Genomic DNA, 55,980 nt, shown 5'->3' with positions numbered 1-55,980 from the left:
GGCACGGCCGCCGTGGCGTGTTGGGGGACGCCGAGGGCGAGCGCTCCGCCGACGAGGGCGGTGGCGGCGACGATCGGCAGCGCGCTGCGGGTTCGGATGTGCGGCACTCTCCACCTCCGTGTGGGGTCGGGGTCGTACGGACCCCCGGTTCCTGGTCCGTACCTCTCTGAGAGCGCTCTCAGCCTGGTGCCGAAGTCGTGTCCCTGTCAACGAGTTGGGCGTGAGTTCCCGTTCCCCGTAGGGGGAGCCCTGCCGCCCGGCGCCCACTGCGGGGCGGGCGCCATGGGCCGGTGACGGATGGTCCGGATGGGGGCGGTGACGGACGGTCCGGAAGGGGGGGCGGTGACGGACGGTCCGGAAGGCGCGGAGGGTTCAGAAGGCGCCGAGGCTCAGAAGGCGCGGTCGAGCAGGGCCAGCAGGGCCGCCCAGTGGCGCTCGTCGGCCTCCCGGTCGTACGCCGGGGTGTCGGCCTGCGTGTAGCCGTGCTGTGCGCCCGGATACACCTCGCAGGTGTGGCGCACACCGGCCGCGTCCAGCGTCCGCTCCAGCTCCCGGATCTGCTCGGCCGGCATGGAGGCGTCCTGGTCGGCGAAGCCGAAGTACAGCTCCGCGGTGACGTTTCCGGCGCCGCGGTGCGGGCTGTCCGGGGCGTCCGTGACCAGCTTGCCGCCGTGGAACCCGGCCGCCGCGGCGACCCGGTCGGGGTGCGTGGCGGCCGTGCGCAGGGCGAGCCGGGCGCCCATGCAGTAGCCGGTCAGCGCGATGGGGCCGTCGGTGACGAACGGGTTGTCCGCGAGGAAGCCCAGATAGGCGTCCGCGTCCCGCCGGGTCTGCTCGGGGGTGAGGGAGCTCATCACCGGGCGGATGCGCTGCCAGAGGGACGGCCCGGCCTCCGGGCCGATGAACTCCGGCAGCTCGCCGAGCGGGGTGGTGCCGTGCCGGTAGAACACGTTCGGCACCAGGACGGTGTACCCGGCCGACGCCAGCCGGTCGGCCATCGAGCGCAGCTGGGGGCGCAGACCGTAGGCGTCCTGGTACAGCAGGACGCCCGGATGCGGCTCGCCGTCCGCGGGATGGGCGAGGTAGGCGTCGGCGGTGCCGTCCTCGGTCGGGATGTCGACGGATGCTCCCTGTACGTCGGTCATGGTGACGGGCCTCCTGGGGAAGGAATGGCGGGCGGCGGATGGCCCTCGCGCCGCGGCTACGCCGGTGTCCCGGACGAACGCGCGGGGCGCGGTGGGCGGCTCTCATGCTGCCACGCAAGATCCGGAGCTTCGCGGGCGGTCCGCCGTACCGCCCCCGCCGTCACTCGAACCGTGCGGTGTCGCCCGCGCCGCGCCGGACGATCTCGGCCTCGCCGCCGGAGAAGTCGATCACCGTGGTCGGCTCGGTGCCGCAGTCCCCGGAGTCGACCACCGCGTCCACCACGTGGTCGAGGCGGTCCTTGATCTCCCAGCCCTGGGTCATCGGCTCCTCCTCGTCCGGCAGCAGCAGCGTGCTGGACAGCAGCGGCTCGCCCAGCTCGGCCAGCAGCGCCTGGGTGACCACATGGTCCGGGATGCGCACGCCCACGGTCTTCTTCTTCGGGTGCATCAGCTTGCGCGGGACCTCGCGGGTGGCCGGGAGGATGAAGGTGTAGCTGCCGGGCGTGGACGCCTTCACGGCCCGGAACACATCGTTGTCCACCCGTACGAACTGGCCGAGCTGCGCGAAGTCCCGGCACATCAGCGTGAAGTGGTGGCGGTCGTCGAGCCGGCGGATGGCCCGGATGCGGTCCACGCCGTCCTGGCTGCCCAGCCGGCAGCCGAGCGCGTAGCAGGAGTCGGTCGGGTATGCGATCAGCGCCCCCGACCTGACCGCGTCCGCGATCTGCGCGATGCTGCGGGCCTGCGGGTTCTCGGGGTGCACGTCGAAGTACTTCGCCATTCACCGAGCTTATGCCGTACCCGCGGGCGGTGCGGGCGGCAGGGGCGCCGCCGGTCGCGCACGCGCCCCGGACGGGGCACGCGCCCCCCGGAAACGCCCCCCGCGGCCCCCGGAAAATTCCCTGGTGTATCCCCCCGATCCGCGGGCACCCGAGTCCTGAGCCATCCGGAGCTTTCCCCCCGCCCCGGAGGCGTTGCCTCCGTCGGCGGCCCCACCCCCCCCGGGCCGCCGGCGGAGCCAGGTCCGCCCGGATGGGGCGACCGGGTGAACGGTCGGGTAACGTCCCGCTGCGCACACCGGCCGAACCGGCGGACGATCCGGACGACAGGAGGGGGACACGTGGCACGCCGAGCGGACGAGCAGCCGCTGTCCCGGCCGTCGTACGGAACCGGCGGCGCCTGGGCGCGCGAGCTGCTCGACCAGCTGCGTCCCGCGGCCCGCGACCTGGACCGGCTGGTCGCCTGGCTCGCCCGCAGCACCGGGTCCGCCGTGCACCTCCTGGACGCGCGCGGCGCCCTCCTCGCCGGGACCGGGCAGCGGCCGGCGCTGGACCCCGCCGTCGTCGCCGACGTGGCCGCGGGCCGGGTCTCCGCCGCCGGGCTGGAGGACGGCGCCCGGCATGTCCGCCTGGTCGGGATACGGCATCCCGGACCCGGCCCGGCGGCCTCCGCCGTCCTGGCCGTGGCCCGCCCAAAGCCCTTCGACCGGCACACCACCGAGATCCTCGGACACACCGCGGGCGTCCTCGAACTCCTGCTGCGCGAGCGCGAGTTGGCGCAGGCCGGGCACCGGCTGCGGCGGGCCACCGCCGATCTGCGGCTCGCCATCCTGCAACTGCTGATGGTCGAGGACACCGTCTCCGCACGCCGGGTCGCCGCGGGACTGTGGCCCGGACTGCTGGAGCGCGACACCGCCCGCGTGTACGTCGTCGAGGGCAGCGCCGCCGAACGCGACCGGCTGGCCGACGAATGCGGCGCGGCCACCAGCGGCGGCGCCCTCGTGGTGCGCTGCCCCGCGATGGACGAACACGTCATCGTCCTCGGCGCGGCCCCCGAGGTGGAGGACCGGCTGCGCTCCCTGGTCGCGGTCCGGCCCGGCATCTACCTGGGCGGCAGCCCCCGCCAGCGCCTCGCCCTGACCGCCACCGCCTACGGACAGGCCGTCACCGCCCTCGCGGTGGCCCGCTTCAGCCCGGAGCGGACCGCCGTCTACGCCGAACGCACCCGCCCCGCCCGCCTGATGGACCCGGCCGCGCTGCACGCCTGGTCGGCCGCCGTGCTGCGCCCGCTGGACACGCTGCCGTACCACGTGCGCGCCGAACTGCTCGCGACCACCCGGCTCGGCCTGGAGTTCACCGCGGTGAGCACGGCCAAGGTGCTCGGCGTCAGCCGCAACACGGTGCGCGCCCGCATGGACCGGGTGGCCGCGCTGCTCGGCGCCGACTTCTCCGCCCTGGCCGTACGCGCGGTGGCGCACATCGCGCTCAACACCGAGGCGGCGCACGGCCCGTACGACGCCGACGGCAACGCCCCGGCCCCGCCCGCCGGGTTCGCGGAGCTGCTCGGCGGTGACGCGCTGCGCTCCTGGGCGCGGGGCCTGCTCGGGCGCCTCGACGCCGACGGCCGGGATCTGCGCGGCACCCTGCGCGCCTGGCTGGCCGCCGACGCCAACGCCGGGCCCGCCGCGGCGGCGCGGGGGGTGCACGCCCAGACCGTACGGGAGCATGTGCGGGCCGCCGAGCCCGTCCTGGAACGCCGGCTGCTCGCCGGGGGCACCGATCTGTACGAGGTCGTCCTCGCCCACCTCGTCACCGGTGAGCTTCCCGTCCCCGCCCTCGGCCCGGCGAACCGGGACCAAGCGGACGTGACTGTGCACCGGTGAGTGCTCCGCGCGGGGCGCCGGGCACCGGTGCGCTGGTACGGACCGCGCCTCGCACGTAAGTTCACTGTCAGCGGGGCACGACCGGGACGGGGGGCCGGTCGGGGCCCCGCGCCTGTTTTCCCGCGCGTGCGTCCGTTACGGCTCCCGCTGCTCGCGCGGTGGTGTCGTGAGGACCGTCAGGGTGCCGTTGGCCTGCCGCAGCGCGTCCTCCAGGGTGCCGGGGGAGTGCAGGGTGCCGGTGCCGTCGGGCGGCACCAGCCACTCCAGGGAGCGGGCGGGCCGGTAGGGCGGCGGTACGGCGACCCAGGAGCCCCTGGTCGCGTAGCGCAGGCCCGCGCCGACCCAGCCGCCGTCCGGGTCGGGCGGCAGGAAGAAGCCGACCCGGCCGGCCGCGAGGTCCACCAGGGTCGGGCCCGGCACCGGCAGCGCGGGCTGCCACAGCAGGTCGAGGGTGAGCAGCCCCAGCCGCTCGGGGACGCTGAGCACATCCCAGAAGCGCCCCGCCTCCAGCAGTGCGATCCCCTCCCCGTGGTCCCACTCCCACTTGCACGCGCGCGGATCGGCCGCCGATGCCGCCAGCCATTCCACGCCCCGCATCCACATCGTGTTCGTCATGCACTGCTCCGCGTTCTCGGGCACTCGGTGCGTCCGCACAGCAACCCGGCATATGCATGCTCGTAGATATTTCTATGCGGCGGAAGGGGTGGCGCGGCCTGGCGTTTGTGTCGTCGCGTTCGAACTCCGCGTACCGGTTCGTCAGCCGGGCGAGGCGGATGCGTCACCTTTTCGAGGGTGGCGGGTCGTCTCGGCGCACGATTCGTGTGTTCCGGCAATCGATTCACGTGCGAACTCTTGAGAAGGGAACGCTTCCCGTCGTAGCCTCACGTCGTTCCGTCGCCCGATTCCAGCGAGGTTTTCCATGGACCGCACCCGGCTGCGCACCCTTCTGGCCCGCGAGAGCGCCGAGGCCGAGCGCCGCAACCCGCGCTCGCGCGCCGCGTACGCCGGGGCCGGCCATCTCTTCGGCCGGGTGCCGATGACCTGGATGAACAAGACGGCCGGCGCGTTCCCCCGGTATCTGGCCGGGGCACGCGGGGCGCGGGTGAGCGATGTGGACGGGCACGAGTACATCGACTTCTGCCTCGGCGACACCGGCGCGATGGCGGGCCACTCGCCCGCGGCGGTCACCGAGGCGGTCCAGCGGCGCTTCGCGGAACTCGGCGGGGCCACCGCCATGCTGCCCACCGAGGACGCCGAGTGGGTCGGCGCCGAGCTGACCCGGCGCTTCGGCCTGGCCCGCTGGAGCTTCTCGCTCACCGCGACCGACGCCAACCGCTGGGCGATCCGGCTCGCCCGCGCCCTCACCGGCCGGCCGAAGATCCTGTTCCACAGCTACTGCTACCACGGCAGCGTGGACGAGTCGCTGATCGTCACCGGCCCCGGCGGCGAGGGCACCGCACGCCCCGGCAACGTCGGCGCGCCCTGCGAGGTGACCCGCACCAGCAGGGTCGCCGAGTTCAACGACCTCGACGCACTGGAGCGCGAACTCGCCCACGGCGACGTGGCCGCCCTCCTCATGGAGCCCGCCCTCACCAACATCGGCATCGTGCTGCCCGAGCCCGGCTACCTCGCCGGCGTCCGCGAGCTGACCAGGCGGTACGGCACGCTGCTGATCAACGACGAGACCCACACCTTCTCCGCCGGCCCCGGCGGCTGCACCGGCGCCTGGGACCTCGAACCGGACATGCTCACCATCGGCAAGGCGATCGGCGGCGGCATCCCGGCCGGCGCCTACGGCCTCTCCGCCGAACTGGCCGACCGGCTGCTGGCCCGCGACGATCTCGACCTCGTCGACATGGGCGGCGTCGGCGGCACCCTCGCCGGCAACGCCCTGTCGGTCGCGGCCACCCGCGCCACCCTCGAACACGTCCTCACCGACGAGGCGTTCGCCCGGATGGGCAAGCTGTGCGAACGCTTCGAGGCGGGCGTGCGCGCCGGTATCGAGGCGCACGCCCTGCCCTGGTCGGTGAGCCGGCTCGGAGCACGTGCCGAGTACCGCTTCACCGCGCCCGCCCCGCGCACCGGCACCGAGTCGGCGGCGGCCGCCGACGCCGAGCTGGAGGACTTCCTGCACCTGTACCTCGCCAACCGGGGCATCCTGCTCACGCCGTTCCACAACATGGCGCTGATGTGCCCCGACACCACCGAGCAGGACGTCGACCGGCACACCGAGGTGTTCGCGGCCGCCCTCGCCGAACTGGCGGGATGAGACGAGGGGCATGATGACCGCCATGGACGACATCGACCGGGCCATCCTGCGCGAGCTCCAGACCGACGGCCGTATCGCCTACGCCGACCTCGGGCCCAGGGTGGGCCTGTCCGCCTCGGCGGCCCGGCAGCGGCTCCAGCGGCTGCTGGACTCCCGCGCCGTCCAAGTGGTCGGCGTCACCGACCCGATGGCGATGGGCGGCCAGGCCATGGCGCTGCTCGGCATCGGCGTGGACGGCGACCCGCGCGTGGTCGCCGACGCGCTCGCCGAGCGGCCCGAGGTCGTGTACGCGGTGCTCACCTCCGGCGGCTTCGACCTCTTCGCCGAGGTGGTCGCGTCCGGCCCGAAGGCGCTGCTGGACTTCGTCAACGACGTGGTCCGCCCGATCGAGGGCGTCCGGGAGATCCGGTCCTTCCCGTACTTCGGCATCCACACGCACCGGTTCCTCTGGGACGTGGGCTGACGGGCTGCGGCGAGGCGGACGGGTCAGGCGGGCGGGTCGTCCGGGGCCGGTGACAGGACCAGCATCGTCGCGTCGTCGCGGACCTCGTAGCGCAGCCGTGCGAGATCGGCCCACACGGCGGTGGGCAGCTCGCCGTCACGGGTGTGCGCGAGGGCGGCCAGCCGGTCCGGCAGCGGGTAGAAGACCCCCGAGCGGTCCCGCGCCTCCCAGACGCCGTCGGAGGCCAGCAGCAGCCGGTCGCCCGGCTCCAGCGACACCGTGACCTCCTTCGGCGGATCCGCCCCGATGAGGCCGATCCCCAGCGGGGTGCCCGGTGTCACGGTGATCTCCCGCGCGTCGCCCTCGCGCAGCAGCACCGGCGCCGGATGACCGCAGGCCACCACCCGCATCGTGCGCGCACCGGCCGGGAACTCCACCAGCACCGCGGTCGCGAACAGCTCCCCGTCCGGCATGCCCGCCGCGTCCACCGCGAGCCGGCGGTCCATCCGGGACGCCACCGACTCCAGGTCCTGCTGGTCCAGAACCGCCTCCCGGAACGCGCCCAGCAGGGAGACCACGGTCGCGACCGCCGCCAGCCCGTGCCCGCGCACATCGCCCATCACCGCCCGTACGCCGTACGGTCCTTCGCGTACGTCGAAGAAGTCCCCGCCCACCAGCGTGCCGTTCTCCGCGGCCCGGTAGAAGCCCGCGCAGCCGACCGGCCCCACCCGCTCGGGCAGCGGCGGCATCACCGCCCGCTGCACGGCCTCGCCGATGGTGCGCTCCACCCTCAGCTGCGCGTCGCGGCGGCTGCGCACGAACGACACGAACACGCTGAGCAGGGCGACGAAGACGATGGTGAGCAGGTCGGTGTTGCCGGGCCGGTTCAGATGGGTCACCGGCACGTTCAGGACCACGACCACCAGGGCCCCGAGCAGGGCGGTGACCAGCGGGCCGTACGACAGGACGGCGAGCGGCGGGATCGCGCCCAGCAGGAAACCGAGGTCGCCGGCATGCGGGGTGACGGTCGCGGCGACGGTCACCCCGACCAGCAGCAGCACCGGCAGCAGCCGGATCCACCACGGCGGCGGAGCACCCCGCAACCAGCCGCGATCCTCCTGGCTCCCACGCGACGACCATTCGAGCACCGATCGCACATGCCCACGCTACGCCGCCGCCGGGAGGAGGGCCCGTCGGTCGCCCCCCGCACGCCGACGGCTCCCACCGGGGGCGGTACGGAAATCCGCTGGACGCCGGACGGGCGGCCCGGATAGCGTCCCGGCGCACATCCGAGACGGACGCCAGACGGACGAAGGAGGCGAGTGTCATGGCCGCGATCATCATGCGCTCCCCCCTCCCCGCCGTCCGGGTGTGCCAGGCCTGACCGGGAGCGCGTCCCGCCGCGAGGTCGTTCGCGGCACGTATCCCGGAGGACTCCGTGACCGAGCTGGTCATGCGCACGCTCGACGAGCACAGTGCGCACCTGTTCCCCACCATGCCCGACCCGCCGGCCCTCGCCGAGAGGCACCGGCTGGCCGCCTTCCGCCCCGAGTGGCAGCGCATCGCCCTGCGCGACGGCCGCACCGTGGCCCGCGCCGCCTGGTGGGGGCGCGCCGAGGACACCGAGCCGATACTGATCAACTGGCTGGACGTCGCCGAGGGCGAGGAGGCGGCCGGCGCCGAACTCCTGCGGACCGCGCCCTGGCGTCCGGACGAACTCGAACTGGACCTGCCCGGCGGCCGGCGCGCCGACCCGCGGCTGCGGGCCGCCGCCGAGACCCGCGCCGCGGCCGCGCGCCTGGCCGGATACACGCCGCTGGTGGAGCGCTTCGTCTACCGCTGGACCCCGGACCACGGCCTGCCCGAGCGCCCCGGCCGCCTGGTCTTCACCCCGGAACCGGACGACGCCGTCTTCCTCCGCATGCTGCGCCGCGTCCACTGTGCCACCCTGGACGCGCACGCCCGCCGGGCCATCGCGCGGGGCGGGGTCGAGCAGGCCGCCCGGGAGGACCTGGACGTCTTCCACCGGATGCCCTCGCCGCGCTCCTGGTGGCGGCTCGCCCGCACCCGCGCCGGCGACCCGGTCGGCCTCCACATCCCCGCCCGCAACCCCTCGGGCCCGTGCGTCGGATTCAGCGGCGTGGTCCCCGAACACCGCGGCCACGGCTACGCCTACGACCTCCTCGCCGAGTGCACCCACTTCCTGGCCGCCGAGGGCGCCGGCTTCATCGCCGCCGCCACCGACCGGTCCAACGTCCCGATGGCCGCGCACTTCGCCACGACCGGGTACCCGGTCGTACGGGAGCGGGTGAACTTCTGGGCCGACGGCGTTGTCAGTGCCGGGTGACATGCTGACCGTGAAGCCGACTTCCCGTGGCTGCACGGCGCGTTCGCCCCCGCCTCCGGCTTCGCCGCCGTACGCGGGTTGTTCGCCCGGCAGCTCGTCCTGACGGGCGAGGAGGACGGGGAGGGAGCCGACCGCGTGTACGTAACCGGGCGTGGTTCCGGTGGGGCGAGGAGTGACGGCAGTCCGGTGCGCGGCGTTTTCCAAGATCGGCGGGTTCATGCCTCCGACGCGAAATTTCCTTCGTTCGGGGGCAGTTGGCCCTCTTTTCCTCACCGGACGCGGGTGGCGAGCCGATAGTGGAGCCGCCGCCGGGCCAAGGGGCCGGCGGCGTATGTGTGCACCGCACGACCGGAGGGGAAAACACCATGGCCACCACCGAGGCGAACAACCGTGTCGAACTCGTCTTCTCGCTGTTCGACGCGAACGGCAACGGCGTACTGGACCCCGGCGACTTCGAGCTGATGGGCAGGCGCGTCGTCGAGGCCGTGCCCGAGGCCGGGGACGGCGCGAAGCATCGGATGCTCAAGGCCTTCCAGAGCTACTGGGACACCCTGCGCACCGAGCTGGACGCCGACGGTGACGGGCAGGTCAGCCCCGCCGAGTTCAACGCCATCGTGCTCGACCCCCAGCGTTTCGACGTCACCGTCAACGAGTTCGCCGAGGCTCTCGCCGCGCTGGGCGACCCGGACGGCGACGGCTATGTCGAACGCCCCCACTTCGTCGCCCTGATGACCGCCATCGGCTTCCAACGGCCCAACATCGAGGCCCTGTTCGACGCCTTCGAGCCCGTCCACGGCGACCGCGTCCCCGTGGTCACCTGGGCCGACGGCATCCGCGACTACTACCGCCCGGAGAAGTCCGGCATCCCCGGCGACCACCTCACCACGGGCACCGACCAGTGACCCACGACCCGAACGCGCCCGTCATCGGACTGGCCGTGGGCCGGGGCACCGGACCCGAACTCGCGGACGTCTTCGAGCGGGTGCTCGGCGCGCTGACCGCCGGGCATCCGGGCACGGTGACGATCGAGCGCTCCCCACGGCTCTACCACTCCTACCACTCGCTGCGCGCCGAACCCGGCCTCGACCGCGTCCGCGAGCTGACCGCCGCGGACGCGGACCACTACGAGCGGTTCTGCCGCACCCGCGCCGCGCGGGGCACCACGGCGGTCTTCCGGACCGCCGTCAACGCCCAGTCCCTCTACCTCGTCCGCCAACGGCTGCGCGCCGTCAAGGTGGACCTCCTCGGCGCCGACGGCCGCTCCCTGCTGCTGGTGCGGGACCAGGCCCAGGGGTTCTACACCGGCGAGAACCGGCACGCGCCCGGCGAGCTCACCCGCACCATGACCTTCGGCCGGGACATCACCGCGAGCGTGGTCCGCTACGCCCTGCGCCGGGCCCGGCAGGAGTGGCCGGACGGGCGGATCGGCCGCATCGTCATGGCGTACAAGTTCCATCTCCTGGACGGCGCGCTGGACGACTGGGTGAGCGAGCTGGCGGAGGAACTAGGCGTGGAGATCGGCCTGTTCCAGCCGGACACGGTCAACCGCAACCTCATCACCCACGGCCTGCCCGACCGGACGCTGCTGATCGCCGGGAACGAATGGGCCGACATCATGCACGTCATGCTGCTCGACCGGTTCGGCTCCGAGCGGCAGGAGAACCGCTGCACCGAGAACGTCTTCCTCGATCCCGCGCTGGCGGGACTCACCGAGTACCAGACGGTGCACGGCTCCGCCGACGACATCGCCGGGCGGGGCCTCGTCAACCCGGTGGCGACCATCCGCGCGGCCGCGCGCGTCGCCGAGCGACATGCCGGACGCGCCGGGGCGGTGGAGGCCGTGGAGAAGGCGCTGCGGATCCTGGAGGAGCGGGGCGTATCCACGCCCGACCTCGGCGGGCGGCACTCCACCACCGCCGTGGCCGACGCCCTGCTCGACGCCCTGGACGCGCCCGGCGGCTCACCCGCGACCGCCCCGGCCGGCGAATCGTGACCGGGGTGCCGGGGGAGCGGACGGCCCTGGTCGTGGTGGACGTGCAGAACGACTTCTGCACCGGGCCGTCCGCCCTCGCCCGCTTCGGCGGCGACCCCGCCGTCCTGGACGCGGCCGTCTCCGGCACCGTCCGGGCGGTGGCCGCGGCCCGCGCGCGCGACATCGAGGTGATCTTCGTACGGTTCACCGGCGACCCCGAGCACCAGGGCGCCGCCTGGCGCTCGCGGGACCAGGCTCTCGGCAAGCGGCCGAAGTGCCTGGAGGGCTCCTGGGGCGCCGAGTTCCACCGGGTCGCCCCGGCGCCGGGCGAGCGCGTCTTCACCAAACGCGCCCGCTTCGACGCCTTCCTCGGCGAGGGCTTCGAGGACCACCTCGGCGCGCGCGGCATCGGCCACCTGGTCTTCGCCGGGGTGTACGCCGACGTATGCGTGGACACCACCGCCCGCACGGCGTTCCAGAAAGGTTTCCATGTGACCGTCCTGACGGACTGCACCGCGGCCCTGCATCTGCCCTACGACGACGTCCTGAGGTTCATGCGCGTCGTCTACGGCGCCCGGACCACCACCGCCTCCGACCCGGCGGCCTGGACCGCGCCGACGCTCGGGACCGGGGAGGTGCCGTGCATACGGCCGGGGGCCTGACCGCCGGGGTCGCGCGGGGCGTGGGCCGCACCGCCCTGCTGGTGGCCGCGGCCCGTGCGATCGAGACGCATCGCCCCGACGCGCTGGCCCGCGACCCGTTCGCCGAGCACTTCGTGCGCGCGGCGCCGGCCTCCTCGGGCTGGCCGGTGCGTCCGGGACAGGTGCCCGAGGGCGACGCCGACCCGCTGTGGGGCAGACTCGGCCGGTACTTCGCCCTGCGCACCCGCGTCCTGGACGACCATCTGCTGCGCTCGGCCCACTTGGGCGTGCGTCAGGTGGTGCTCCTCGGCGCGGGCCTGGACTGCCGGGCGTACCGGCTGGACTGGCCGCCGGGGTGTGCGGTGTACGAGGTGGACACGGCGGAGGTGCTGGCCTTCAAGCAGACGGTCCTCGACCGGCTGGGGGCCGCCCCCGTGGCCGAGCGCCGTCCGCTCGCGGCCGACCTGCGCGAGGACTGGGCCGACGTCCTGCTGTCCGCGGGCTTCGACCCCGCCGAGCCCACGGCGTGGCTGGCCGAGGGGCTGCTGCTCTATCTGCCGGCGGCGGCCGAACGGCGTCTCGTCGCCACGGTCGACCGGCTCAGCGCGGCGGACAGCACCCTCGCGTACGAGATCAAGGACCTCGTGGAGTCCCCGCAGGTGCGGGCCAGCCCCGTCTACACCGAGACCCGCCGGCGCCTCGGCATCGACCTGCTCGCCCTCTTCGACGCCGAGCCCCGCCCCGACTCGGCCGCCGAACTCGCCTCGCTGGGCTGGACGGCGACGACCCGCACCCCCTACGACTTCACCCGCCGCCACGGCCGCGGCCCGCTGCCGGAACCGAACGACGCCCTGGCCGCCAACCGCTGGATCTTCGCGGCGGCGTCGAGGAACGCGGCGGAACCGGTCCCGGCACCGCGAACGGCCCGACGGGAAGGGAGCGCCGGGGAAGAGGACTCCGGCTCGCACGGGCCGGACGGGGTGGCGTAAGGGGGGGGCGACCAGGCCAAGGGACTTCCACCAGGGCGAATGCCCGCAGGGCCGATGCCGGGTGGAAGCCCCTTGGTGAGCAGCCGGGCGCCCAGGGTCGTCCCGCGTCGTCATTCCGCGTCGGCCGCCAGGCGGGCCTCCGCCGTCGCCAGGATCTCCGTCACCCGGAGGCCGAAGGCCGCGTCGCAGGGGTGGGGGCGGCCGGTCTCGACGCAGGCCAGCAGGGCATCGATGGCCCGGTCGAGGGCGTTGTCCCCGGTGGCGGCCGGCATGGCGGTGACGCCGGACTCGCCGCGGAGCTCGAACTCGACCCCGGCGGCCTCCGGCGGTGCCGTCAAGCTGAGGGTGACGGTGCTGGAGGCTCCGGCCGCGTGGTCGAGGACCAGGTGCACGGTGTCCCCCGGACCATGGCCCGCCGCCACCACACGGGTGACATCGCCGAGGATCGGCAGCAGCACGGACAGCGCGTGCGGGCCCACGTCCCACAGCGCGCCCTTCTCCTGGCGCCACGGAGAGGCCGCGAAGGGGCTGTCGGTGGTGAACACCGCCCCCAGCCACTGCGCCCGCGCCGTGAACCAGCCCGTCACCGCGGCCTGTTCCTCGATCCAGCCCTGCGGTTCCTTCTGGAAGCGCGTGGTGAAGAACACCACCGACGCCACCTGGGCCCGCTCCGCCGCCTCGGCCACGGCACGCGCGTCCGCGACCGACAGCGCGAGCGGCTTGTCCAGGAGCAGCTGCCGCCCGGCCCGCGCCGCCCGCACCGCCAGCGGTGCCTGCACGGACGGCGGCAGGGCGATGGCGACCGCGTCCACGTCGGCCAGCAGCGCGTCCACGTCGGCGTACGGCCTGCCGTCGTACCGCTGCGCGAGCGCGGCGGCCGCCTCGGGGCGGCGGCCCCACACCCCGGCGAACTCCACGCCGGGGTGCCCGGCGAGAGCGGGGGCGTACACCGCCCGCGCCCAGGGGCCCGTACCCAGCAGTCCGATGCGCATATGACGTTCCTCTCGTCGAACCGGTCCCCGCGTCCTCAACGGGCCGCGCCCGGAGCGGCATCGGCACAGCCGTCCTCCGAAAGCCCGTCCCCCGCGAGCCACTGCGCGATGGTGGCGGCGATCGGCTGCCCGGTGTCCATCTCCACGAAACCGAACTGACCGGACTGATTGCACTCCAGGAACCACCAGACGCCGTCCGCGTCCTCCGCGAAGTCGAAGGCACCGTACGCCAGTCCGGCGCCCCGGAGATAGCGCAGGACCCCCTCGGCGGCCCAGGCGGGCACCGCGACGGGCAGCCACGGTGACACGGACGGGGCGAACCGGACGTCCACGTCGTCGGGATGGGCGTCCGGATCGACGGGTTTGCGGGCCGCCAGCAGGGTGCCGCCGACGGCGGTGAGCCGGATGTCGGCCTGCTTCGGCACGCGTTGCTGGAGCAGCGTCGGCCCGTAGGCGACCGCCGTGAAGTCCGCGTCCGGCGCGACCCTGCTGGTCGGCACCGCCCGCGGCGGCTCCTGCGGATGTGCTCCGGAGACCGGCTTGACCACCAGGTCCGGGTGGCGTCCCGCGAACTCCCGCGCCGCCTGCGGGAACGTGGTGATCAGCGTGGCCGGCACGGTGAGGCCGCTGCGCTGGGCGTGCCGCAGCTGCCAGGGCTTGTACCGGGCGCGGCGGGCCGCGTCCGGGTGGTTCATCCAGCGTGCGTCGGTGCAGCGGAGCATGCCGTACAGCGCCTGCGCGGACTCCTCGGTCAGCCAGGCGGACGGCTGGGCGGCGCGCGCGGCCGCCGCGCCGGGCCTGCGCACCCAGACGGAGCGCAGCCCGTCCAGGTCCACCAGGCGCCCGCCGACGGACAGTTGCCCGTGGCAGGCGCCGTGTGCGTACTCGCCCGACAGCGCGACCCCGTCGGTCAGATCGGCGGGGTCGAGCCGGACGACGGGCACTTGGGCCTCGCGGAGGCGGAGGACCACCATGTCCGCCGTCACGTCTTCATCACTGGTCAGGATGAGCACGGTCATCGTCTGCGGATCCGTGGCTCAGTCGTCGAAGTGCGTCTTGGAACCGGCGGTCGAGGTCGTGGTGCCCAGCGCGCGCAGGGTCGCGTGGTCCGTCGCGGCGATCCGCCCGTCCGGGAGGACGTTCAACTGCAGTCCGGAGTCGTACGCGTACGGAACGGTTACTTCCAACTGCACAGCCGGGCGCGCGTAGTTGAGCGTGAACGGTTGCATGGTCTCTCCCTGGTTCGGCTTTCACGTCCTTATACGATTCGAACGGGTGATTGGTTTCCTTACGCTGCGTGACCATGGCGCGGACGGGGGCGTTCCACCGCGCCGCCGGGCGCCGCGCTCACACAGCGAGTGCCCCGCGCGCCACGGACAGTGCCTGCTCCGCGTAGCCGCGTCCGAACAGCACCGCGTGCACGAGCAGCGGAAAGAGCTGATGCACGCCGACGCGCCCGCGCCAGCCGTCGGCGAGCGGCGCCGACTCCTCGTACCCCGCGAGGACGCGTTCGAGATGGGGGCAGCCGAACAGCTGAAGCATCGCCAGATCGGTCTCCCGGTGCCCGCCGTGCGCGGCCGGGTCGATGAGCCGCACCTCACCGTCCGCGCCCCAGAGCACATTGCCGCTCCACAGGTCGCCGTGCAGCCGCGCGGGCGGCTCCCCGGGCCCCGCCAGTTCCGGCAGCCGCGCGCAGACCCGCTCGAACACCGCCGCCTCGCCCGGCCGCAGCACCCCGCGCTCCACCGCCCCGCGCACATACGGCAGCACCCGGTGCTCGGCGTACCAGCCGGACCACTCGGCGCCCTCGGCGTTGCGCATGGGCGCCAGGCCGATGTACGCCTCCTGCGGCCCGCCGGGCGGCGCCGAACCGAACCGGGGCGCGCCGGACGCGTGCAGGGCGGCCAGGGCCTGACCGAAACGGAACGCCGCCTTCGCGTCGGGGTGTCCGGTCGCCACCCGCTCGGTGACCAGCCAGTGCTCGTCGTGCCCGAGCACCGCCGGCACCCGTACGGCGCCCGCCGCGGCCAGCCAGCGCAGCCCCGCCACCTCGGCGCGCACCGCACCGGGGGCGTCGCCGCGCTTGACCATCACCGGTGTGCCGTCGTCCAGCAGTACCTCGGCGGGCGAGCCGGCCGCCCCCCGCGCCGGACCGGCCGGCCCCCCGGTGAGCCGGGACGCCGCCTGCCCAGGATCCTCGTCTCGCGTGACCACGGCTTCAGAGTACGGCGCACAACACCAGGTCAGGAGAGGCTACTTCGACCGTTACTACGACGCTTTTCAGCCGTTCGGCGGGGCCTCGCGCGCGGGCCGGCACCGCGCGGGCGGCGGGAGTGCGCGAAGGGGCCACACGAGGCGCCCGCCGTACCGTCAGCCGCCGGCCGGGGTCGTCCGCGCGGGCAGGCCCACCGGATTGCCGGGCGGCAGCAGATCCGAGTCCCGCACCGCGCGGGCCAGCGGATCCAGCAGGGCGGCGAGGCGGGCGGTGCGCTCCGGGCCGAGGGCACGCCAGGGGCTCTCGGCCGCCGCGTCGGTCAGCGCCTCCACCTCCGCGCGCGCCGCCGCCCCGGCCGGGGTGAGCGAGCCGTCCTCGGCGAGCAGCCCGCGCTCCGTCAGCCGGTCACCGGCCGCCGTCCAGTCGCTCTGCTCCCACTGGCGGGTCTCGCGCAGGAACCCGGCGTCCGACTCGCCGGCCGCCGCCTTGAGCACCATCGCCTCGACCGGCCCGAGCCCCTGGCCCACCAGCACCGCGACATGCCCGTCGCCCCGGTGCTCGCGCAGGGTGGTCAGCGCCTGCCACAGCCGGGCCGTGGCCCGCCGCGGGCGCTCCAGCGCCTGATTGGCGGCGGCCAGCACCCGGCCCGCGGTGTCCGCGGCAGCCGCGGCCTCCCAGGCGAGGTCGGCGGCCTCGGTGAAGTCGGCCGAGCCGGTGACCTCCGGTCCGTACAGCGCGGTCATCGCCGCGTCCATGGCGTCCTCGCGGGCCGCGAGGACCCGCTCGGGAGCCGCGTACCCCCAGGCGTCCGGCAGTGCCCTGGCGACGCGGGCGGGGTGGAAGACGTAGAAGCAGCTCGTCACGACGGCGGGGGAGACCGCGCCGAGCGGGGCGGCGCGCAGCGCGAAGTAGCCCATCCAGTAGCCGCGCAGGCCGAGCGTCCGCGCCGCGTCGTGCGCCTGCGGCGCGAAGTACACCAGGTCGTGCACCGGTTCGTAGCGCTCCCACAGGGCCCGCGCCATCCCGTCCGCCACTGCCGCCTCCCACCGCCTCGGCCGCCGCCGGCCGTGTGCCGTCGTACCGTCCGGCACCAGACTGCGCTATGACGACTGTCATAACAAGGGTGGGTGACGAACCTCTCCCGGCCGCCTCCGGCAGGGTTCGCGGCAGATATCCATTGACCCGGACGAGGGGTCCGGGGCGGGGCGCACTGGGGCAGACGGGTGGGCCGGTGACACGGCTGGGCGGCCCGGATGGTGGGATCCGGGGGCCTCACTGACGGTGGTTCATGTCGGGACCGGGTCCATCCAGCTGATGAGGCGTCCGCTGCCCGGTCACGGCGGAAGGACAACACGATGCGTTCTGCCCGTACCCTCCTGGCCACGGCAGCCGCCGCGGCCGCCCTGGCCTTCGCCACGCCCGGCGCCGCGTTCGCGGTCCCGGCCGGGCACGACTCGGGCCGTGGGGACTCCTCGCACAGCAGTGACTCCGGCGGTGACCACGACAAGGGTTCCGACCGGGACCAAGACAACGGCAGCGGAGGCGGCAACGACCGGGGACACGACCGGCCCCGCGGCGGAATGCACACGGGTGGCGGAGCGCTCGCCACCGTGCTGCGCGCCGACAGCGGCGGCGACGTCCGGTTCGACCCCGAGACGTACAAGGACGACGGCGGCGGCAAGGGCGGCAGCGACGAGGGCGGTGGCGGCGGCCGGGGCAAGGGCGGGGACGACTACAGCGGCGGCGGTCGCGGCAAGGGCGGTGACGACGACAGCGGTGGCGGCGGCCGGAGCAAGGGCGGCGACGACGACAGTGGTGGCGGTGGTCGCGGCAAGGGCGGCGACGACAGCGGCAGCGACTGGGGCGGCGGCTCGGACGGCGGTGGCAAGCCGCGCGGCGGTATGCACACCGGTGGCGGCGCGCTCGCCGGCCCCGGTGTCACCGCGGGCGGCCTCGCGGTCCTCGGCGTCGGCGCGGCGGGCATGTACGCCCTGCGCCGCAAGAAGGCCGCGCAGCCGGCTGCCTGACCCGGCTGCGGACGCCGCCGGCGCGCCGACGGCGCCCGGCGGCGTGTGCCCCTCGCGGGGCGGGCGGGACCCCCGCCGTCACGACCCATCCCCGTACCGCCGTGTCCCAGTGAGGTGATGTCCGATGGCAGCGGATCCGTCCTCCGCGCAGCCCCCCGAACCGGAGCCGGACGCGCCAGGTGCCGCTCGCGGCGGGCGGCTGGTGCTCTGGGGGGTGGCGCTCCTCTTCCTCGCCGTCAGCATGTTCGGCGGGCACCACGGGTCGCTCCCGGCGCCGCGGGCGACCCCGGCCTCCGGGGCCAGCTCCACCGGGCGGCCCCCGGCGGCCGTCGGGCTGCCCCGGTCGGAGCCGACCCGGCTGGTCATCCCGAAGATCGGCGTCGACGCCCCCTTCACCCAGCTGACGCTCGCCCCCACGGGGCAGCTGGAGCCGCCGCCCGCGGCGGACACCAATCTGGTCGGCTGGTACGCCAAGGGCGCCGCGCCCGGCGAGAAGGGCACCGCCATCATCGCCGGGCACGTGGACACGAAGGTCTCCGCGGCCGTCTTCGTCAACCTCGACCAGCTGGACACCGGCGACCGCTTCTCCGTGGAGCGGGCCGACGGACGGACCGCGAACTTCGTGGTGGACAGCGCCGAGACCTTCGCCAAGGACGACTTCCCGAGCGACCGCGTCTACGCCGACACACCCCGCCCCGAGGCCCGCCTCATCACCTGCGCGGGCGACTACGACCACACGGCGAAGGACTACACCGACAACCTGGTGGTCTTCGCCCACCTCGCCCCATAGCCCCACGCCGCCACCTCACAACCGGCGGCGGCCCAGTTCCCCCAGGGGCGCGGGGAACTGCGCGATCGGCCACGACGTGGCCGCAGGTGCAAACGGGCCGCTGCAAACCTGATCGACGGCACCTCGCAGCCGAGGGCGCGGCAGTTCCCTCGGGGGCGCGGGGAACTGCGCGATCAGCTACGACGTGGCCGCAGCTGCCGACGGGCCGCTGCAAACCTGATCGACGGCACCTCGCAGCTGACAGCGCGGCAGTCCCCCAGGGGCGCGGGGAACTGCGCGATCGGCCACGATGTGGCCGCAGGTGCAAACGGACCGCTTCCGGACGGCGTTTGACTGTCGGCCCGCTCAATCCACGTCGGCGAACGCGCCCCCCGCGCCGAAGGCCAGCCCAGCGAACCGCTCGCCGATCCTGCGGTGCGCCGCCGTGTCCGGGTGGAGCCCGTCCGGCAACGGCAGCTCGGCGAAGTCGGCCTCGCCGTACAGCTCGCGCCCGTCGAGGTGGAACAGCCTGTCGTCCTCGGCCGACCGCTCCCGCACGATGCGCGCCAGCTCCGCCCGGATCACCCCGAGCGTGAGCTTGCCGGCCGCCGTCTCCGCCGGGTCCCCGGCCGCCCGGAAGGCGAGCCGGCCCTCGCCGAGCGCGGCGAGATCCCAGGCGGTCGGCCCCGGCGTGTCCTCGTGCATCGGGCACAGCACCGGCGAGACGACGAGCAGCGGGGTGTCCGGGTGCCCCTCCCGGATCGTGTCCAGGAACCCGTGCACCGCGGGCCCGAAGGCACGCAGCCGCATCAGGTCGCTGTTGACGACGTTGATGCCGAGCTTGACGCTGATCAGGTCGGCCGGCGTGTCCCGCAGCGCGCGTGCGGTGAACGGGTCGAGCAGCGCGCTGCCCCCGAGACCCAGGTTGACCAGCTCGACCCCGCCGAGCGCGGCGGCCAGCGCCGGCCAGGTGGCCGTGGGGCTCGCGGCGTCGGAACCGTGGCTGATCGAACTGCCGTGGTGCAGCCACATCCTGCGGCCCCGGTCCGGTACGGCCGTCACCGGGGCGTCCGTGCGCAGCGCCACCAGCTCGGTCCGCTCGTTGTGCGGCAGCCAGATTTCCACGCCCTTCGGCGTGTCCGGCAGCCCGGTGAACCGTACGGTCGCGACCGGGCCCGGCGTGTGCTCCGTACGCCCCGTGGCTATGTCGATGGTGAGCGTGTCGCCCCCGGCCGCGGTGGCGCTGCCCGCCAAACGCCCGTCCACCAGCAGGTCGTACACCCCCTCGGGGCGCGGGGGAGCGCCGAGGTAGACCCGTTTGGTCGGCAGGGTGTCCAGCTCGACGGTGGTGGCGCGGGTGCGGAACACCAGCCGTACGCCCGCGGGCTGGGACTCGGCCAGGGCGAGCTGGGGGTCGGCGCACTGGGCGCGGGCCCGCGCGGGCAGCCGGTGCGGCAGCAGTCCCCGCTCGGTGCGCTCCAGGTCGAGGGCGCCGCGTACGAGGTCGGCGGTGAGGGCGGTGGTGTGCGTCATGTCGGCCTGTGTTTCGTAGGAGGAAGTCGGCTCAGCGGGCGGGCCAGTCGCGCAGCAGGGAGTCCAGGGCGTCCACGATCCGCGTCCAGGACTCCTGGGAGTCGGGGGCGCTGTGCGCGAAACCGCCGGCCGTCTCCAGGCTGACGTAGCCGTGGAACACGCTGCCCAGCAGGCGCACCGCGTGGGTCTGCTCGGGCTCGGGCAGGTCGTAGCCGCGCAGGATCGCGCGGGTCAGCTGGGCGTGCCGGGGGCCCGCGCTCGCGGCGGCGGTCTCGGGGTCCAGCGGGTACCGGGCCGCCGTGTAGCGGCCGGGGTGGGCGAGGGCGTAGTCGCGGTAGACGTCCGCGAAGGCGCCGAGCGCGTCCTTGCCGGACCGTCCGGCGAGCGCCTCGGCGGCGCGGTCGGCCAGCTCCGCGAGGGCGAGCAGCGCGATCCGGGTCTTGAGGTCCCGCGAACTCTCCAGGTGCGAGTACAGGCTCGCCGCCTTGACGTCGAACCGCCGGGCCAGCGCCGACACCGTCACCTGCTCGAAGCCCACCTCGTCGGCCAGCTCCGCGCCGGCCCGGACCAGCCGCTCCGTGGTCAGCCCCGCACGCACCATCGGCTTCCTCCCTCTTTCCGATGGTGATTATGCAGCTTCCTATAGGGTGTAGGCAAACCTCTAATCCAGTAAGGAACCTCGGACCGGCCGGGGAACGCGAACGGCCGCCGACCGGAAGACTCCGGTCGGCGGCCGCGAAGGCGCCGGGGCGCCAGAGGCTGGGGCTGGTGCGGTCAGACCGCCGTCGCCGGGTACGTCGGGTACTCCACGCCCGACACGTACTGCACGACGCGGACGACCTGGCAGGAGTAGCCGAACTCGTTGTCGTACCAGAGGTAGAGGATCGCGTTGTCGCCGTCGACCTTCAGCGCGCCGGCGTCCACGATCGAGGCGTGGCGCGAGCCGATGAAGTCGCTGGAGACCGCGTCGGGCGCCGTGGTGAAGTCGATCTGGCGCTTGAGCGGCGAGGTCAGCGAGACGTCGCGCAGGTAGTCGTGGACCTCCTCGCGGCTGGTCGCGCGGGCCAGCTGGAGGTTGAGGATCGCGATCGAGACGTCCGGCACCGGGACGCGGATCGAGCTGCCGGAGATCGGCGCCTTGAGGTCGGGCAGCGCCTTCGCCACCGCGGAGGCGGCACCGGTCTCGGTGATCACCATGTTCAGCGGCGCGGAGCGGCCGCGGCGCTCGGCCTTGTGGTAATTGTCCAGCAGGTTCTGGTCGTTGGTGAACGAGTGGACCGTCTCCACGTGGCCGCGCAGCACGCCGTACTCGTCGTCCATGGCCTTCAGCGGCGGGACGATCGCGTTGGTGGTGCAGGAGGCGCAGGACAGGATCTGCTCGTCCGGCTTGATGGTGTCGTGGTTGACGCCGTGCACGATGTTCGGGACGTCGCCCTTGCCGGGCGCGGTCAGCACGACCTTGTCGATGCCGGGGCGCAGGTGCTTGGACAGGCCCTCGCGGTCCCGCCACTTGCCGGTGTTGTCGATAAGGATGGCGTCGCGGATGCCGTACTCGGTGTAGTCCACGTGCGACGGGTCGTCGGCGTAGATCACCTTGATGGCGTTGCCGTTGGCGACGATCGTGCTGTTGTCCTCGTCCACCGTGATGGTGCCCTGGAACTGGCCGTGGATCGAGTCGCGCCGCAGCAGCGAGGCGCGCTTGACGATGTCCTGGGCGCCGCCGCCGCGCACCACGATGGCCCGCAGGCGCAGCCCGTTGCCGGAGCCGGCCTTCTCGATCAGCAGCCGGGCCACGAGCCGGCCGATGCGGCCGAAGCCGTACAGCACCACATCGCGCGGCTCGCGCCGCTCGATCTTGTCGGCGCCGGTGGCACCGGCGACCGCCTCGGCGGTGAACTCCTCGACGCTCAGGCCGCGTTCGTCGGCCTGGTGGAGGGTGGCGAGCATGCCCAGGTCGATCTGGGAGGGGCCGAGGTCCAGGGTGGTCAGGGCCTTCAGGAAGGGCATCGTCTCGGTGACGGACAGCTCCTGGCCGGCGATCTGCCGGGCGAAGCGGTGCGTCTTGAGGATGCTGACCACCGACTTGTTCACCAGGGAGCGGCTGTGCAGCAGGACGGTCACGTCCCGCTCGCGGTGCAGCTTCCCGATGAGCGGGATCATCGACTCCGCGATCTCCTCGCGGTTCTTCCAGTTGGTGAACGAGTCGTCGTTGACAGTCACAGGTCCGGTCCATCTTTCGAGCTAGGCAGCGCTCATATGATAACCACACCCTACGGGGCCCCTTTTGGGGGCCCGTACGGGGGTCCCCGAAGACGAGTTCGAGCCGCCGGGGGAACGGACTGTAAGGGAATTACACCCATTCCTTGACCAATTCCTGATTCAGGGTGGAAGTGCGTAAGAAACCCGAGTCGTGGTTTGCACGTCTTACCCGGCGTGCCCAAGGTCAAAAGCGTGAGCACCTCCTCCGTTCCCCGGCCCGAACCGGCCGCCCCGTCCCGCCCCGCAGGCCGCTTCGACCTGCCCCGGATCGCCCGCCGCGGCATCCCCGAAGGGGCGGTCCCGGCCCTCGTGTTGTTCGCCTGCGTCCGGTTCGCCGGGATCCTCGCGGTGATCCTCACCAACGCCCTGCGCGGGCACCCGCTGGTCAGGACCCTCGCCCACTCCTGGGACTCCCGCTGGTACCTGCACATCGCCGCCCACGGCTACGGCCACAAGATGTGGATCACCCCGCAGGGCGCCGTCCAGACCGACTGGGCGTTCTTCCCGCTCTACCCGGCGCTCATCCGAGCGCTCACCACCGTGCTGCCGCTCACTCCGGGCCAGGCCGCGCTACTCATCTCCTGGCTCGCCGCGGGCGTGGCCGCCTACGGCGTCTACGCCATCGGACATCTGCTCCACGGCCGGGGCGTGGCCACCGCGCTGGTCGGTCTGTGGGCGGTCATGCCGCACGCCGTCGAGCTGACCATCGCCTACACCGAGTCGCTGTTCGCCGCCCTCGCCATCTGGTCCCTGTACAGCGTGCTCAAGCGCCGCTGGCTGTGGGCCGGGGCGCTGGCCGCGCTCGCGGGCCTCGCCCGGCCCAGCGGCTTCGCGGTGGCCGGCGCGGTCGCCCTCGCCGCGGTGTACGAGGTGTGGCGCGCCCGCGGCCGGGTCTCCTGGCGGGTATGGGCCGGCGCCGTCCTCGCCCCACTGGGCTTCCTCGGCTATGTGCTGTGGGTCGGCACCCAGGTCGGCAACCTGTTCGGCGGCTACTTCAAGGTGCAGAGCGCCTGGGACTCCCGCTTCGACTTCGGCGTCGGCGCGGCCCGCTTCGTCAAGGCCCTGCTGCTGCACGGCGGCGGCGTCGTCTACACCGTCGCGCTGCTGGTCGTGGCCGCCGGAGTGCTGCTGTTCGCGCTGCTGTGCCTGGAGCGCGCCCCGCTGGTCCTGGTCGTCTTCGCCGGGGTGCTGATCCTGCTCGTGCTCGGCGGCTCGGGATCCTTCTCCTCCAAGCCCCGCTTCCTGCTCCCGGCCTTCCCGCTGCTCATCCCCATGGCCCGCGCCCTCGCCCGGTCCTGGCGGGCACGACCGGTCCAGGCGGTCCTCGTCTACGGCGCGCTCACCCTGGTGTCCCTGTCCTTCGGCGCCTACGTCACGGCGGTGGCCCACTCCCCGCTGTGAGCGCCCGGACCCGGTGAGGAGTCCGTAAGAAGCCGATCACCCTTTACGGCCCGTGCGAAGGCCGGGAAACGGGGTAGTCGAGGGGACGCCCGAGGAAAGGACCGTCATGACGACCTACCTGATCAGCGTCCCCGGCACCTTCACCACCGGGGTCGGCGCGGACACCCGGACCCGGCTGACCCGAGCGCTGCGCCCCGTGGACCCGCACGGCACCCGGATGGGCAGCAGCGAGGACCTGGACGTGCTCAACGTCAACGACGACAACACCTTCACCCTCCGTCTGACCGTCGAGGCCGACACCGGCCCGCATGCCGAGGAGGAGGCCCGCCGGCTCGCGGACTCCGCGCTGCGCGGCGCGGGCCTGGACGAACGCAGCGCGCCGCTGGGGCCCGCGGTGATCACCGGAATCGACTCCGACACCCACTGAGCGGCCAGCCCGTCGGCCTGAGCGGTCCGCTCGCCGGGCCTTGAGGGGTCTGCCCGCCGGGCCGCGCCGAGTTGGGGTAAACCAGGTAAAATCGAGTCGTTTGCCAATAATCCGGGCAGCCGTGGTTCGGGCAGCCGTCCTCCCCGGAGGCGGCCGTCCGGGTGGGCACCCTCCGCCGGAAGTGAGCCGATGCCCCGCAAGCGTTCCACCGACGACGGCGACGCACTGCTGGCCAGACTCGGTTCGCTCACCGCCCAGGCGCGCGAGCGGGCGGAACTCCAGCGCACCCAGGTCGAGCTGGCCATCGCCCTGCAGCGCGGCATGCTGCCGCGGGACCTGCCCGGCGCCCCCGGACTGCACCTGGCGGTCCGCTACGCGCCCGCCTGCTACGGCCTCAACGTGGGCGGCGACTGGTACGACGCCTTTCCGCTGCCCGACGGCCGGATCGGGCTGGCCATCGGGGACGTACAGGGGCACAACATCGAGGCCGCCGCCTTCATGGGCCAGGTCCGGGCCGGGCTGCGCGCCCTCGCCTTCGCCACCGGCGAGCCCGGCGAACTGCTCGCCCGCACCAACGACCTGCTGCTCTCCCTCGGCAGCGAACTCTTCGCCACCTGCACCTTCATGCGGCTCGACCCGGCCAGCGGCGCGATGGAGAGCGCCCGCGCCGGCCACATCCCCTTCGTGTGGGCCACCGCGGACGGCAGGTCCGGCGTCGCCGACGACGAGTGCGGGCCGCCGCTCGGCATCCAGCGGGGCGTCGAGTACCCGGTGACCCGGCACCGGCTGACCACCGGCGGGCTGTTCGTGCTGCTCACCGACGGCGTGGTGGAGGGCCCCTCGCTCGACGTCGAGGACGGCCTGGAGCAGGTGACCCGGCTGGCGGGCATAGCCGCCGTCGCGGGCCTGGAGAGCCATGCGCTGGCCGCCGCCGTGATCAAGGGCGCCGAGAGCGTCGGACACGAGGACGACGCCGCCGTACTCGTCGTCGGACTCGACGGGCCCCGGCGCCCGTAGGTTCCCATTCAGCCAGAGGGCCGGACCCGGCCGCTCTCGCCTCGCCGGGACGCGCCGGGCGGTGTGAGATGGCTGCTGTGGTGGGTAACGCGGAACTGCGCCGGCCGGGCGGCTATGCCGTCCAGGTGCTGGCCGTCGCCGCCCTCTACTACGGCTCCGCCCGCCTCGGTCTGCTGCGCGAGCTGACCGTGGGGAGCGCTGTCTTCACCCCGATCTATCCGCCGACCGGCGTCGCCGTCGCCGCCCTGCTGATCCTCGGCATCGGCTGCTGGCCCGGCATCACCCTCGGCGCCCTTACCCTCATCCTGACCATCTCGCCGCCCGGCCCCGATCTGGTCGGCATCCTCTTCGGCAACACCGCCGCCCCCGTGTGCGCGGCGATCCTGCTGCACCTGGCGCGCTTCCGCCCCGACCTCAGCCGGTTCCGGGACGGCCTCGCCCTGGTGTTCCTCGGCGCGCTGGCCGCCATGACGGTCAGCGCGACCGTCGGCGTGGGCATGCTCGTGCTCGCCGACAAGCTGGCCGCACACGCCTTCTGGCCGGTGTGGCTCGCCTGGTGGGTCGGCGACGCGATGGGCGTCCTGCTGGTCACCCCGCTGCTGCTGATGCTGCGCGGGCTGCGCCGACCGCTGTCCCTGGGCCGGTGGCGGGAGGCGACCGCGCTCGCCGTCATCACCTGTGTGCTCGTCCCGGTGGCCACCTACAGCTCGATCAGCCTGCTCTTCCTGGTCTACCCGCTGATCATCTGGGCCGCCCTGCGCTTCCAGCTCGCGGGCGCCGTGCTGTGCGCGCTGTTCACCTCCGTGATGGCCACCATCGCCGCCACGGACGCGAGCGGCGCGTTCCGGGGGCTGACCCCGGTCGAGAACATGGCCAAGCTCCAGGCGTTCAACGGGACGATGGCGCTCACCGCGCTGCTGATGGCCGCACTGATCACCGAGCAGCGCAACACGCGCCGCTCGGTGGAGCAGGCATGCCAGGAACTGGTGCAGGTCCTCGAACACCTGACCGCAGGCGACCTGCCGCTGCCCCGGCCGCAGACGGACGCCGAAGGTACGGAAGGCAGGGACGGCGGCGACGGCTCCTGAGGCGGGCCCTCGTCGAACCGGTGAAGGCACGCCAGAGGCATGCCACTGGGGCAGGTCGGCCGGTCAGTGCGGCTTCCGCTCGCCGCCCCGCTCCTCGGAGCCCCTGCTCCTGGAGCTGCGCTCGGCGATGTCGCGGGGTGTGGGCGTCGGCGTCGGCGAGTTGCCGGCCGACTCGGCCGCACGTCGGCGCTCCGTCTCGTTGCGGCGGTTCGCGGCCCGCTGCTCCTGTCGGCCCTGAGGCTGGTCATCACGTGCGTTCATACGGCGCCGGGTACCCCCGCCCCGGCCACCGCAACGTCCTCCCGGCGTGTCGGACGGCCGTGCCGGGGCACTGGGAGACGATGGACGGACCCCGCCAGGGGCGGCGCGGGCCGGACCGCAGGGAAAGGGCGGCAAGGGCGGCATGGAACAGCGGGTGACCCCGCGGGCGGCGGGCGCGGGCGGCGACCCGGCCGGCGCGGGACAGGGGGCGGGCGTGGCCGAGGGGACGACGGGCAGGGCTGGTACGGCCGGTACGACCGACGCGGCCGCTACGACGCCCCCTGCCGCCCGGAACCCCGGCACCCGCGGCCCCGGCGACCGCACCCCAGACGCCCGCCGCCGTATCCCCCGTACCGACGCCCTGCTGCGCGACCCCCGGCTGGCCGAGGCCGCGGACCGGCTCGGGGCCGGGGTCGTCAAGGACGCCGTACGGCAGGCGCAGCAGCGGGCCAGGGACGGGGAGGTGGCGCCCGAGCAGGTGCCGGAGACGGTCCTCGGCCTGCTCCCCGACGCCGCGAGCGGACTGCGGCCGGTGCTCAACGCCACCGGCGTGCTGCTCCACACCAACCTCGGCCGCGCCCCCCTCTCGGACGCCGCCCGGCGGGCCGTGACCGAGGCCGCGGGGCCCACCGACGTGGAGCTGGACCTGGTGACCGGCGCTCGGGCCCGCCGGGGCCGCTCCGCCCTCGCCGCGCTGCGCGCGCGGGTGCCCGCCGCCGGGGACGTCCATGTCGTCAACAACGGCGCCGCCGCCCTGGTCCTCGCCGCCACCGCGCTCGCGGCGGGCAAGGAGATCGTCGTCAGCCGGGGCGAGATGGTGGAGATCGGCGACGGCTTCCGGCTGCCCGACCTGCTCGTCTCCACCGGCGCGCGGCTGCGCGAGGTGGGCACGACGAACCGGACCACCGCCGCCGACTACGCCGAGGTGATCGGACCGGAGACCGGATTCGTGCTGAAGGTGCACCCGTCCAACTTCCGCGTCACCGGCTTCACCCGTGCGGCCCAGGCCGGGGAACTCGCCGCCCTGGGCGTCCCGCTCGTCGTGGACATCGGCTCCGGACTGCTCGCCCCGCAGCCGGGCCTGCCCGAGGAACCCGACGCCGACACCCAGCTGCGCGCGGGCGCCGCCCTCGTCACCGCGAGCGGCGACAAGCTGCTCGGCGGACCCCAGTGCGGGCTGCTGCTCGGCGACCGCGACCTGGTGCGCGCCCTCGCCCGGCATCCGCTGGCCCGCGCCCTGCGCGTGGACAAGCTGACCCTGGCCGCCCTGGAGGCCACCCTCACCGGACCGCCCACGCCCACCGCCCGTGCCCTGACCGCCGACCCCGCCGCCCTCAGGGACCGTGCCGACCGGCTCGCCGCCGAGCTGGGCGCCCACGGGATCGACGCCCGCGCCGTGGAGAGCACCGCCACGGTCGGCGGGGGAGGGGCGCCCGGCGTCGGGCTGCCCAGCGCGGCGCTGTCCCTGCCCGGGCCGTACGCCGCCGCGCTGCGCACCGGCCGCACCCCGGTGGTCGGACGCCTGGAGGCCGGGCGCTGCCTGCTGGACCTGCGCGCCGTGCCCCCGGAGGACGACGAACGGCTCGCGGCGGCCGTGCGCGCGGTGCGCACGAGCGACGGTCCGGGCACCGGGAAGGGGCGGGTGTGATGCGGGTCCTCGCCACCGCCGGGCATGTCGACCACGGAAAGTCCGCCCTGGTCAGGGCGCTCACCGGAATGGAACCCGACCGGTACGAGGAGGAGCGCCGCCGGGGCCTCACCCTCGACCTGGGCTTCGTGTGGACGCGGCTCGACGCGCTCGGCGACGACCTCGCCTTCGTGGACGTGCCCGGCCACGAGCGTTTCGTGCCGACCATGCTCGCGGGGGCCGGGCCGGTGCCCGCCGTGCTGTTCGTGGTCGCCGCCGACCAGGGCTGGCAGCCCCAGTCCCAGGAGCACCTCGCCGTCCTCGACGCGCTCGGCGTCCGGCACGCCGTCCTCGCGGTGACCCGCAGCGACCTCGCGGACCCCGAACCGGTGCGCGCCGACGCCGTGCAGCGGCTCGCACGGACCTCCCTCGGCAAGGTCGCCTCGGTCGCGGTGAGCGCCGTCACCGGCATGGGACTTGACGCGCTGCGCGCCGAACTCGCCGCGCTGGCAGGCGAGTTGCCCGATCCCGATCCGGACGCCGACGTACGGCTGTGGCTGGACCGGGCGTTCACCGTGCGCGGGCACGGCACCGTGGTGACCGGCACGCTCGGCGCGGGCACCCTGCGCGTCGGCGACCGGCTGGTGACCGGGGACGGCTCGGCGGTGCTGCGGGTGCGCGGCCTCCAGAGCCTGCACGAGGACCGGGCGGCCGTCGCCGGGGTGGCCCGCATCGCGGTCAATGTGCACGGGCAGGGGGACGCGGAGCTGCGCCGGGGCCAGGTGCTGCTGAGCCCCGGCCGCTGGCGGGCCACCGGGGTGATCGACGTCCGGGTGACCGGCGAGCCGGTGGCCGGGCTGCCCCGCCAGGTCACCCTGCACATCGGGACCGCCGCCGTGCCGGTGACCGTCCGCCCGCTCGGCCCCGACACCGCCCGGCTCACCCTCGCCCGCGCCCTGCCGCTGCGCGTCGGGGACCGCGCGGTGCTGCGCGAACCGGGCGGCGGCCGCCCGCCCCAGGGGGTCACGGTCCTCGACGTACGACCGCCCCGGCTGACCCTGCGCGGCGCCGGCCGGGCCCGCGCGGCCGAACTCGCCACCCTGACCGGCCGCCCCGACGGCGCCGCCGAACTGCGCCGCAGAAGGCTGATCCGCCGCGCCGACCTCACCGCCATGGGCGTCCCGGCCCCCGCCGACCCCGTCGCGGGCGACTGGCTGGCCGACCCCGCGTACTGGACCGCACTCGGCGACCGCCTCGCCGCCGAGGTGGAACGGCACGCCCGCACCCACCCGTTGGACCCCGGCCTGCCCACCGAGGCCGCCCGCCGGCTGCTCGGCCTGCCCGACCGCGCCCTCGTCGACGCGCTGGCCGAGGCGGCGCCCCGACTCCGCGCGGAACAAGGCAAGTTGTACGCCGCCCACGCCTGTCGGCCGGGCCTCCCCCCGGCCGTGGACGCCGTACGCCGGGACCTGGCACAGGCGCCGTTCCGCGCGCCCGAGGCGGGCCGGCTCGCTGAAATCGGCCTCGACCGCAGGACACTGGCCGCCGCCGTGAACGCCGGGGCGCTGCTGCGGATCGCCGACGGGATCGTGCTGCTGCCCGGCGCCGACGCCGAGGCCGCCGCCGTGCTGCGCACCCTGCCCCAGCCCTTCACCCTCAGCGAGGCCCGCCGCGCCCTGGACACCACCCGCCGGGTCGCCGTACCGCTGCTGGAATTCCTGGACGCCCGAGGCCATACGGAACGCGTCGACGACCAGCACCGGCGCTGCCGCACGGCGCCGGAAAGCGGCGGCGCGGACGGACGGCGGCCGGACGACCCGGCACGGAGGCTGGACGATCCGGTACGGCTGCCGGACGGCCCGGCACGGAGGCCGAGGGAGGCGCGTTCGGCCGGCGTGCGGCCGCGGAGCCCATCGGCAGGGGGAGGGAGCGGAGGCGGACGGGAATCGAACCCGCCTGCCCGAGATCCTCGGGCACCTCGGTTTTGAAGACCGGGAGGGCCACCAGGCACCCACACGCCTCCACCGCTCGTCAGGCTAGTGCCCCAGGAGACCAGGATGACACCGACCCGCCAAGCGACCGTCCGACTCACGCAGTTCGCCCACGGCGGCGGCTGCGCCTGCAAGATCCCGCCCGGTGAGCTGGAGGAAGTGGTCAGCGGGCTGACCGTGCCCGCGCTCGCCGGGGGCGACACCCCCCTGCTGGTCGGCCTCGCCACCGGCGACGACGCGGCCGTCGTCACCCTGCCCGGACAGCCCGGCACGGCCATGGTGTGCACGGCCGACTTCTTCACCCCGGTGGTGGACGACGCCTACGACTGGGGGCGCATCGCCGCCGCCAACGCGCTGTCCGACGTGTACGCGATGGGCGGCCGGCCGGTGCTCGCCGTCAACCTGCTGGCCTGGCCGCGCGACCGGCTCCCCTTCGAGCTGGCCCGAGAGGTGCTGCGCGGCGGCCTCGACATCGCCACCGAGGCCGGCTGCCACGTCGGCGGCGGGCACAGCGTGGACGACCCGGAGCCCAAGTACGGCATGGCCGTCACCGGCGTCGCCGACCCCGAGCGGCTGCTGCGCAACGACACCGGACGCCCCGGACTGCCGCTGTCCCTGACCAAGCCGCTCGGCCTCGGGGTGCTCAACAACCGGCACAAGGTCACCGGCGAACGCTTCGAACAGGCCGTCGCCACCATGACCGCGCTCAACCGCGCGGCGTCCGAGGCCGCGCTCGCCGCCGGGGCCACCTGCGCCACCGATGTCACCGGGTTCGGCCTCCTCGGCCATCTGCACAAGCTGGCCAAGGCGTCCGGAGTGACCGCCGTGCTCGACACCGCCGCCGTGCCCTACCTGGACGGCGCCCGCGAGGCCGTACGCGACGGCTACGTCAGCGGCGGCACCCGGCGCAACCTCGAATGGGTCGCCCCCTGCACCGGGTTCGGCACCACCGACGCCGACACCCGGCTGCTGCTGGCCGACGCCCAGACCTCCGGCGGACTGCTGGTCGCGGGCGAGGTGCCGGGCGCGCCGGTGGTGGGGGAGCTGGTCCCGTACGACGGCTCCCACACCGTCGTCCTCGAATAGCCGGGCGGCGCCAGGGACTTACGGCTCCGTCCCGGTGTGCGCGTCGATGCCGGCCCGTGCCCGGTAGGCCCGCACCAGCTCCGTGGCCGCCGGGCCGCGCGGCCTGCGCCCTGGCCGGATGTCCACCGCGAACGCCTTGGCCTCCTGGATGTGCGTGTTGGGGTCGAGGGACAGGTGCAGCAGCTCGTTGGCCGCGTCGCCGGTGGTGTAGCCGTTGGGGCCCCAGTGGTAGGGCAGGCCCACCTGGTGCAGCCGGCGGCCGTGCACGGTCAGCGGGGCCATCCGGTCGGTGACCAGCACCCGCGCCTCGATCACCCCGCGCGCGCTGACGATCGTCGCCCAGCCGGTGTGCTCCAGATCCCGCTCGGCGGCCAGCTCCGGGGAGACCTCGCAGAAGAACTCCGGCTGGAGCTCGGCCAGATAGGGCTGCCAGCGGGACATGCCGCCCGCCGTGTGGTGCTCGGTGAGCCGGTAGGTCGTCGCCACGTACGGGTAGACCCGCGCGCCGCGTTCGTCCCCGCTCGGCTGGTAGCGGTTGTCGGGCACGGCGGGGATCAACTGCCGTACGGGGTTGCGCTGCTGGTCGTAGAGCAGGTTCGGGAACGGCGAGTCCTGGGGCTCGTAGTGCGTGGGCAGCGGCCCGTCCGTGAGCCCGGACGGCACGTACAGCCACGCCTTGCCGTCGGCCTGCATGATGAACGGGTCCCGGCCGGTCAGCGCCGCGGGCCCGGTCGCGTCCTCGTCCGGCTCGTAGTCCGGCGCCTTGTCCTTCTTGAAGTCGGGGACGTCGTGCCCGGCCCACTCGCCCTTGTCCGCGTCCCACCACACCAGCGCCTTGCGCTCGCTCCACGGCCTGCCCTCGGGGTCGGCGGAGGCGCGGTTGTACAGCACCCGGCGGTTGGCGGGCCACGCCCACGCCCACTCGGCCGCCACCCAGTCCTGCTCCCGGCCGGGCTTGCGGCGCGCGGCCTGGTTGACGCCGTCGGCGCGCACCCCGCAGTAGATCCAGCAGCCGCAGGAGGTGGAGCCGTCGGGCTTGAGCTGCTCGTACGAGGAGAGCGGATTGCCGTCGGCGTCGTGGCCGTTGATCTCGGCGAGCACCGCCTCCGCGTCCGGCTCGGCCAGCGGGCCCTTCGTCGGATAGTCCCAGGCGAGGTCCAGCACAGGCCGGTCCATCTCGTCGGCCGACCCGGCGAGCTTCTCCCGGATGATCCGCCCCAGGTGGAAGGTGAACCACAGGTCGCTGCGCGCCTCGCCGGGCGGCTCGACGGCCTGGTGGTGCCACTGGAGCAGCCGCTGGGTGTTGGTGAAACTGCCGTCCTTCTCGGTGTGCGCGGCGGCCGGCAGGAAGAACACCTCGGTGCCGATGTCCTCCGTGCGCAGCTCCCCGGTCTCGATCTCCGGGCCGTCCTTCCACCAGGTCGCCGACTCGATCAGGGAGAAGTCGCGCACCACCAGCCAGTCGAGGTTCGCCATGCCGAGCCGCATCAGCTTGGCGTTGGCGTTGCCCACCGCGGGGTTCTCGCCCATCAGGAAGTAGCCCTTGCAGGTGCCTTCCAGCTGGGCCATCGTCGTCTCGTACGTCGAGTGCGAACCGGTCAGCCGGGGCAGGTAGTCGAAGCAGAAGTCGTTCTCCTCCGTCGCCGCGTCGCCCCAGTACGCCTTGAGCAGGCTCACCAGGTACGCGCGCATGTTGCCCCAGTAGCCCTTGTGCGCCGCCTCCGCCTCGACGAACGCGGCCAGATCCTGGTTCTGGTGCGCGTGCGGCATCGGGATGTAGCCCGGCAGCAGGTTGAACAGCGTCGGGATGTCCGTGGAGCCCTGGATGGAGGCGTGCCCGCGCAGCGCGAGGATGCCGCCGCCCGGTCGGCCGATGTTGCCGAGGAGCAGCTGGAGGATGCAGGCCGTGCGGATGTACTGCACGCCCACCGTGTGCTGGGTCCAGCCCACCGCGTAGGCGAAGGCCGTCGTCCGCTCCCGCCCGGAGTTCTCCGTGACCAGCTCGCACACCTGCCGGAACAGGTCCCGCGGCACCCCGCACACCTGCTCCACCATCTCCGGGGTGTAGCGGGCGAAGTGCCGCTTGAGCACCTGGAAGACACAGCGCGGATGCGTCAGCGTCTCGTCCCGCTCCGGCTCGCCCTCGCCGATCACCGCACCGCCGGAGCCGTGCGCCTCGCCGCGCGCCGCCTCGGTCACCGAACTGCCGCCGCGGGTGCGCTCGTCGTACTCCTGGTCGCGTTCGCCGGAGGCCGCCTGCACCTGTGAACCCTCGTACTGCCAGCTGGTGTTGTCGTACGAGCGGGTCTCGCTGTTCAGGCCGGAGAAGACGCCGGCGAGGTCCTCGGTGTCACAGAAGTCCTCGCGCAGGATCATCGGCGCGTTGGTGTACGCCACGATGTAGTCGCGGAAGTACTTCCCCTGCTCCAGCACGTAGTTGACGATCGCGCCGAGGAAGGCGATGTCCGAGCCCGCGCGCAGCGGCACGTGCAGATCGGCGAGCGCGCTGGTGCGGGTGAACCGCGGGTCGACATGGATCACCTTCGCGCCCCGCGCCTTGGCCTCCATCACCCACTGGAACCCGACCGGATGGCACTCGGCCATGTTCGAGCCCTCGATGACGATGCAGTCCGCGTTCTGCAGGTCCTGCTGGAAGGTGGTCGCGCCGCCGCGTCCGAACGAGGTTCCCAGACTGGGAACGGTGGAGGAGTGTCAAACGCGCGCCTGGTTCTCGATCTGGATCGCGCCGAGCGCCGTGAACAACTTCTTGATCAGATAGTTCTCTTCGTTGTCCAGCGTGGCCCCGCCGAGGCTCGCGAAGCCCAGGGTGCGCCGGGTGCGGGTCTGGTCGACCTCCCACTCCCAGCCCGCCCGGCGGGCCGCGATCACCCGGTCCGCGATCATGTCCATCGCGGTGTCGAGGTCCAGGCGCTCCCATTCGGTGCCGTGCGGGCGCCGGTAGAGCACCTGGTGCTCGCGGGCGTCGCCGGTCGTCAGCTGGAGGCTCGCCGAGCCCTTGGGGCACAGCCGGCCGCGGGAGACGGGGGAGTCGGGGTCGCCCTCGATCTGGGTGACCTTCTCGTCCTGGACGTACACGTTCTGGCCGCAGCCCACCGCGCAGTACGGGCAGACGGACTTGACCACCCGGTCGGCCGAGGCCACCCGCGGCGTCAGCCGCTCGCTGGTGCCGCTCTTCGCGGCGGCACCCCGGCCCAGCGGGTCCGTCCCGGTCAGCTGGCGGTAGACCGGCCAGGAGTCGATCCAGGTGCGTACGCCCACGGCCACTCCTCCCACTCGTCGTCCCGATTGTCCCGCGCCGCCGCCGCGGCGGCATCTCGTGCGGCGCCGGGGTACCCCCGCAGGCCGGAGGCAAACGGCGCCTGGAGGTGTGAGATCGCCGGGCCGGGGGACCCCGCCGCTGCGGTGTGTCGGCCCACGGACCGTGATGGGCGCCCGTAAGGTCCGGGTTGTCATGGCCCTGGGTGGGCAGGCGGGTTCGATTCCCGTCCGACCCGCACGGCCCCGGACGGATACGACGGCGGGAGTGAGCGCATGGCGGGCGGGAGCCCCGGCAGGAGGGGGACGGCGCGATGAAGCAGCGGCAGGTCTTCGGAACCGTGTTCAGCCTGGAGTCGGCCATCGCCGGACTCGTCTTCCTCGTCGTCCTCGGCCTGCTGGCCTGGGTCGTGCTCAAACGGCGCACGCACGCGTCCGACCGGACCGAGCGGCCCCGCGTCGAGGCCTGCTATGTCACCGCCCTCGCCGCCTTCGCCGTCTTCCTGGTCGCCTGGACCGCCTGGCAGAACTCCCGTGAACAGCACACGGCCGCCGTCCGGCCGCTGCGCGTGGACGTCACCGGATTCCAGTGGTGCTGGACCTTCGCCTACCCGCAGTCCCCGGCCCACCGCCAGGTCACCGGCGACTGCCACGGACAGCCGCTGCCCACCCTCATCGTGCCGACCGGCCGCCCCGTGCAGCTGCGGCTCACCTCCAAGGACGTCATCCACTCCCTGTGGGTGCCGGACCTGCGCTACAAGACGGACGCCTTCCCGCGCCATGTGAACACCTTCACCCTCACCCTCGACCACACCGGCCGCTGGCGCGGGCGGTGCGCGGAGTTCTGCGGGCAGCGGCACTACGCCATGGACTTCTGGATCAAGGCCGTACCGCCCGAGCAGTACGACCGCTGGGCGCACGGCGCGGCGGCCGCCGTATGACCGTCGCGCCCCCGGCACCACAGCGCGACGACGCGGGCCGGCCGGTACCGCCGGGCAGCTGGCTCGGCTGGGTGTCCAGCACCGACCACAAGCGCATCGGCCTGCTGACCGTCGGCACCGCCCTGCTCCTGCTGCTGGTCTTCGGCGTCTTCGCGCTGCTGATGCGCAGCCAACTCGCCCGGCCCGACGAGACGTTCCTCGCCGCCCAGGCCTACGACCAGCTGTTCACCCTGCACGGCTCCGGCATGATCTACATGGTCATGACGCCGTTCGCGCTCGGCATGGGCGTCTACCTGGTGCCCTTGCAGATCGGCGCCCCCGGCATCGCGCTGCCCCGCCTCACCCTGCTCGGCTACTGGCTCTACGCGCTCGGCGCGCTCACCATGCTCGCCGGGCTCGCCACCCCGGCCGGGGCGCACGCCGGCGGCTGGTTCTCCTACCCGCCGCTCTCGGACAGCGCCTATTCGCCGGGCGCCGGCACCGACCTGTGGATCGCGGGCGTCTTCGTCGCGGTCACCGGGACCCTGCTGATGGGCTGGGCGGTGCTCTGGACGGTGCTGCGCCGGCGCACCCGCCAGATGACCATGCTGCGGCTGCCCGTCTTCTGCTGGTCGATGATCGCCACCTGCCTGATGGTGATCGGCGCCTTCCCCGCGCTGCTCGCCGCGCTCACCCTGCTCGCCGTGGGCCGCGCCGACGACTCGGTGTTCCTGCACAACACCTGGAACATCGGCTACCAGCACATCTTCTGGTTCTACGGCCATCCGGTCGTGTACGTGATGTTCTTCCCCTACCTCGCCGCCGTCGCCGAGGTGCTGGCGGTGTTCTCCGGGCGCCGTTTCTTCGGCTACCGGGGGACCGCGCTGTCCCTGCTGGTGTTCGCGGCGCTGTCGATGAGCGTGTGGGGCCACCACATGTTCGCCACCGGCCAAGTCGCCAACGACTACTACTCGTTGACGTCCATCGCGCTGCTCGTGCCCGCAGGCGTGGAGTACTTCGGGATGCTCGGCACACTGCTGGGCGGACGGCTGCGGTTCACCACCCCGATGCTGTTCGCGCTCGCCTTCGTCCCGCAGTTCCTGATCGGCGGGCTCACCGGGATCATGGTCGGCACCCCGGTCATCGACTACCACGTCACCGACAGCTACTTCGTCGTGGCCCATCTGCACTACGTACTCTTCGCGGGCAGCGCGTTCGGGCTGTTCGCGGCCGTCTACTTCTGGTTCCCCAAGGTCACCGGAACGCTGCTCGACGAACGGCTGGGCCGCTGGCACTTCTGGCTCCTGGTGATCGGCACCAATCTGACCTTCCTGCCGATGTTCGCCCTCGGCTACCTCGGCATGCCGCGCCGCGTCTCCACCTACGCCTCCTTCGACGGCTTCGCCACGCTGAACCTGCTCGCCACCATCGGCGCCGGCTTCCTCGCGGCCGGGATGACCGTCTTCGTCGTCAACCTCCTGAGCACCCTGCGCCGTCGCCATCTCGGGCGGGCGCGCCCCGCCGGGGACGACCCCTGGCAGGCGCACACCCTGGAGTGGGCCACCACCTCCCCGCCGCCGCGCCTCAACTTCCCCGCGGACCGGCCCCTGCCGCCCGTCACCAGCTTCGCGCCGCTGCTGGACCTGCGGCGCCGGGAGAGGAGCGAGGCGTGAAACGGCACCTGTCCGCCGCCGTGGTCGCGGGCTGGGGACTGCTCAACGGCCTGCTGCTCGCCGTCCTCGCGGTCTACGGCGAGAGCGCGATGGTCTACTGGCTGTGGGGCTCGGTCGTGCTGCTTCTCCAACTGGCCGCCCTCGCCGTCCTGCTGTCCTCCCGCAACGGCCCCGACCAGCATGTGCGCTACCGGGTCCAGGACCGGGGCGCGGGCGCCGTCCTGCCCACCGCGCTCGGCCTGCTCCTGGTCGCCCTCTGCTTCGTCTACGGCCGCTGGCTGCTGGTCGTCGCCGTCCCCCTGCTGGCCGTCGCCGCGGTGATGCTGGCGCGGGGCACCACGGCACGGGAGCGGTGAGGGCGATGGGGCACATGGCGGCCATGTCCGTGACCGGCATGGCCTGGTCCGCGCTCCTGGTGGCCGCCGTCGTCCCGGCCGCCGTGCACGCGCTGCGCCGCTCCCCGCTGTGGCACCGGATCAGCCTCCCCGCGCCGCTCGCCCTGCCCCTGCTGGTCCTCGCCCACGCCTGGAGCGTCCTCGGCGACCTCGCGGGAGCGCGCCCGCCCGGCGGCGCCCTCGTCACCGAACCCCTGCTGCTGAGCACCGCCGTCCTCTTCTGGCTCCCGGTGCTGGCGCACACCCGGCACCGCCTGGACGACGCCGCCCGCTGCCTGTACCTCTTCCTCGCCGCGCCCTTCCTGGACCTGCCCGCCGTCGCCGTCATCGCCGCGGGCCACTCCGCGGCCGGACTCGCCATGATCGTCGGCATGCTGCCCCTCGGCATCACGGCGGCGGCGCTCACCTGGTCCTGGGCCGACCGCGAGGAACGCGAGGCGCGCCGCGCCGCCCTGCCCGCACCCGGAGGTGACCCTTTTGCCCGCTGACCTCCGCGTCGTGGTGTTCGACGTCAACGAGACGCTCACCGACCTGAGCCCCCTCGCCGGCCGCTTCACCGCCGCGGGCCTGCCCGCCCACCTCCTGCCGCTCTGGTTCGCTCAGGTGCTGCGCGACGGCGTGGCCCTCGCACTCGCCGGCGGCCACGCCACCTTCGCCGCCGTCGGCCGGGACGTCCTGCGGACCATGGCTGCCGAGGCGGGCCTGCCCGATCCGGAACGGGCCGCGGACCACATCCTCGCCGGGCTGGCCCAGCTGCCCCCGCACCCGGACGTCGCCGAGGGCGTCCGCGCCCTGCGCGCGGCCGGGCTGCGCCTGCTCACCCTGACGAACGGCACCGCCGCCACCACCCGCGCCGTCCTCGACCGGGCCGGCCTGACCGACCTGTTCGAGGCCCACCTGGACGTGAACACCCCGGCCCACTGGAAACCGGCCCGCGCCGCCTACGCGCACGCGCTGCGCACCGCGGACGTGCCCGCCGGCGCGGCCCTCCTCGTCTCGGTCCACCCCTGGGACATCGACGGCGCGGCCCGCGCGGGCCTGGCCACCGCCTGGCTGCGCCGCTCCCACACGCCCTACCCCTCGACCCGGCGCACCCCCGATGTCACCGCCGCCTCGCTGCCGGAGCCGGCGGACCGGCTCAACTCCCTTGCCGGGTAAGCCTCTCCCGCTGCGGTACGACGGTGTAGCGCGGGTCCTCGGCCGAGGCCACGCCCGCGTGGAAGATGCCGAAGCGCAGGGCCGCCGAGCCGGTGAGCAGGGCGGCACCGGCGGCCAGCGCCACGCGGCGGTCGCGCAGCCGGCCGGAGAGCAGGGCCAGACCGGCACCGGCGACGGTCAGGGCCTCGGAGGCGCGCAGCAGGATGTGGGGCCTGCCCTGGTCGAAGGGCTCGGCGGTGATCCCCATCCGGCGCTTCATCAGCTGGAAGGCGCCGAGTTCCAGACCGGCGCCCAGCACTGCCAGCCGGCGGGCCGGTTCCGCCTGCGCGACCGGCGCCGCGGCCAGCGCCAGACCGGAGGCGGCGGTCGCGGCGGATCCGGCGAAGACGAAGGGGAGTTGACGGTAGCCCTCGTGCCAGGAGGGGACCGCCGTGTCCGCGATCAGGACGGCGGTGTACGTGGCCACGGCGGGGCCGAGCACCGCCGCGGCAGCGGTAGCGGCCGAGCCCAATACTCGGTACCGGGACGCGAGGTGGGCGGCCGTGGAGCCCAGCAGCCGGTAGCGGCCCGCCACTTCGGTGGCCGCGGCGGCCATGGTCAGCGGCGCGTACCCCACCAGCAGCCAGGAGCCCACGCTCATCGGTGAGGTCGGCTTGAACACCCGCAGCATGTTCAGGAACCGCAGCGGGCGGCCCAGATCGTGCACCAGCGCGGCCAGTGACAGCGAGATCGCCCCGGCCGCCCCCAGTTTCGCCGGTGCCGCGAGCCCCGGCCGGCCCGTCAGCTCGCCCCCCGCCGCCAGCAGCGAGGAGGCCCCGGCCAGACCGCCGAGGTACAGGTAGCCCGCGATGTCCAGCGCCTTCCACGTCGGCTTGTTCAGCACGGGTTTGCCGTAGTACGACGAGAAGGACGCGTCCGGCACCATCGGCTGCTCGCCCCGCCCGCGCCGCCGCCGGCGCCGCCCCGCGTACGCCCCGGTCGGCGCCTGCCGGCCAGGACGCCCGCCCCCGGCACCGCCCCGGCCCGCATCCGTTCCGCTCATCGCGTCCTCCTCGACCGGCCGGCGAAGCCGCCCACCGCGAGCCCCACCAGCGTCACCGCCGCCAGCGCCGCGTGCCGCCACATGTCGGGCAGATCCCGTGTGGTGACCACCGGGTCCGGAGGCAGCCCGTAGACCTCGGGCTCGTCGAGCAGCAGGAAGAACGCGCCGTCACCGCCGACCCCGTCCGCCGGGTCCTCCCCGTACAGCCGGGCGTCCGTCACCCCGGCGGCGTGCAGCTGCGCCACCCGGCCCGCCGCCCGCTCCCGCAGCTCGTCCAGCGGCCCGAACTGGATGGAGTCCGTCGGGCACGCCTTGGCGCAGGCGGGCTCCATGCCGACGCCCAGCCGGTCGTAGCACAGCGTGCACTTCCACACCCGGCCGTCGCCCTCGCGCTGGTCGATGACGCCGTAGGGGCAGGCGGGCACGCAGTAGCCGCAGCCGTTGCAGACGTCCTCCTGCACCACCACCGTCCCGAACTCGGTGCGGAACAGCGCCCCGGTGGGGCACACGTCCAGACAGGCCGCGTGCGTGCAGTGCTTGCACACGTCCGAGGACATCAGCCAGCGCAGTTCGGTACGGCCGTCGGGGGCGAGCGGGGAGATCTCCCCGGCGGGAGCGCCCTCGGGGGCCCGGCCGGGCGGGGGAGCGGTGGCGCCGGGGCCCGGCGAGGCGGGGCCGGTGCCCAGCCGCGCGGCCGCCGCGAAGACGTCCGTGTCCTCGTGGCCGACACCGGGCTCCTGCCCGCCGAACGGCTTGCGCTGCTCGATGAAGGCCACATGCCGCCAGGTGTCGGCACCCAGGCCCTGCGTGTTGTCGTAGGACATCCCGGTCAGTTCCAGACCGTCCTCCGGGACCGCGTTCCACTCCTTGCAGGCCACCTCGCAGGCCTTGCAGCCGATGCACACCGAGGTGTCGGTGAAGAACCCCATCCGCGGCGGCGCGTCCGGATAGCCGGCCGCGCCGGCCACGTCCGGCTGGGGGCCGTACCACTGGTTCCCGCGGACCTCAGGGCCGTCGCTCATGGCATGCCTCCTTGCTCACGACTCCTCCTCGGGTACCTCGCCGGGCGCGGCCCGCACCGCGGCCACGCGGCGCCGCTCCCAGGGCGTGGCCGGCATCTCCACGCTCCGCGCGAAGTACCAGCGGCTCAGCGCGTTGCGCAGCCGGTGCCGGCGGAACCAGCGCCAGACCTCGGTGCCCTCGGCGCGCGGCCGGGGCACCTCGCGCACGAGGATGCGGTACGCCTCTTCGCGCGGCAGCAGGGTGTGCGCCTCCTCGTACCCGCCGCCCGCCGTGCGCCGCACCTCCCCGGTCGCCGCGCCGTCCAGCAACCGGCGCCGGTCGGCGGCCTGGAGGCCCAGACACGCCCTTTTGACGGCGTGATAGGTAAGGAACGGCACGACGAACAGCAGGGTCCGCAGCCAGCGGGTCACGTAGTCCATCGGCAGCCCGAACCGGTACGCCAGCACGTCCTGGCCGCCCGCGAGCAGCAGCACCGCGTACGCCGAGACGGCCGCCGCGCCCAGCGCGGTACGGGTCGGCTGGTTGCGCGGCCGGTCGCACAGATGCTGCTCCGGGAGGGGACCGGTGAGCCAGCGTTCGAAGAACGGATAGCCGTACAGGATGACGAAGAGGAGCGCGGGCAGCAGCACACCCGGCAGCAGCACGTCCCAGACGATGGTGTGCCCGGCGACATCCGTCTCCCAGCCCGGCATCAGCCGCAGCGCGCCCTCCAGGTAGCCCACGTACCAGTCGGGCTGCGAGTCCACCGAGACATGGTCGGCGCGGTACGGTCCGAACGACCAGATCGGGTTGATCTGGAACAGGGCGCCCATCAGCGTCAGCACACCCGCGAGGATGAAGAACAGGCCCGCCGACTTGGCCGTGTACTGCGGGAAGAGGGGCTTGCCGATCACATTCCGGTTGGTGTGGCCGGGCCGCGCCCACTGGGTGTGCTTGTGCACCACGACGTACGTCAGATGCACGCCGAGCAGCGCCAGCAGCAGGCCCGGCACCAGCAGGATGTGCGTCACGTACAGCCGGGGGATGATCGCGTGGCCGGGGAACTGGCCGCCGAAGACGAAGAACGACAGGTACGTGCCGACCACCGGGATCGACAGGACGATGCCCTGCGCGGTGCGCAGCCCGGTGCCGGAGAGCAGGTCGTCGGGGAGCGAGTAGCCGCAGAAGCCCTCCAGCAGCGAGAACAGGAACAGCGTCACGCCCACCGTCCAGTTGGCCTCGCGCGGGCGCCGGAACGCCCCGGTGAAGAAGATCCGCAGCAGATGCACCCCGATCGCGCCGACGAACACCAGCGCCGCCCAGTGGTGCGTCTGCCGCAGCAGCAGCCCGCCGCGCACCTCGAAGCTGATCCGCAGCACCGACGCGTACGCCTCGGTCGTCAGCACGCCGTGCAGCGGCAGATAGGAGCCGGTGTACGGCCGTTCGGTCATGTCCGGGCGGAAGAAGAAGGTCAGCCAGACCCCGGTGAGCACCAGCACCATCAGGCTGTACAGCGCCAACTCGCCCAGCAGGAAAGACCAGTGGTCCGGGAACGCCTTGCGCAGGAACTCCCGGCCCGCGGCGGAGACCGGGAGCCGCTCGTCGAGCGCCCGCACCAGACGCTCGCCGCGTCCCGCACGCCGGGACGCCCGCTGTTCCTCCGAGACCGCCACTGCGTGCTCGCCCTCCGCCCGTGTGCCGGGTCGCTCACTCTCGGTGCCCTCTCCCGAGCCTGGCACGGGTGCCCGCACTCCGCGCGTCCGAAACGGCGCCGTCCGCCATCCGTGCGCCCGTTTGCGCGGGTCGGCGCGGGGCTACCCGGTGGCCCGGACGAGTGCGCCGAGTGCGAGGAGGACGTTGTGGGGAACATGGCCGAGGTCGTCGCCGCCCGGCTGCGGGGCGCGGGCGTGGACCGGGTGTACGGCGTGCCGTGCCTGGCGCTCGACCCGCTGGTCCGGGAGCTGGCAGCCCCCCGGTCCGCGCGGGCCGGGGCCCCCTGGTTCGTGCAGGCGCGCGGCGAGGAGTCCGCCGCCCTCATGGCCTGCGCCCACGCCAAGCTCACCGGCCGCCTCGGCTGCTGCCTCGCCCCGCCCGGCGCGGGCGCCCTGCGACTGCTGGCCGGCCTGTACGACGCGGCGGCCGACCGGGCACCGGTGCTCGCGCTGGCCGGCGGGGACGACGGCGGCCTCGCCCTGCGCCGGCTGGCGGAGGTGTCCGTGTTCTGCGAACCGGTCTCCCGGCCGGAACAACTGCCCGACGCCCTGCACCGGGCCGTCCGGGCGGCGCTCACCGAGCGGGGCGTCGCCAGTGTCGTCGTACCGCGCGAGGTGCTGACGGCGACGGCACCGGACGCACCGGCCGACGACGACAGCCCGCGACCCGCGCCGGTACGACCGCCCGACGAGAGCCTGCTCCGCCGCGCCGCCGCCGTCCTGGACGCGGCCCGGCGCCCCGCCGTGCTCGTGGGCAACGCCGGGCGCGCGGCGTCGGCGCAGGCGGCGGGGGTGGCCGCGCTGCTCGGCGCCGGGGTGGCCGTGACCGCGCTCGCGCGGGACGCGCTGCCCGACGACCTGCCGTACCAGACGGGCGTCGCGGGGCCGCTCGGCAGCACCGCCGCCGCGACGCTGCTTCAGGAGTGCGACACGCTGCTGCTCGTCGGCGCGGAGGACCTGGACCCCGCCGTGCTGCCCGACCGCGCCCGGTGCCGGATCGTGGCGGTGGAGCCCGAGGAGCCCCCGCGCGCGGTGGCCGTCGCGGCGTCCGGTGACGTCTCGTCGGCGACCGAGGTGCGCGTGAGCTGCGACCCCCCGGCGTTCCTGGAGGCGCTGATCCCGCTGCTGCGCCGGAACACCGACCGCGCCTGGCGCACCCATGTGGAGGACACGGTGCGCGACTGGCGGGCCGAGGGGCGGACCAGGGCCGGCCGGTACTTCGGCACCTCCGTGAACCCCCGCGCGGTCGTCGCCGAACTCTCCGAGCGGCTGCCGGACCGGGCCGTGGTGGTCACCGACTCCGGTACCGCGCTCGACTGGTGGACCCGCCACCTCAGGCTGCGCAACGGCATGCGCTCCCTGCTCTCGGGCCACCTCGGGCTGCCCGGCGCCGCCGTCCCGTACGCCGTCGCCGCGAAGTTCGCGGCCCCCGAGCGGCCCGTGATCGCGCTCGTGGGGGACGGGGCCTTCCAGAGCGGCGGGCTGAACGAACTCATCACCGTCCGGCGCCATTTGGGCCATCTCGGCGAGCTGCCGCCGCTCGTGTTCTGCGTGCTGAACAACGGCGACCTCAACCGGCTCACCTGGCAGCGCCGGGCCGCCGCCGGGGATCCGCTGATCCCGCTCTCGGCCGAGGTCCCCGCGATGCCGTACGCCGAGTGGGCCCGCCTCGCCGGAGTGCCGGCCGTACGCTGCGACCGCCCCCGGCATGTCGCCTCCGTCTGGGCCGACGTGCTCACCCGTCCGGGTCCCGTCCTGCTGGAGTTCGTGGTGGACGGCGAGACCCCACCGGACTGGGCGACGGCCGACGCTTCGGCGGCCGTGGTGTGAGGGGAGCGGCGCGCTTCGTATGAGGCAAAGTCCGTGCCGTGAACTCGGCTGTATGCAGCGGGAGTTCGGAAGGTCGTACCGTGAAATCAGTCCATTCCGGCGAGAGTTCTACGGCCTGTGCCGTGAACCCGGCCGCGGACAGTGCAGCTCGACTGCCTGCGGCGTGAATCGGCGTCCCGTGAGGCGGGTCAGCCGTCGTCGCGTGCGCCGGTGCCCTCGGCCACCAGCGGGACCGTCGCGGCGACCCGCTTGCCGCCCTCGGGCAGCACCGTCACCTCCAGGTCGCGCGAGAGCATCGTCACCAGATGCAGACCGTGGCCGCCGACCCGTCCGGGGTCGGGCGGGCGCGGGCGCGGCGGCTCGGCGGAGGTGTCCGTCACGCAGATGCGCAGCGCGTGGGCGCCGGGCCTCAGCTCCAGGCTGAGGGCGCACGGGCCGGGCGCGTGCTTCTCCGCGTTGGTCACCAGTTCGCTCACCACGAGCTGCGCGTCCTGCACCGAACGCCGCACCGGCGCCGGGCGCGCCGCGGCGAGCAGGGCGGCGACGGCGTCACGCGCGTCGGCGCTGCTGCACGTGCCGGTGTCCCAGGTGCGCCTGTAGCCCGGCTCCTGCGTCGTCGGGTGCGTCCTCAGCGAGATGTCCATACCTCGTCGCCCTTTTCCCTCCGGGGTTCGGGGTCCCTTCCTGCGAGCGTGTGAAGAAACGTGCCGTCCTCAGCTCGGCTACCCGCTGGTCCGTCGATCAAGGGGACGTGCACCGGGATTCCTCCGGTTGCACACGAATCCCTGCCCACCGCCGGTCCCGGACGCGACAGCGGGCCCCGGTAATCCGCTGGGGTGGATTCCCGGAACCCGCTGGAATCGCTCGTCCGAGTCAGCGCCATGGCCGACGGCGGGCCTCAGTGTTTGAAGGTGTCCTTGGCCTTCTCCTTGGCCTGCCGGGCGTCGCCCTTGGCACCTTCCATCCGGCCCTCGGCTTCCATGCTCTCGTTGCCGACGGCGCGGCCCATGGCCTCCTTGGCCTTGCCCTTGGCCTGCTCCGCCTTGCCCTTCGCCTTCTGGTTGCCTGCCATCGGAGTCTCCCATCCCAACGTGTTCGCGATGTCCGTTCGCCCTTCGGTTTGCCCCTGGGACGCGCCCCAAACCGATTACTCGCCTTTGGTTGTACAGCCCAGACTGATAAACCTATTGTTACTAATCATGGACGTGGCAACAGACGACGTGGTGGCGACGGCCGCCGACCCGGCCCCCGGCGCCGGGACCAGCGCGCTCGCGGGCGCGCTCCGGCTCGCCATGGGCCGGATCGTGCGCAGACTGCGCCAGGCGCACGCGGTGGGCGACCTCACCCTCTCCGGCGCCTCGGTACTGGCCCGGCTCTCCGGCAGCGGACCGGACTCGCCGGGCGCGCTCGCCGAGCTGGAGCGGGTGCGGCCGCAGGCGATGGCCGGCACCCTCGCCGCTCTGGAGCAGCGGGGCCTGGTGAGCCGGGCGCCCGATCCGGCCGACCGGCGCCGGGCCATCATCGCGATCACCGAGGAGGGCCGCGCCGTGCTGGAGCGGCGCCGCTCCGAGTCCGCCGACCGCCTCGCCCGCGCCCTGGACGGGTTCACCCCGAGCGAGCGGCAGGCACTGGCCGACGTGCTGCCCCTGCTGGACCGACTGGCGGAACAGCTGTGAACGCCGCCGCGCCCGAGGGCGGCATACGCGCCCGGCTCCTCGCCCGTTCGGCCCGGCAGCGGGCCACACCGCCCGGCCCCGGCTACAAGTGGGTCGCCCTGTCCAACACCACGCTCGGCGTCCTGATCGCCACGATGGACGCCTCCATCGTGATCATCTCGCTGCCGGCCATCTTCCGCGGCATCGGCCTGGACCCGCTGGCCGCGGGCAACATCGGCTATCTGCTGTGGATGATCCTCGGCTACCTGCTGGTGTCGGCCGTGCTGGTGGTGGTGCTCGGCCGACTCGGCGACATGTTCGGCCGGGTGCGGATCTACAACCTGGGCTTCCTGGTCTTCGCCGTCGCCTCCATCGCGCTGTCCCTGGACCCGTTCCGGGCCGGGGCGGGCGCGCTGTGGCTGATCCTGTGGCGGATCGTGCAGGCCTTCGGCGGCTCCATGCTCACCGCCAACTCGGCCGCGATCCTCACCGACGCCTTCCCCTCCCGGCAGCGCGGCATGGCGCTCGGCATCAACCAGATCACCGCGCTCGCCGGGCAGTTCCTCGGCCTGCTGGCCGGCGGTCTGCTGGCCGCCGTGGACTGGCGGGCCGTGTTCTGGGTGAGCGTCCCGATCAGCGTCACCGGCACCCTCTGGTCGTACCTGAGCCTGCGCGAGACGGCGGCCGGCGGGCGCGGCCGGGTCGACTGGCTCGGCAACCTCACCTTCGCCTCGGGCGCCGGCATCCTGCTCGCGGGCATCACCTACGGCATCCAGCCCTACGGCGGCCACCCCACCGGCTGGACCAACCCGCTCGTCCTCACCGGGCTGATCGGCGGCGCCTGCCTGCTGCTCGTCTTCTGCGTGGTGGAGACCAGGGTCGCCGAGCCGATGTTCCACCTCTCGCTGTTCAAGGTGCGGGCCTTCGCGGCGGGCAACCTCGCCGCGCTGCTGACCGCGATCGCCCGCGGCGGGCTCCAGTTCATGCTGATCATCTGGCTCCAGGGCATCTGGCTGCCGCTGCACGGCTACGACTTCGAGGACACCCCGCTGTGGGCGGGCATCTTCATGCTGCCGCTCACCCTGGGCTTCCTGCTCGCCGGTCCCGTCTCCGGCTACCTCTCCGACCGGTTCGGCGCCCGGATCTTCTCCACCGCCGGGCTGCTGGTGGTCGCCGGGTCCTTCCTCGGGCTGCTGGCCCTGCCGGTGGACTTCGACTACGGCCCGTTCGCCGCGCTGCTGCTGCTCAACGGGCTGGGCCAGGGCATGTTCTCCTCGCCCAACACCTCCTCGATCATGGGCAGCGTGCCGGCGAGGTACCGGGGCGTGGCCTCCGGGATGCGCTCCACCTTCCAGAACTCGGGCACCGCCCTGTCCATCGGGGTGTTCTTCTCGCTGATGGTCTCCGGCCTCGCCGCGACCCTGCCGAAGACGCTGAGCAGCGGCCTGACGGCCCACGGCGTGCCCGCCGCGACCGCGCACCAGGTGGCCTCGCTGCCGCCGGTGAGCACCCTGTTCGCGACGTTCCTCGGCAACAACCCCATCGGCCATCTGCTCGCGGGCGGCACCCTGGACCACCTGACCGCCGCCCAGCGCGCCACCCTGACCGGCCACACGTTCTTCCCCGAACTGGTCTCCGGCCCCTTCCACCACGGCCTGACCATCGTCTTCAGCGTGGCCGCGGGCATGGCCCTGGTCTCCGCCGTGGCCTCCGCGCTGCGCGGCGGCCACGAGCGTGCCGGCGAGGCGCCGGGAGGCGGCGGGGACCGGACCGCGCCCAAGGAGCCGACGCGCGGGGCGGCGCGCCCCTCCTGACCGGCTCAGCGCTCGTGGCGCCGCCGTACGACATGGCGGGCCACGAGCGCGAGCACCAGGACCGCGAGGGCCACCAGGACGTAGATCTCGTAGCGCTTGATCTGCTCGTAGACCGCGTCGATATGGCTGCCCGCCAGATAGGCCAGGGTGGTCCACAGGCCCACCCACAGGGCGGCGCCGAGGGCGTTGAAGGCGAGGAAGCGGCGCCAGTGCATGCCCGAGGTGCCCGCGACGATGCCGTTGGCCTGGCGCAGGCCCTCGATGAACCGGGCCACGGTGACGATCGCGCCGCCGTGCCGGGTGAAGAACTCCTCGGCGGCCGCGAACCGCTTCGGGGTCAGCAGGATGTACTTGCCCCAGCGGTGCACGAAGGCGCGCCCGCCGTAATGGCCGATCAGATAGCCGATGTTGTCCCCGATGACGGCCGCGGCGAACGCGATGAGCGCCACCTTCACGATGTCCAGCTCACCCGCGCCCGCGTACACCCCGGCGGCGAGCAGGATCGTCTCGCCGGGTGCCGGGATGCCGAAGTCCTCCACGAGGATCACGGCCCCCACGGCCCAGTAGCCGTAGTGGCCGAGCAGCGGCGCCAGATGGGCCAGTGGTCCCGGAAGCGGAGGGGCGGCCATGTCTCAACGGTACGGGTCCGCGGCGGGCCGGGCCCCCGGTGCTACCGGGGGCCCGCCTGGCAACCGGGGCACAGCTCGTGTTCGCCGTCGCGGCTGACGATGGTCCCCCAGCCGAGGCAGCGTTCGCAGTCGCGAGCGCGGCTCAGGTCCGGACGGGGCGGCGGGACGTGGCTGGGACGGGCTGCGTGCACCATGCGGCGAGCGGCTCCTTGCGGTGTGAGGGAGTCGTAAGGATGTCCGAGTTGCCAGATTAAGTCTTATTTATCCTTCATTTCTGTGATGTGCGTCACATCGCCAGGGGTCAATCCAGATTCCCCAGCCGGGCCTCGCGCCACAGGTCGACCCCTCCGTCGGTGGCGTACGTGTCGATCTCGGCCAGCTCCTCGTCGGTGAAGTCGGGGTTCTCCAGCGCGGCCACGTTCTGCTCCAGCTGCTCGGTGCGCGAGGCGCCGATGACCAGGGAGGTCACCCGCCGGTCGCGCAGCGCCCAGGCGAGCGCCAGCTGGGCCAGGGTCTGCCCGCGCCGCGCGGCGATGCCGTTCAGGGCGCGCAGCCGGCGCAGCACGTCCTCGGTCAGCCAGGAGCGGTCGAACGACGCGCCGCGCGCGGCCCGCGAGTCCGCCGGCACGCCGTCCAGGTAGCGGCCGGTCAGCAGCCCCTGGGCGAGCGCCGTGAAGCCGATGACCCCGAACCCCTCCTCCTGTGCCACGTCCAGCAGGCCCTCGGTCTCGATCCAGCGGTTGAACATGTTGTACGACGGCTGGTGGATCAGCAGCGGGGTGCCCAGCTCGCGCAGGATCGCGGTGGCCTGCCGGGTGCGCTCGGCGTCGTAGGAGGAGATGCCGACGTAGAGCGCCTTGCCCTGGCGCACGGCCGTGTCGAGGGCGCCCATCGTCTCCTCCAGCGGCGTGCTCGCGTCCAGCCGGTGGGAGTAGAAGATGTCCACGTAGTCCACGCCCATCCGGCGCAGCGACTGGTCCAGCGAGGCCAGCAGGTACTTGCGGGAGCCGCCGCCCTGCCCGTAGGGGCCCGGCCACATGTCCCAGCCCGCCTTGGTGGAGATCACCAGCTCGTCGCGGTACGGCGCGAGGTCCCGCCGCATCAGCCGGCCGAAGTTGGCCTCCGCCGAGCCGTAGGGCGGGCCGTAGTTGTTCGCCAGGTCGTGGTGGGTGATCCCCAGGTCGAAGGCGCGCAGGGCGATCTCGCGCTGGGTCTCGAAGGCGCGGTCGTCGCCGAAGTTGTGCCAGTAGCCCAGGGACAGGACCGGCAGGTCCAGGCCCGAGCGGCCGGTGCGCCGGTACTGCATGGTGCCGTCGTAGCGAGCGGGGTCCGCGACGTAGGTCATCGGGTGATCTCCGGGTGGTGCGGTACGGGTGCCCCCGAGGTGCGAGGGGGGTCCGTCCACCCTGCGCCGAGGTGATCCATAAGTCCAATCGCGCAGCCGGATCGAATTGAGCGATGCCGTTTCTGAGTGCGGGACTGTCCGATCCTACGAAGTTCACGCGGGCCGGGTTACCGGCCGCTCCCGGTTCTGATAGGAAACTTTCCTACCAGTACGCGCAGCGCCTTCGTGCTGGCCCAACTGGCCGCCCCCCACCCTTCTTTGGAGCCCCAGTGGTGCACGCACACCGCGAATCAGCGGCCCCCGCCCGACTCTCCCGCCGGACCCTCGTCGCCGCGCTCGGCGCCGTGGCCGCCGGTGCCGCGCTCGGCATCCCGCGCGCCACCGCGGCACAGGCCGCCACCGCGGCCGGCCTCGACGACCCCGCGGAGAAGGAGATCGCGATGAAGCTGGTGTCGAGTGCGGAGAACTCCTCGCTCGACTGGAAGGCCCAGTACACGTACATCGAGGACATCGGCGACGGCCGCGGCTACACCGCCGGCATCATCGGCTTCTGCTCCGGCACCGGCGACATGCTCGACCTCGTCCAGCTCTACGCCGACCGCAAGCCCGGCAACGTCCTCGCGAAGTACCTGCCCGCGCTGCGCAAGGTGAACGGCAGCGACTCGCACGCCGGGCTCGACCCCGACTTCCCCAAGGACTGGCGCAAGGCCGCGCAGGACGCGGTGTTCCAGAAGTGCCAGGACGACGAACGCGACCGCGTCTACTTCGACCCCGCCGTGGCCCGGGGCAAGACCGACAAACTGCGCGCCCTCGGCCAGTTCTGCTACTACGACGCCATCGTGATGCACGGCGACGGCGACGACCCCACGAGCTTCCGCAACATCCGGGGGCGCGCCCTGCGCACCGCCAAGCCCCCGGCGCAGGGCGGCGACGAGACGGCGTACCTGAACGCCTTCCTCGACGCCCGCGTCTGGGCGATGAAGCAGGAGGAGGCCCACAGCGACACCACCCGCGTCGACACCGAGCAGCGGGTCTTCCTGCGCAAGGGCAACCTCGACCTGAAGACGCCGCTCGACTGGAAGGTGTACGGCGACAGTTACCACATCGGCTGACGGGGCGTCGCGTGCCGCGCCGCGCGGCCGGCGGAGCCCGCGGCGCGGCGCGCGGCCGTACCGCGCGCGGCGAACATGGCGCGGTCACGCCGCCCCGGTCCGCGCGGACTCGCGTGGCAGCGCCCTGACGAGGAAAGATGGGCGTCAGCGAGTGACCGAAACCGATGCGGAGGAACGCACTCATGGCGCACGAGCGAGCCGGCCGGCCGGCCGGTCCCGAGGATCTTGTCGATGTGGCGAGGCTGGTCACGGCGTACTACGCGCTGCACCCGGACCCGGCCGACCCGGCCCAGCGGGTGGCGTTCGGCACCTCGGGGCACCGGGGCTCCGCCCTGGCGAGCGCCTTCAACGAGGACCACATCGCCGCCACCAGCCAGGCCATCTGCGAGTACCGCGCCGGGCAGGGCATCGACGGTCCGCTGTTCCTGGGCGCCGACACGCACGCCCTGTCGGAGCCCGCGCGGGTCACCGCGCTGGAGGTGTTCGCGGCCAACGGCGTGACCGTGCTCATCGACAGCGCGGACGGCTACACGCCCACCCCCGCCGTCTCGCACGCCATCCTCACCCACAACCGGGGCCGCACCACGGGGCTCGCCGACGGCGTGGTCGTGACCCCCTCGCACAACCCGCCCGCCGACGGCGGTTTCAAGTACAACCCGCCGAGCGGCGGCCCGGCCGCCTCCGACGCCACCTCCTGGATCCAGGACCGCGCCAACGAGATCATCACCGGCGGCCTGAAGGACGTACGACGGCTGCCGTACACCCGCGCCCTCGCCGCGGACACCACCGGCCGCTACGACTTCCTCGGCACCTACGTCGACGACCTGCCGAGCGTCCTCGACCTGGACGCGATCCGCGCGTCCGGGGTGCGCATCGGCGCCGACCCGCTCGGCGGCGCCTCCGTCGCCTACTGGGGCCGGATCGCCGAACGGCACCGCATCGACCTCACGGTGGTCAACCCGCACACCGACCCCACCTGGCGGTTCATGACGCTGGACTGGGACGGCCGGATCCGCATGGACTGCTCCTCGCCCTACGCGATGGCCTCGCTGATCGAGCAGCGCGCCGCCTACCGCATCGCCACCGGCAACGACGCCGACGCCGACCGGCACGGCATCGTCACCCCGGACGCGGGCCTGATGAACCCCAACCACTACCTCGCGGTCGCCATCGACTACCTCTACCGGCACCGCGAACAGTGGTCCGCGGACGCGGGCGTCGGCAAGACCCTGGTGTCCTCCACCATGATCGACCGGGTCGCCGCCGACCTCGGCCGCCGGCTGGTCGAAGTGCCCGTCGGCTTCAAGTGGTTCGTGGACGGGCTGATCGGCGGCGACCTCGGCTTCGGCGGCGAGGAGTCGGCCGGCGCCTCCTTCCTGCGCCGGGACGGCTCGGTGTGGACCACCGACAAGGACGGCATCATCCTCGCCCTGCTCGCCTCCGAGATCACCGCCGTCACGGACAAGACCCCGTCCGAGCACTACGCGGCCCTGACCGCCCGCTTCGGCGAGCCCGCCTACGCCCGCATCGACGCCCCCGCCACCCGCGAACAGAAGGCGCTGCTCGGCACGTTGTCGCCCGCCCAGGTCACCGCGGACACCCTCGCCGGGGAGCCGGTCACCGCCGTGCTCACCGAGGCGCCCGGCAACGGCGCGGCCATCGGCGGCATCAAGGTCACCACCGAGAACGCCTGGTTCGCGGCCCGTCCCTCGGGCACCGAGGACGTCTACAAGGTCTACGCCGAGTCCTTCCTCGGCCCGGACCACCTGGCGCGGGTGCAGGAGGAGGCACAGGGCGTGGTGCGCGGCGCGCTGGGCGGCTGAGCGACGGCCCCTACCCGGCCGCGGGTCGCGGCGGCTTCCGGCGGTGCGTGGAGGCCGCCGCGGCGGGGCTCAGCGGTGTCCGGAGCCGCCCGCGAGCCGGTGCAGGACCGCCCCCGCCATGGCCTGCTCGCCCAGCGCGTTGGGGTGCGCGGGAGCCGCAGGAGCGGCCGGCTGGAGCGGCTCGATCCAGCGGTTGGCGGGCGCCTTGCACATGTCGTGGCCGACCGTTGGACCATAGGTGTCCACGTACGCGGCGCGATGGTGCGCGGCCACCGTCCGCAGCATCGCGTCCAGCCGTTTCTCGGTGTCCCGCAGATAGGCGAAGTCGCCCTGCGCGAACGGTACTTGAGGAAAGCAGCCCACACCGTCGTCGGGCAGCAGATCGGGGTAGCCGACGAGCAGGACCCTGGCGTGCGGCGCCCGCGCGTGCACGGCCCGCAGCACGTTGGTGATCTTCGGCGCGGTCTGCCGCACCGCCAAGGCCAACGCGTCCTGCCCGGACGCCCCGTAGGCACGCTGGCACGGGTTGCCCGCCGGATCCTTCGCGCCGAGCCGGGCGCAGGTGGCGATGATGGTGCCGAACCCGACGTCATTGCCGCCGATCTGGAGCGACACCAGGTCCGTGTGGCGTGACACGGCGTCCAGTTGGGGCGGGTTGGTGCCCTGCGCCTGCCACATCTGCGCGGTCGTCGCGCCCGAGCAACTGGCGTCGGTGAACGCGGTCGCCCCCGCCCGGCGCGCCACCAGCGAGGGGTAATTCCGGTCGGAGCGGGCGCAGTTGGCGTCCACCTGGGTGGGTATGCCGGGGCCCGAGGTGTAGGAGTCGCCCAGCGCCACGTACGCGAGGCGGCGACCGTGGCCCGCCGGGTGCGCGGCGGCCGGTGTCGCGGCGGCGGCCACCAGGGCGCAGCCGGCCACCGCCGCCGCCAGCACCGCCGGCCGCCGCCGGGCTCTCGCCCCGTCCGCCGGACGCCTGTCGTTCGTCATCGTTCCCCCCATGGAACCGGTACTCAGCGCGGACGGCGGCGCCTTCGAGCGGCCCTCACGCGATCGACCGGTTCTGTATACCGCCCGGTAGGTCCCGCCGACCAGAAGCGGGAGCCCGCGAGTTCGGGGGAGCGCGGCGGGGGGAGCCGCCGGCTGTGGGACGGCGCGGCGCCGGCGCGGGCAGCCGCGCGCCCAAGTCCCGCGTGTTGCAGGACGCGGGCCGGTGATCGCACCGGGCAGCCGCGCGCCCGGGTCCCGCGTTCCGGCCTCAGGCGACGGCCGGGGCGGGACCCTGGAGCAGGGAGTCGTCCTCCGGGCGGGCCCCGGACAGCCGGTGGCGTGCCGCGATCAGCGCCATGTCGACATCCCGCGTCCCGGTGGCCACGCACAGCGTGTACGAGATGTCCGCGAGCCGCTGCCGCGCCCCCGGAGTGCTCTCCTCCGCGCCGAGCAGCGCGAGGGTCTCGTACTGGGCGATGAGGTCCTTCAGTACAGCGGGGTGTGCCATCAGCATGGGGTCGGCCTCCTGGTAAGTCGCCTGTACGACGTTCGCAAGCGCGACTACCCGCGCCGCCGCCCGGCATGCCACCCCGGTGCTCCCCGGCCCCTCGCGCGCCGCCCGCACCGTCCGTTACCGGACAGGGAACCGGATGCGTCACCCGCACGGGTGCTCTCCGGCCGGTATGCGCCGGTCGCGCACCCACCGCCGTACTCCTTCGCTGATCATGCCCCTGTGAGTCTGCACACCCGAAATGCCGTACCGCGCCGGGTCGTTCCGGCCGTGCTCGGCACCCTCAGCGTCCTGTCCCTGCTGTCCGCCCTGCCCGCCGCCGCGCAGCCCGCGCGCCCGGCGGCCCGGCCCGCCGCGCCGCCGTCCCGGCCGGTCACGGCCGCCGAGGCGCGCACCGACGCCTACCTCCGCTCGGTCAAGGACCGGCCCGCGGCCCTGCGGGCGTTCTTCCGGCAGCTCCCCAAGGGCGGAGACCTGCACAACCACCTCTCCGGAGCGGTGAACACGGACTACCTCGTCGAACTGGCCGCCGAGGACGGCCTGTGCGTCGACGCCACGATGACCGCCGTCGCCCCGCCCTGCGGCCCCGGCACCCGCCCCGCCGCCGACGCCCGCACCGACCGCGCCTTCCACGAGGCGATCGTGCGCGCCTGGTCCATGCAGGACTTCCCGCCCGGCGAGAACGGGCACGACCACTTCTTCGACACCTTCGGCAAGTTCGGCGAGGTCACCTGGCGGCACCGGGGCAAGCTGCTCGCGCAGGTCGCCGACACGGTCGTGGCCAACAACCAGTCGTACCTGGAGACGATGGTCACCCCCGCCTCCGACGGCGCCAAGCAACTCGCCGACCAGGTGGGCTGGGACGCCGACCTCGCCGCCCTGCACCGCAAGCTGGCCGCGGGCGGCAAGCTGGACCAGCTCGTCGCAAGCGCCCGCAAGGAGGCCGACGACGGCGACGCCGAGTTCCGCGCCACCGAGCACTGCGGCACCTCGCGGGCCCGGCCCGCCTGCGGGCTCACCGTCCGCTGGATCTCCCAGGCGTCCCGCGGCAGTTCACCGGTGCGGGTCTTCACCCAGCTGGACCTCGGCATGCGACTGGCCGAGGCGGACCCGCGGTTCGTCGCCGTCAACCTGGTGCAGCCCGAGGACTGGGACAGCTCGCTGGCGAACTACAGCCTCCAGATGCGCATGGTCGGCTATCTGCGCACCGTGTACCCGAAGGCCCATGTCACCCTGCACGCGGGCGAGTTGTGGCCCGGACTGGTCAAGCCCGAGGCGCTGAAGTTCCATATCGCCCAGGCCGTCGGCGTCGCGCACACCGAGCGCGTCGGACACGGTGTCGACCTGGTCCACGAGGACGACTGGCAGCGCACCGCCCGCACCATGGCGGCCCGGCAGATCGCCGTCGAGGTGCCCTTCTCCAGCAACGCGCAGATCCTCGGCGTCAAGGGCGCCGAGCACCCCTTCACCACGTACCGCCGCTACGGCGTCCCGGTCGTCCTCGCCACCGACGACCCCGGCGTCTCGCGCATCGACATCAGCCACGAGTACCAGTACGCCGCCGCCACCTACGGCCTCGGCTACCCGGAGCTGAAGGACCTGGCCCGCGCCTCCCTCCAGTACGCCTTCCTGCCCGGCGCCAGCCTGTGGCAGGGCAACCCCACCGCGCGGGGCTACCACCCGGTCGCGTCCTGCCGCGCCGAGACCCCCGGCCGGCCCGTGCGCGGCGCGGCCTGCCGGCGGCTCCTCGCCGGCAGCGCCAGGGCGCGCCTGGAATGGCGCCAGGAGGCCGCGTTCGCGGCGTTCGAGCGGGCACACGCCCGCGGGTGACACGGGTACGGGCGCGGGGGGGGGGGGGGGGGGGGGGGGGGGGGGGGGGGGGGGGGGGGGGGGGGGGGGGGGGGGGGGGGGGGGGGGGGGGGGGGGGGGGGGGGGG

51 protein-coding genes, 1 tRNA gene and 1 pseudogene (1 of these 53 only partly in view) are annotated in these 55,980 nt (G+C 73.8%); 28 read left to right on the top strand and 25 right to left on the bottom strand.

Annotated features, from left to right (window positions below; translation table 11 throughout):
• The 3 genes from AC069R_RS26025 to AC069R_RS26015 all read right to left on the bottom strand — a co-directional run.
• On the bottom strand, positions 1-107 hold the 5' end (the start) of the coding sequence (locus AC069R_RS26025; RefSeq protein ID WP_478769232.1) for a glycoside hydrolase family 64 protein. 1,093 nt of this gene lie to the left of the window's left edge; 107 of the gene's 1,200 nt are visible here — the first part of the coding sequence; the start codon lies at positions 105-107; the stop codon falls past the left edge of the window.
• 282 nt (positions 108-389) lie between these two features.
• A complete protein-coding gene (locus AC069R_RS26020) occupies positions 390-1,145 on the bottom strand; it encodes a dienelactone hydrolase family protein (protein ID WP_478769231.1) in 756 nt (251 codons plus the stop codon).
• Between the two features lie 160 nt (positions 1,146-1,305).
• Positions 1,306-1,926 carry an L-threonylcarbamoyladenylate synthase gene (locus AC069R_RS26015; RefSeq protein ID WP_397987800.1) on the bottom strand — a complete coding sequence of 207 codons (621 nt, stop codon included), beginning with the start codon at positions 1,924-1,926 and terminating at the stop codon, positions 1,306-1,308.
• Positions 1,927-2,265: 339 nt separating this feature from the next.
• On the opposite strand from AC069R_RS26015, the gene AC069R_RS26010 reads away from it, so the two are divergent.
• Complete coding sequence (locus AC069R_RS26010) at positions 2,266-3,807, top strand: helix-turn-helix domain-containing protein (RefSeq protein WP_478769230.1); 1,542 nt, start codon at positions 2,266-2,268, stop codon at positions 3,805-3,807.
• Between the two features lie 135 nt (positions 3,808-3,942).
• On the opposite strand, the gene AC069R_RS26005 is transcribed toward AC069R_RS26010, so the two are convergent.
• On the bottom strand, positions 3,943-4,422 hold the full coding sequence (locus tag AC069R_RS26005; protein WP_478769229.1) for a hypothetical protein: 480 nt from the start codon (positions 4,420-4,422) through the stop codon (positions 3,943-3,945).
• A gap of 304 nt (positions 4,423-4,726) precedes the next feature.
• On the opposite strand from AC069R_RS26005, the gene AC069R_RS26000 reads away from it, so the two are divergent.
• Positions 4,727-6,076, top strand: a complete 1,350-nt coding sequence (locus AC069R_RS26000; RefSeq protein WP_478769228.1) for a transaminase — start codon at positions 4,727-4,729, stop codon at positions 6,074-6,076.
• A 22-nt stretch (positions 6,077-6,098) separates the two neighbouring features.
• On the top strand, positions 6,099-6,539 hold the full coding sequence (locus AC069R_RS25995) for an Lrp/AsnC family transcriptional regulator (RefSeq protein WP_478769227.1): 441 nt from the start codon (positions 6,099-6,101) through the stop codon (positions 6,537-6,539).
• A gap of 23 nt (positions 6,540-6,562) precedes the next feature.
• Here AC069R_RS25995 and AC069R_RS25990 read toward each other — a convergent pair whose 3' ends face one another.
• Positions 6,563-7,621, bottom strand: a complete 1,059-nt coding sequence (locus AC069R_RS25990; RefSeq protein WP_478769226.1) for a PP2C family protein-serine/threonine phosphatase — start codon at positions 7,619-7,621, stop codon at positions 6,563-6,565.
• 335 nt (positions 7,622-7,956) lie between these two features.
• On the opposite strand from AC069R_RS25990, the gene AC069R_RS25985 reads away from it, so the two are divergent.
• From AC069R_RS25985 to AC069R_RS25965, 5 genes are all read left to right on the top strand, one after another.
• On the top strand, positions 7,957-8,865 hold the full coding sequence (locus tag AC069R_RS25985; protein WP_478769225.1) for a GNAT family N-acetyltransferase: 909 nt from the start codon (positions 7,957-7,959) through the stop codon (positions 8,863-8,865).
• A 365-nt stretch (positions 8,866-9,230) separates the two neighbouring features.
• A complete protein-coding gene (locus AC069R_RS25980; protein WP_397987807.1) occupies positions 9,231-9,767 on the top strand; it encodes an EF-hand domain-containing protein in 537 nt (178 codons plus the stop codon).
• Positions 9,764-10,858 carry an isocitrate/isopropylmalate family dehydrogenase gene (locus AC069R_RS25975; RefSeq protein ID WP_478769224.1) on the top strand — a complete coding sequence of 365 codons (1,095 nt, stop codon included), beginning with the start codon at positions 9,764-9,766 and terminating at the stop codon, positions 10,856-10,858. Before AC069R_RS25980 ends, AC069R_RS25975 begins: the two co-directional genes overlap by 4 nt.
• Complete coding sequence (locus AC069R_RS25970; protein WP_478769223.1) at positions 10,855-11,499, top strand: cysteine hydrolase family protein; 645 nt, start codon at positions 10,855-10,857, stop codon at positions 11,497-11,499. Before AC069R_RS25975 ends, AC069R_RS25970 begins: the two co-directional genes overlap by 4 nt.
• A complete protein-coding gene (locus tag AC069R_RS25965) occupies positions 11,478-12,467 on the top strand; it encodes a class I SAM-dependent methyltransferase (protein WP_478769222.1) in 990 nt (329 codons plus the stop codon). The genes AC069R_RS25970 and AC069R_RS25965 overlap by 22 nt, the downstream gene beginning before the upstream one ends.
• Positions 12,468-12,577: 110 nt before the next feature.
• Here the strand turns inward: AC069R_RS25965 and AC069R_RS25960 are convergent, their stop codons facing one another.
• The 5 genes from AC069R_RS25960 to AC069R_RS25940 form a co-directional block, all read right to left on the bottom strand.
• Entirely contained in the window at positions 12,578-13,459 is an 882-nt protein-coding gene (locus AC069R_RS25960) for a Gfo/Idh/MocA family protein (RefSeq protein ID WP_478769221.1), read from the bottom strand.
• A gap of 35 nt (positions 13,460-13,494) precedes the next feature.
• Positions 13,495-14,478: an ATP-grasp ribosomal peptide maturase gene (gene tgmB, locus AC069R_RS25955; protein WP_478769220.1), complete on the bottom strand. Its 984-nt coding sequence runs from the start codon at positions 14,476-14,478 to the stop codon at positions 13,495-13,497.
• Positions 14,479-14,496: 18 nt separating this feature from the next.
• Entirely contained in the window at positions 14,497-14,688 is a 192-nt protein-coding gene (gene tgmA, locus AC069R_RS25950) for a putative ATP-grasp-modified RiPP (RefSeq protein ID WP_046416733.1), read from the bottom strand.
• Between the two features lie 118 nt (positions 14,689-14,806).
• Positions 14,807-15,673, bottom strand: a complete 867-nt coding sequence (locus AC069R_RS25945) for a fructosamine kinase family protein (protein WP_478769219.1) — start codon at positions 15,671-15,673, stop codon at positions 14,807-14,809.
• A 156-nt stretch (positions 15,674-15,829) separates the two neighbouring features.
• On the bottom strand, positions 15,830-16,708 hold the full coding sequence (locus AC069R_RS25940) for an SCO6745 family protein (RefSeq protein ID WP_478769218.1): 879 nt from the start codon (positions 16,706-16,708) through the stop codon (positions 15,830-15,832).
• A 321-nt stretch (positions 16,709-17,029) separates the two neighbouring features.
• Between AC069R_RS25940 and AC069R_RS25935 the strand changes: the two genes are divergently transcribed.
• Both AC069R_RS25935 and AC069R_RS25930 read left to right on the top strand, forming a co-directional pair.
• Entirely contained in the window at positions 17,030-17,701 is a 672-nt protein-coding gene (locus tag AC069R_RS25935; RefSeq protein WP_478769217.1) for a hypothetical protein, read from the top strand.
• A gap of 124 nt (positions 17,702-17,825) precedes the next feature.
• Complete coding sequence (locus tag AC069R_RS25930; RefSeq protein ID WP_478769216.1) at positions 17,826-18,491, top strand: class F sortase; 666 nt, start codon at positions 17,826-17,828, stop codon at positions 18,489-18,491.
• 345 nt (positions 18,492-18,836) lie between these two features.
• Here the strand turns inward: AC069R_RS25930 and AC069R_RS25925 are convergent, their stop codons facing one another.
• The 3 genes from AC069R_RS25925 to AC069R_RS25915 form a co-directional block, all read right to left on the bottom strand.
• Positions 18,837-20,003 carry a GDSL-type esterase/lipase family protein gene (locus tag AC069R_RS25925; RefSeq protein WP_478769215.1) on the bottom strand — a complete coding sequence of 389 codons (1,167 nt, stop codon included), beginning with the start codon at positions 20,001-20,003 and terminating at the stop codon, positions 18,837-18,839.
• Positions 20,004-20,034: 31 nt separating this feature from the next.
• Positions 20,035-20,604 (bottom strand): TetR/AcrR family transcriptional regulator, encoded by a 570-nt coding sequence (locus AC069R_RS25920; protein WP_478769214.1) that lies wholly within the window; start codon positions 20,602-20,604, stop codon positions 20,035-20,037.
• A 173-nt stretch (positions 20,605-20,777) separates the two neighbouring features.
• Complete coding sequence (locus AC069R_RS25915) at positions 20,778-22,223, bottom strand: glyceraldehyde-3-phosphate dehydrogenase (protein WP_478769213.1); 1,446 nt, start codon at positions 22,221-22,223, stop codon at positions 20,778-20,780.
• Between the two features lie 231 nt (positions 22,224-22,454).
• Between AC069R_RS25915 and AC069R_RS25910 the strand changes: the two genes are divergently transcribed.
• The 4 genes from AC069R_RS25910 (at position 22,455) to AC069R_RS25895 (ending at position 26,195) form a co-directional block, all read left to right on the top strand.
• The gene (locus AC069R_RS25910; protein ID WP_478769212.1) at positions 22,455-23,663 is read left to right on the top strand and encodes a hypothetical protein; all 1,209 of its coding nucleotides are present in this window, start codon (positions 22,455-22,457) and stop codon (positions 23,661-23,663) included.
• 106 nt (positions 23,664-23,769) lie between these two features.
• Positions 23,770-24,090 (top strand): hypothetical protein, encoded by a 321-nt coding sequence (locus AC069R_RS25905; protein WP_478769211.1) that lies wholly within the window; start codon positions 23,770-23,772, stop codon positions 24,088-24,090.
• Between the two features lie 189 nt (positions 24,091-24,279).
• Entirely contained in the window at positions 24,280-25,107 is an 828-nt protein-coding gene (locus AC069R_RS25900) for a PP2C family protein-serine/threonine phosphatase (RefSeq protein ID WP_478769210.1), read from the top strand.
• Positions 25,108-25,175: 68 nt separating this feature from the next.
• A complete protein-coding gene (locus tag AC069R_RS25895; protein ID WP_478769209.1) occupies positions 25,176-26,195 on the top strand; it encodes an MASE1 domain-containing protein in 1,020 nt (339 codons plus the stop codon).
• Between the two features lie 63 nt (positions 26,196-26,258).
• On the opposite strand, the gene AC069R_RS25890 is transcribed toward AC069R_RS25895, so the two are convergent.
• A complete protein-coding gene (locus tag AC069R_RS25890) occupies positions 26,259-26,456 on the bottom strand; it encodes a hypothetical protein (RefSeq protein WP_397987824.1) in 198 nt (65 codons plus the stop codon).
• Positions 26,457-26,598: 142 nt separating this feature from the next.
• Between AC069R_RS25890 and selA the strand changes: the two genes are divergently transcribed.
• The gene (selA, locus tag AC069R_RS25885; protein WP_478769208.1) at positions 26,599-28,104 is read left to right on the top strand and encodes an L-seryl-tRNA(Sec) selenium transferase; all 1,506 of its coding nucleotides are present in this window, start codon (positions 26,599-26,601) and stop codon (positions 28,102-28,104) included.
• Positions 28,104-29,861 (top strand): annotated as a pseudogene (locus AC069R_RS25880) (SelB domain-containing protein); the annotation flags it as partial. The gene selA and the pseudogene AC069R_RS25880, both read left to right, overlap by 1 nt.
• A 152-nt stretch (positions 29,862-30,013) precedes the next feature.
• On the opposite strand, the gene AC069R_RS25875 reads toward AC069R_RS25880, so the two are convergent.
• A tRNA-Sec gene (locus AC069R_RS25875) sits at positions 30,014-30,106 on the bottom strand.
• Positions 30,107-30,140: 34 nt separating this feature from the next.
• On the opposite strand from AC069R_RS25875, the gene selD reads away from it, so the two are divergent.
• Complete coding sequence (gene selD / locus AC069R_RS25870; RefSeq protein WP_478769207.1) at positions 30,141-31,160, top strand: selenide, water dikinase SelD; 1,020 nt, start codon at positions 30,141-30,143, stop codon at positions 31,158-31,160.
• 18 nt (positions 31,161-31,178) lie between these two features.
• On the opposite strand, the gene fdh is transcribed toward selD, so the two are convergent.
• The gene (gene fdh / locus AC069R_RS25865; RefSeq protein ID WP_478769206.1) at positions 31,179-34,439 is read right to left on the bottom strand and encodes a formate dehydrogenase; all 3,261 of its coding nucleotides are present in this window, start codon (positions 34,437-34,439) and stop codon (positions 31,179-31,181) included.
• A 311-nt stretch (positions 34,440-34,750) separates the two neighbouring features.
• Between fdh and AC069R_RS25860 the strand changes: the two genes are divergently transcribed.
• From AC069R_RS25860 to AC069R_RS25840, 5 genes are read left to right on the top strand one after another with little or no spacing between them, the layout of a single operon-like run.
• The gene (locus AC069R_RS25860) at positions 34,751-35,377 is read left to right on the top strand and encodes a cytochrome c oxidase subunit II (protein ID WP_478769205.1); all 627 of its coding nucleotides are present in this window, start codon (positions 34,751-34,753) and stop codon (positions 35,375-35,377) included.
• Entirely contained in the window at positions 35,374-37,029 is a 1,656-nt protein-coding gene (locus AC069R_RS25855; RefSeq protein ID WP_478769204.1) for a cytochrome c oxidase subunit I, read from the top strand. Before AC069R_RS25860 ends, AC069R_RS25855 begins: the two co-directional genes overlap by 4 nt.
• Positions 37,026-37,385 (top strand): hypothetical protein, encoded by a 360-nt coding sequence (locus tag AC069R_RS25850; RefSeq protein ID WP_478769203.1) that lies wholly within the window; start codon positions 37,026-37,028, stop codon positions 37,383-37,385. The genes AC069R_RS25855 and AC069R_RS25850 overlap by 4 nt, the downstream gene beginning before the upstream one ends.
• Positions 37,386-37,399: 14 nt before the next feature.
• A complete protein-coding gene (locus AC069R_RS25845; RefSeq protein ID WP_478769202.1) occupies positions 37,400-37,912 on the top strand; it encodes a hypothetical protein in 513 nt (170 codons plus the stop codon).
• Positions 37,902-38,582 (top strand): haloacid dehalogenase type II, encoded by a 681-nt coding sequence (locus tag AC069R_RS25840; protein WP_478769201.1) that lies wholly within the window; start codon positions 37,902-37,904, stop codon positions 38,580-38,582. The genes AC069R_RS25845 and AC069R_RS25840 overlap by 11 nt, the downstream gene beginning before the upstream one ends.
• Here the strand turns inward: AC069R_RS25840 and nrfD are convergent.
• Genes nrfD through qcrB form a run of 3 tightly spaced genes read right to left on the bottom strand, consistent with a single transcriptional unit; the run spans position 38,563 to position 42,299 of the window.
• Positions 38,563-39,624, bottom strand: a complete 1,062-nt coding sequence (nrfD, locus tag AC069R_RS25835; protein WP_478769200.1) for an NrfD/PsrC family molybdoenzyme membrane anchor subunit — start codon at positions 39,622-39,624, stop codon at positions 38,563-38,565. The genes AC069R_RS25840 and nrfD overlap by 20 nt on opposite strands.
• Positions 39,621-40,646, bottom strand: a complete 1,026-nt coding sequence (locus AC069R_RS25830; RefSeq protein ID WP_478769199.1) for a 4Fe-4S dicluster domain-containing protein — start codon at positions 40,644-40,646, stop codon at positions 39,621-39,623. The genes nrfD and AC069R_RS25830 overlap by 4 nt, the downstream gene beginning before the upstream one ends.
• A gap of 15 nt (positions 40,647-40,661) precedes the next feature.
• Positions 40,662-42,299 carry a cytochrome bc1 complex cytochrome b subunit gene (gene qcrB, locus AC069R_RS25825; protein ID WP_478769198.1) on the bottom strand — a complete coding sequence of 546 codons (1,638 nt, stop codon included), beginning with the start codon at positions 42,297-42,299 and terminating at the stop codon, positions 40,662-40,664.
• A gap of 195 nt (positions 42,300-42,494) precedes the next feature.
• On the opposite strand from qcrB, the gene AC069R_RS25820 reads away from it, so the two are divergent.
• Positions 42,495-44,168, top strand: a complete 1,674-nt coding sequence (locus tag AC069R_RS25820; RefSeq protein WP_478769255.1) for a thiamine pyrophosphate-dependent enzyme — start codon at positions 42,495-42,497, stop codon at positions 44,166-44,168.
• Positions 44,169-44,356: 188 nt separating this feature from the next.
• On the opposite strand, the gene AC069R_RS25815 is transcribed toward AC069R_RS25820, so the two are convergent.
• Together AC069R_RS25815 and AC069R_RS25810 are read right to left on the bottom strand one after the other, a co-directional pair.
• Entirely contained in the window at positions 44,357-44,812 is a 456-nt protein-coding gene (locus tag AC069R_RS25815; protein ID WP_478769197.1) for an ATP-binding protein, read from the bottom strand.
• A gap of 254 nt (positions 44,813-45,066) precedes the next feature.
• On the bottom strand, positions 45,067-45,240 hold the full coding sequence (locus tag AC069R_RS25810; RefSeq protein WP_361683081.1) for a CsbD family protein: 174 nt from the start codon (positions 45,238-45,240) through the stop codon (positions 45,067-45,069).
• A 127-nt stretch (positions 45,241-45,367) separates the two neighbouring features.
• Here AC069R_RS25810 and AC069R_RS25805 point away from each other — a divergent pair, with 127 nt between their 5' ends.
• Complete coding sequence (locus tag AC069R_RS25805; protein ID WP_478769196.1) at positions 45,368-45,844, top strand: MarR family winged helix-turn-helix transcriptional regulator; 477 nt, start codon at positions 45,368-45,370, stop codon at positions 45,842-45,844.
• 134 nt (positions 45,845-45,978) lie between these two features.
• Positions 45,979-47,637: an MFS transporter gene (locus AC069R_RS25800; protein ID WP_478769254.1), complete on the top strand. Its 1,659-nt coding sequence runs from the start codon at positions 45,979-45,981 to the stop codon at positions 47,635-47,637.
• 5 nt (positions 47,638-47,642) lie between these two features.
• Here AC069R_RS25800 and AC069R_RS25795 read toward each other — a convergent pair whose 3' ends face one another.
• The gene (locus AC069R_RS25795; protein WP_478769195.1) at positions 47,643-48,266 is read right to left on the bottom strand and encodes a DedA family protein; all 624 of its coding nucleotides are present in this window, start codon (positions 48,264-48,266) and stop codon (positions 47,643-47,645) included.
• A gap of 301 nt (positions 48,267-48,567) precedes the next feature.
• Positions 48,568-49,611 carry an L-glyceraldehyde 3-phosphate reductase gene (gene mgrA / locus AC069R_RS25790; protein WP_478769194.1) on the bottom strand — a complete coding sequence of 348 codons (1,044 nt, stop codon included), beginning with the start codon at positions 49,609-49,611 and terminating at the stop codon, positions 48,568-48,570.
• A 269-nt stretch (positions 49,612-49,880) separates the two neighbouring features.
• Between mgrA and AC069R_RS25785 the strand changes: the two genes are divergently transcribed.
• Both AC069R_RS25785 and pgm read left to right on the top strand, forming a co-directional pair.
• Positions 49,881-50,723, top strand: a complete 843-nt coding sequence (locus AC069R_RS25785) for a chitosanase (RefSeq protein WP_478769193.1) — start codon at positions 49,881-49,883, stop codon at positions 50,721-50,723.
• A gap of 182 nt (positions 50,724-50,905) precedes the next feature.
• A complete protein-coding gene (pgm, locus tag AC069R_RS25780; RefSeq protein WP_478769192.1) occupies positions 50,906-52,546 on the top strand; it encodes a phosphoglucomutase (alpha-D-glucose-1,6-bisphosphate-dependent) in 1,641 nt (546 codons plus the stop codon).
• A 69-nt stretch (positions 52,547-52,615) separates the two neighbouring features.
• Here the strand turns inward: pgm and AC069R_RS25775 are convergent, their stop codons facing one another.
• On the bottom strand, positions 52,616-53,533 hold the full coding sequence (locus tag AC069R_RS25775) for an SGNH/GDSL hydrolase family protein (protein WP_478769191.1): 918 nt from the start codon (positions 53,531-53,533) through the stop codon (positions 52,616-52,618).
• Between the two features lie 268 nt (positions 53,534-53,801).
• Positions 53,802-54,047, bottom strand: coding sequence for a DUF5133 domain-containing protein (locus tag AC069R_RS25770; protein ID WP_478769190.1), 246 nt, complete (start codon positions 54,045-54,047; stop codon positions 53,802-53,804).
• Positions 54,048-54,266: 219 nt separating this feature from the next.
• On the opposite strand from AC069R_RS25770, the gene AC069R_RS25765 reads away from it, so the two are divergent.
• Positions 54,267-55,874, top strand: coding sequence for an adenosine deaminase family protein (locus tag AC069R_RS25765; RefSeq protein WP_478769189.1), 1,608 nt, complete (start codon positions 54,267-54,269; stop codon positions 55,872-55,874).
• Positions 55,875-55,980: the final 106 nt, after the last annotated feature.

This window comes from Streptomyces sp. NPDC043952, from assembly GCF_056435325.1.
Note: the sequence above shows the minus strand (reverse complement) of the source record. Positions and strands in the feature narration are given on the sequence as shown.

Coding starts and splice junctions, on each gene's coding strand:
- AC069R_RS25980 (WP_397987807.1), top strand. CDS start 9,231: ATGGCCACCACCGAGGCGAACAACCGTGTCGAACTCGTCTTCTCGCTG.
- AC069R_RS25960 (WP_478769221.1), bottom strand. CDS start 13,459: ATGCGCATCGGACTGCTGGGTACGGGCCCCTGGGCGCGGGCGGTGTAC.
- AC069R_RS25900 (WP_478769210.1), top strand. CDS start 24,280: ATGCCCCGCAAGCGTTCCACCGACGACGGCGACGCACTGCTGGCCAGA.
- AC069R_RS26020 (WP_478769231.1), bottom strand. CDS start 1,145: ATGACCGACGTACAGGGAGCATCCGTCGACATCCCGACCGAGGACGGC.
- AC069R_RS25805 (WP_478769196.1), top strand. CDS start 45,368: ATGGACGTGGCAACAGACGACGTGGTGGCGACGGCCGCCGACCCGGCC.
- AC069R_RS25815 (WP_478769197.1), bottom strand. CDS start 44,812: ATGGACATCTCGCTGAGGACGCACCCGACGACGCAGGAGCCGGGCTAC.
- nrfD (WP_478769200.1), bottom strand. CDS start 39,624: ATGAGCGGAACGGATGCGGGCCGGGGCGGTGCCGGGGGCGGGCGTCCT.
- AC069R_RS25845 (WP_478769202.1), top strand. CDS start 37,400: ATGGCGGCCATGTCCGTGACCGGCATGGCCTGGTCCGCGCTCCTGGTG.
- AC069R_RS25855 (WP_478769204.1), top strand. CDS start 35,374: ATGACCGTCGCGCCCCCGGCACCACAGCGCGACGACGCGGGCCGGCCG.
- AC069R_RS25930 (WP_478769216.1), top strand. CDS start 17,826: ATGGCAGCGGATCCGTCCTCCGCGCAGCCCCCCGAACCGGAGCCGGAC.
- AC069R_RS25860 (WP_478769205.1), top strand. CDS start 34,751: ATGAAGCAGCGGCAGGTCTTCGGAACCGTGTTCAGCCTGGAGTCGGCC.
- selD (WP_478769207.1), top strand. CDS start 30,141: ATGACACCGACCCGCCAAGCGACCGTCCGACTCACGCAGTTCGCCCAC.
- AC069R_RS25905 (WP_478769211.1), top strand. CDS start 23,770: ATGACGACCTACCTGATCAGCGTCCCCGGCACCTTCACCACCGGGGTC.
- tgmB (WP_478769220.1), bottom strand. CDS start 14,478: ATGACCGTGCTCATCCTGACCAGTGATGAAGACGTGACGGCGGACATG.
- selA (WP_478769208.1), top strand. CDS start 26,599: ATGGAACAGCGGGTGACCCCGCGGGCGGCGGGCGCGGGCGGCGACCCG.
- AC069R_RS25775 (WP_478769191.1), bottom strand. CDS start 53,533: ATGACGAACGACAGGCGTCCGGCGGACGGGGCGAGAGCCCGGCGGCGG.
- AC069R_RS25925 (WP_478769215.1), bottom strand. CDS start 20,003: ATGACGCACACCACCGCCCTCACCGCCGACCTCGTACGCGGCGCCCTC.
- pgm (WP_478769192.1), top strand. CDS start 50,906: ATGGCGCACGAGCGAGCCGGCCGGCCGGCCGGTCCCGAGGATCTTGTC.
- AC069R_RS25895 (WP_478769209.1), top strand. CDS start 25,176: ATGGCTGCTGTGGTGGGTAACGCGGAACTGCGCCGGCCGGGCGGCTAT.
- AC069R_RS26000 (WP_478769228.1), top strand. CDS start 4,727: ATGGACCGCACCCGGCTGCGCACCCTTCTGGCCCGCGAGAGCGCCGAG.
- tgmA (WP_046416733.1), bottom strand. CDS start 14,688: ATGCAACCGTTCACGCTCAACTACGCGCGCCCGGCTGTGCAGTTGGAA.
- AC069R_RS25995 (WP_478769227.1), top strand. CDS start 6,099: ATGGACGACATCGACCGGGCCATCCTGCGCGAGCTCCAGACCGACGGC.
- AC069R_RS25820 (WP_478769255.1), top strand. CDS start 42,495: ATGGCCGAGGTCGTCGCCGCCCGGCTGCGGGGCGCGGGCGTGGACCGG.
- AC069R_RS25770 (WP_478769190.1), bottom strand. CDS start 54,047: ATGCTGATGGCACACCCCGCTGTACTGAAGGACCTCATCGCCCAGTAC.
- AC069R_RS25830 (WP_478769199.1), bottom strand. CDS start 40,646: ATGAGCGACGGCCCTGAGGTCCGCGGGAACCAGTGGTACGGCCCCCAG.
- AC069R_RS25810 (WP_361683081.1), bottom strand. CDS start 45,240: ATGGCAGGCAACCAGAAGGCGAAGGGCAAGGCGGAGCAGGCCAAGGGC.
- AC069R_RS25935 (WP_478769217.1), top strand. CDS start 17,030: ATGCGTTCTGCCCGTACCCTCCTGGCCACGGCAGCCGCCGCGGCCGCC.
- AC069R_RS25795 (WP_478769195.1), bottom strand. CDS start 48,266: ATGGCCGCCCCTCCGCTTCCGGGACCACTGGCCCATCTGGCGCCGCTG.
- AC069R_RS25890 (WP_397987824.1), bottom strand. CDS start 26,456: ATGAACGCACGTGATGACCAGCCTCAGGGCCGACAGGAGCAGCGGGCC.
- AC069R_RS26005 (WP_478769229.1), bottom strand. CDS start 4,422: ATGACGAACACGATGTGGATGCGGGGCGTGGAATGGCTGGCGGCATCG.
- AC069R_RS25800 (WP_478769254.1), top strand. CDS start 45,979: ATGGACGCCTCCATCGTGATCATCTCGCTGCCGGCCATCTTCCGCGGC.
- mgrA (WP_478769194.1), bottom strand. CDS start 49,611: ATGACCTACGTCGCGGACCCCGCTCGCTACGACGGCACCATGCAGTAC.
- AC069R_RS26015 (WP_397987800.1), bottom strand. CDS start 1,926: ATGGCGAAGTACTTCGACGTGCACCCCGAGAACCCGCAGGCCCGCAGC.
- AC069R_RS25920 (WP_478769214.1), bottom strand. CDS start 20,604: ATGGTGCGTGCGGGGCTGACCACGGAGCGGCTGGTCCGGGCCGGCGCG.